Genomic DNA, 57,671 nt, shown 5'->3' with positions numbered 1-57,671 from the left:
AGACCTATAAAGCAGGCGATATTGTCACGTGGATGCTGCCGGGCAATTTGCCGCATATCGGTATCGTGGTAGATACATACACTGCAGATAACAAAACCCCATTGATAGTGCATAACATAGGCGCAGGGCCGCAGCGTGAAGACGTGCTGTTTCGCTATAAAATTACAGGGCATTATCGGTATGAGCCAGCCGTTAATTGATCGCGGGTATCTGGAAACATTCAGAAAAGCCAGCATAGTTAGCTAAAAAGTCGAAGTGGCAGGGCAAAATTTACTCAGCACAGATAAACAAAGTAAAAATACTTGAGTTAACGAAATAGCCTAATTTTACGACTCTTTAAGGAGCGTTAAATGCATCAGAGTGTTAAACAAAAATTTACGACGTACCCTGAAAATATCGCGGTTGTATTACATGAGATCAGAAGTCTGATTTTGCAGGTAGCTGTGCAGGATGGCATCACTGAACTTGAAGAAACACTCAAGTGGGGAGAGCCGAGTTATATTTCAAAAATAGGCTCTACCATTCGTTTTGATCACAAACCAAAATCAGCTGAGCAATTTTGTATTTACTTTAACTGTAAAACTAAACTTATTGAAACCTTCAAAGAGCTTTATGGTGATACGTTTAGCTATGAAGGTAACCGTGCTTTGGTGTTTAAGCTTAATCAAACCGTGCCAGTTAAAGAGCTAGCCCATTGTATATCGTTGGCTTTGCGCTATAAAAAAATAAAGCACCTGCCATTGCTAGGTGCTTAAATTTAAGACGTTATTGTCCGACAGAAAGAGTAACAGCGCGATATAAACTCCCGCCTACGCAAATCTCGCGCTGACAATAGTTATTTGGCTCTTGCAGCGCGAGCCCCATGCAGTTTTTTATAGCTGTCGATCAAACGCTGATGACGATCTAACCCTTCAAGTTGCATATTGGTTGGAGTTAAACCGTAGAACATCACATCACCATTGATAGAGCCGACGACTGCATCCATTACTTCTTGGCCAAACATGCGGGTGAAGCTGTGAATGTAGTCTTCAATTTCTAAGTCATCATTTAGCGCAACTTCTAAAGTCGCGTGCATTGCTTGGTAGAATAACCCGCGTTCAACAGTGTTATCGTTAAACTGTAAGAAGGTTTCAACCAGTTCCATGGTCGCTTCTAAATCGCCTAATGCTAAATAAATTAGCAGCTTAAGCTCAAGAATAGTTAACTGACCCCACACGGTGTTTTCGTCAAACTCAACGCCAATTAAGGTGATGATATCGATGTAATTATCAAGCTGGCTGTCTTCTAAGCGCTCAACTAAGTCGGCAAGTTGGTCTTCATCTAAACTGTGCAGATTTAAAATATCTTCACGGTATTTAAGGGCTTTATTGGTGTTATCCCAAATTAAGTCTTCGACAGGGTAAACTTCTGAATAATCAGGCACTAAAATACGGCATGCGATGCCAAGGTCTGAAAATTCAGCAATATAAGCTTCTTTACCTAAGGCTTTTAAAATACCAAATAAGCTAGCTGTTTCTTCTTCGTTAGTACCTGAAAAATCCCATTCCACAAAGTCATAATCGTGTTTAGCACTGAAAAAGCGCCATGAGATCTTACCGGTTGAATCAATAAAGTGTTCAACAAAGTTTTCAGGTTCAGATACTGCCATGCTGTTGAATGTTGGTTTAGGTACGTCGTTTAAACCTTCAAAGCTGCGACCTTGTAATAGCTCTGTTAAGCTACGTTCAAGGGCGACTTCAAAACTTGGGTGTGCACCAAATGAAGCAAATACGCCACCGGTTTTCGGGTTCATTAACGTTACGCACATGACAGGGAATTGCCCGCCTAGAGATGCGTCTTTTACAACAACCGGAAAGCCTTGCTCTTCTAAGCCTTTAATACCGGCAACAATACTAGGATATTTAGCAAGTATCGCTTCTGGTACGTCTGGCAATACCAGTTCTTGCTCGATGATTTGGCGTTTAACAGCACGTTCAAAAATCTCAGATAAACATTGTACTTTGGCTTCGGCAAAGTTATTACCCGCACTCATGCCGTTACTTAAAAACAAGTTTTCAATCAAGTTTGATGGAAAGTACACAGTTTCGCCGTCAGAGTGACGCACATATGGGATCGAGCAAATACCTCGCTCAACATTACCAGAGTTAGTGTCGATAAGGTGCGAGCCACACAGCTCATCTTCAGGGTTGTAAATGCTCAAGGTATAGTCGTCTAAAATACCTTCTGGTAGTGAGTCATCATCAGTGAGCTGAAACCATTTTTCGTTCGGGTAATGAACAAATTCGCTGTTGGCAATTTCTTCACCAAGGAACTGGTCATTGTAAAAAAAGTTACAGTTTAAACGTTCAATAAACTCGCCAAGGGCTGAACATAATGCGCTTTCTTTGCTGGCGCCTTTACCATTGGTAAAACACATCGGTGATGCAGCATCACGAATATGCAATGACCAGACGTTTGGTACAATATTACGCCATGATGAAATTTCAATCTTCATGCCTAAGTCAGCCAAAATCGCAGTCATATCAGCAATGGTTTGCTCAAGCGGTAAATCTTTACCTAAAATAAAGGTGTTTTCGCTGCCTGCTGATTTTGCCATTAACATGGCTTGCGCGTCGTTATCTAAGCTTTCTATGGCATCAATTTTAAATTCAGGTATGGTTTGAATAACACGCTTTACGGTACAACGATCAATAGAGCGTAAAATGCCGGTGCGGTCTTTTTCTGAAATACTTTCAGGGAGTTCAACCTGGATTTGGAAGATTTGGTTATAACGATCTTCAGGGTCAACAATGTTGTTTTGCGCAACACGAATACCGTCAGTCGAGATATCACGGGCATTACAATACACTTTAATAAAGTACGCAGCACATAAAGCCGAAGATGCTAAAAAGTAGTCAAACGGACTTGGCGCAGAGCCATCGCCTTTATAACGGATTGGTTGATCCGCAATGACTGAGAAATCGTCAAACTTAGCTTCTAATCTAAGATTATCGAGAAAATTAACTTTAATTTCCATTGAGTTGGTCCACCTTCATGCGCACTAATAAGTAAGGCTTGCAGGTGTTTGCGCCAGACTTAGTCAGTGTATTTTCATTTAGCTGCAATTATCCGCTTTTTAGGGGAGCAGATACAAGTAATAGTCGTGGTTAATTGGAAAAAGAGTAATGCTCGCGAGGGTAAAGTTAGCAAGGTTAAAGGCCAAAGTTGTTAGTGTGTTTGAATTTACTCAAGAGAGTACTTTACATTAGACTGATACAGAATTAGACAAATTGCATGGTGCGCATGAGATGCAAGAACCCCAGCGGCCATCTCGTTCAGCTATCAGTGAATAGCGCTATGTCACCTTGCTAGTTTTGACACTTGGTATTATAATTAACGACAATTGTCGCTGGAGGTGTTTATGGAAACTTTAAAGTTTGATTTTATAAAAGTAGTGAGTGGTGGGTTAATCACTAACAACTCTAATGCATTAGAAGAAATTACTGTTGCTACTACAGGCTTGAAAGCTTCGTCTATTTTCCTTCTTAGTAAATCGCTTGGATGGGAACAAAAACTCATAGCTAAGACTATTGGTACTACTACGCGAACATTAGAGCGACATGTAAAAGAGCGCAAACGTTTAGGTATTAACTTAAGTCAAAATGCATTGGAAGTTGCACGTTTGTCATCTATAGGTATTTCATACTTTGGTGATGTAAAACGTTGGAATGAGTGGTTGAACACCGCTCATACGCAGTTCGATGGCAAAGCGCCAAAAGAGTTTTTGCATACCATTCGCGGCCGTGAGTTAATTAAGCGAATTATTTATGGGCTAGAGTATGGATTCACTGCTTGATGATTTGTTATAGAATTGCCCCAACTGAACATAACAATTCAAATAACGCGCTATCAGGCCTAGGTGGGCTTTATGCAGAAGGTAGATGGCACATGGCTGGTAAACCTGTTGTTTACACAGCAAGTAGCCGCTCCCTTGCAATGCTTGAGAGGTTAGTGAACGACTCTACGGATATACTTAACAAGCAGCTATCAGTCACATCTATATTGATACCTGATAAACTGAAAATTAAACGCTTGGTTGTATCTGATCTACCAAGTGACTGGGATGATCACCCTTATATATTAAAAACCCAAATAGTGGGTAGCGACTGGTTAACGAGTATGGGAGAAGCTGTACTGCAAGTTCCTTCATCTGTTTGTTCAGATGAATATAATTTTATAATAAATCCCGCACATACTGATGCGCATGAAATAAAATGCGTTGAATGCCAACCATTTAGTTACCCTAAAAGATTGGCTTTAAAGCTTTAGTAAGCGGCTGATTCGACCGCTTACTATCAGCTTGAAAATATATTTTCAACCACTCAGGCATGTTTTTAGAGCCTATTTTCATTGCTTCCAATAAGTGCTATTTATACAAAACAGTTCAGACTGTAAGCAAGAATCGCTATTCACTAATTATACTGGGTTTAATTTCTTAAACTGTGTGTCTGCCACAATTTAACAGAGCGTAGCGAAAACCTCGGGTGCTTGATTGCAGGCCGGGTGGGGAGTGTTCAAAAATCAGTTAGTCGAATTAGATAATAAAGAAAAGCACAGTGCTCAGTTAGGACTACTTTAAACGGGGGCGCTTGCGGGCGATTCTTTAATCTATTGATTTGATAGATAGAATAACTTAACCTATCTCATCTTAACTTTATTTAATAATCTAGGCAATAATAAGCACTTATGAAACAACTCTTTGTTAAAACACTGTCGGTCATTTGTAGTCTTTTATTTCTAATTATTAGTATTCTATTGATTTTCGGAATACTCACTCGTCGCGACGAGAGCTTAAATCTTTTTTTGTATATCCCATTCATATTTGCTCCGTACCTGTATGTTGTAGTTCGAGCATGGGAAGATAATATTTTAAAAAATCAGCATTTGATCATACGATTCATCATTCTCTGCTCGGTATTACTATTGATATTTCCTAGTGTGTTTGGTTACTTCTTATCAACAAGAGTTTATAAAATAACCTCTATTTTCTATTATACTAGTTCTACCTCTACTGCTGAAGTAGCGGTGTGTGAGCTTATAGGTTTGTTATTACTTCATTCGTTATTAACTTATTATACGAAAAAGCGAATAATACCAAATATATAAATTTAGTGAACAATTTGTTAGCGTGTATAAATTTTCAATAACAAGGTGCGTGATTGACTATGACATAGGGCCCGTAGTGGAATATTACAGGAGTAATTATTGAGTAATAGTTGGCTTATTATTTTGATTGAAAGCAACGTAGCTATTAGATAGTTAGGTCGCCTTAAAATGAACTTTCATTTAATGCAGTTGGCGCAAAGCCTACGTTAACAGACACTTTACTAAACGTTGTGTCATCGACGACATAATAGGTAGAAAGTAGAAGGCAAAGATAAGTAAAGAGATAAGTAACTTTCAGATTTTATCTCTGCTTATTTATCTAGGAGTATGCCAAGCCAATAAAGACATTGTTAAAGCCGCCCCCTAATCCCATATCACTCTAATTAATGGTATTCTTAACTTTATTTTTCTATTTTTTTCTTTTTTCACAATAGAAAGTGCCGAGATTAATCACCAAAGGAATTACCAAACCGACCAAAAAAGCAATTAACAATATGATTGACAAGTTGGTGTAATAGATAATGGAAGGCCACCCTCTTTGGCTTTTTTTATAAGTTAGAGGCCAACCATGGTTGATAACTATTTTGGTAGTGAGAGTTTCAAGGCTGTACCCCGTTTTTATGCTTGATTTTTCTTCATGTGAAAGCATTATGGATGCTACTATTATAAAAATAAATAAGAGCTGGATAAACAAGCTTTTGGATGGATAAATAGTCTTGAGCATAATGATTATGGCTTTTTTAGATGGCTAAGGATATATGCGTTCAGTATAAAGAGGGCGTTCCTATTTTACAACTCATGCATACCAGCGTGAAAAACGCTTAGAAAGTACAATCACAGGCAAACAATCTAAAAGATCTTACGTTTTGCAGGCATTTCACGCCAAAATAGTTGTTAGCTTAAAAATCCGGCCACTTAGTAAAAAGTTAAATAGTATCAGTCAGTTATTTTTTTTCGAATAATTTGACTTTAATAGGGATAATGACCCATTTAATAGCTGAAATTAAAGTACCAAGTACCAAGTACCAAGTAGCAATAGAAATGTTTTGAGCCTAAAAAGTAAATTTAGTTGTACAGTTTTGTTTGCTCAATTAAAGTGGCTGTATAGTTAAATGGGTTTGTTTTTAACCTTCACCTCGCTAACTTTTTCCTGCACCTAATTCTCCTAAGCTATCACAGCTGCATTAAAAGCTAGTAATTAACTACACTAAAAGCTAATTTTCAACTTCAGCAAAAACTAGCTGTGTTAACATGAATCAAGTGTCAGTAAAGCTTACACATTCTCTAGAGCGATTAAAGCTATTGCAAGATAGTGGCATTATTGCTGTGCAATCGAAAATGCTTGAGCGCACCGATAGAGAGCGCTTGACTAAGCATGGCTTCATTAAAGAGGTAATGCGAGGTTGGTATATTCCTTCAAGCCCAGATGAACAGCAAGGCGATGTAACGCTTGCTATACGTCCTTTTGTGTGGCATATATGGAAGCTTTAGAAATGGCAAGTGTAGAGCAAAATATTACTCCTTTTACAAAATTTCTAGCTTCGTTATTATATCCGATTCTTTCCTTGATAAAAAATTAGCGCGGGTATTTATTTCCCGCGCTGAAAAGCTAGACCATTTTTAACCTTTGTCGTTATGCTATCACTAGAAACCCGACAAATGCACAGGCTGCTGCGATGAGTGTATAGGGCAATTGAGTAATTGCGTGACTCATTAAGTTACAGCCTGAACCTTGTGCTGCAAGGACAGTTGAATCTGAGTAAAAACATGCTTGGCTACCAAATGATGAGGCAGATAACAGCGCACCAATCACCAGCGGTATATTTGCATCAACCGCGACTGCCAGAGGCATCACAATAGGAATTGTTACCGCAAAAATACCCCAGCTTGAGCCTGTAGCAAACGCCAAAATTGCCATTGCTAAAAACACCACTGCAGGTAAATAGCCTGCGGTCATGAATGGGCTTAAGGAATCAATTACAAACTGTGGTAATAGTAGTTGGTCGCACACATCTTTAAAAATAAATGCGGCGATCACAGTTCCTATTGCTGGCAACATGCTTTTAAAACCATCGAGCATTTTTTCAATCATTTCGGCAAATGGCATTAGCTTTTGCAGCATATAAAATGGCAGCGTCACGGCGAATGTCGCTAATAACCCTTTGTATACATCAATGTCAAAATACACAGTGAACGCAACGAGCAATAATATAGGCAGTAAAAAGTTGTACAGTTTGCCGTGGCTGTCTGCGCTTTCAAAGCTTTCTTCAACGGCTTTTACTGCGTATTCATCGGCAGTTTGCACTTCGTTGTACTGTGCAGGATCTACTTGCGGTTGTTCTTGCATCGCCTGTAATTGGGCTTTTTTCATCGGCCCAAATAAAGGGATAACACCAAGTACCACTAATGGCACAAGTAACACGGCAAACCATGCATACAGCATATAGGGTATTGCTTGAATATACACAGCAATACCTTGGCCTTCGACGGCTATGTTGTTATCAACCAACAAGCCGCCAAAAAACACCGCCCAGGTAGACAGCGGCACTAATACACAGATTGGCGCTGCGGTAGAGTCGACCACGTAGGCAAGCATTTCACGGCTGATTTTAAATTTATCGGTAATGCGTTTCATGGTTTCACCCACGGTAAGCGCATTGAGGTAATCGTCGATAAAAATCACGATACCGAGCAAAAAGGTCATGATCAACGATGAGCGTGGGCCTTTACAAAAGCGCAGCGCAAAACTACCAAATGCTGCTGCACCACCGGTGCGCACGAGCAATGCGATTAACGCACCAAAGCCACCACACACTAGAATAAGCCAGCCGATTGTTTCATCTACCATTACTTTTAACGATGCCGCAGCAAAGTTGCTAAGCATTTCAACAGGATTTAGCATAGCAAGGCCAACAAGGGCACCGATCAGCAAAGATAAAATAGGACGACGTAGCACGATCGCCAAAACCACCACTACAACTGGCGGCACAAGACTTAACGCAGAAGGTTCGAGCATTTAAGTATTCACAAAATAAAAAGCATTTGAGTAATTGGCTCAAACTGCTTAACAAAAACAAAGAATGTTAGCCCAACGGCTGATATTCCAAGTCACTGCTTTTGCACGCAGAAGTCACTGTTAGGTTTCGCGGTGGGTTTAGCACAATTGCGACACAGTAAAATGCGTTGGCTTGGCGCCAGACGGTGCAGGGGATGCATGCCGCTATTGTTATGCCGATAAAAACATCAGCGGGAAAATAATCTGCAATTGCGTTCGAGTCAATAAAAACTTTTAATTTAGTTAAAAATTCTTAATAGATGAATATTAATGCTTGCATTGTTTAGGTGAAACACCAAATTTTTGCTTAAACAAACGGCTAAAATGACTGGGATTGGTAAAGCCAAGATCGTAGCAAACTTGGCTTATTTGTTGTCCTGATTGTAGAAGTTGGCGAGATTTCTTTAATCTTAGCTGTTGTTGCCACATGGCCGGAGTTTGCCCAAAGGCGAGTTTGAATTGCTGGTAAAATTTACTACGGCTCATGCAGGCTATTTTACATAAAGTATCGATATCTAAAGTTTGATTAAGATGTTCTTTAATAAAATGTAGGGCATCGGTTAATGGGCATGCAATAGTTTGTTGGCAATTGGCGAGCATTAAATCGCGGCTTTGTTGTTGTAATAATCGAGTGATTAACTCATTTACTGATAGATCAATTAAATAATGACGATCTTGCTCGTTTTCGCTAAATAACCCAATCATCCGTTCAAGTAATTGTTGGGTTTGTTGATTGTGTTGGGTATGCACCAGCTTTGGAATGTAATGAAAAAAATCATCGCTGCTTATTTGCTGCTGCATATTTAGCGCGTCAGCTACTTGGCTGATTTTATCGCGGCTAATTTCGATAGCCAAACAGGTGGTAGGTTGCTTCATTGATGCTTCTGGGAAGTCGATTAAAACCCCTTGTTCGGGTGCTAATACAAATGATTGCTGGGGTAAAAATTCTTCATGGTAGTTACTGTCAGCAACGTGCATCACTTTTTTACCGCTGATCATGCCGCAAAACAGCAGTTCGCTGGAATGCAGTGCTACTTTTTGTGCGTCTTGGTAGGTGTCGTAAATGCTCAGCTCGGCGTTGTCTGAGGCAAAAGTAATTTTATTTTCGATCAGTACATCAACCGCTTGGCGCTTTTTAGTCAGTTTTTCAGTCAATAACGTGGTATTCATTTTATTTCCTTTAAACACGACCAACAGAGTTTGGACGCACAGACATGTTTTTTGGACAGCTAATCAAGTTTTTATGCTTCTTATAAGCTAATGTCAACAGGTGACGGATAAATAAACAACAATCTCCCGTCAAACTTAGTCAATTTGATTAAATTTAAAAAGCAACATTTTGAATAAAGGACACACACAATGATCTATGCAAATCCTGGCAGCGACGGCGCACTTATTAACTTTAAATCCCAGTACGGTAATTACATTGGCGGACAGTGGGTCGAGCCTGTAAATGGTCAGTACTTTGATAATATTAGCCCCGTTAATGGTAAAGTATTTTGTAAAGTACCACGCTCTGATAAAGCGGATATTGAACTTGCCCTTGATAAAGCCCACGCTGCAAAAGCTGCTTGGGGTACAACTTCAGTAACGGCTCGTAGTAATATATTATTAAAAATAGCTGATCGGATAGAGCAAAACCTTGAGCTTCTTGCAGTTGCCGAAACGTGGGATAACGGTAAAGCCATTCGCGAAACATTGGCGGCAGATATCCCACTGGCGGCAGATCATTTTCGTTATTTTGCCGGTTGTATTCGCGCCCAAGAGGGCAGTATTGGCGAGATAGACGAAACCACAGTCGCGTATCATTTTCATGAGCCACTGGGCGTTGTTGGACAAATCATTCCGTGGAACTTCCCAATTCTAATGGCCGCATGGAAACTCGCACCAGCGCTTGCCGCAGGTAACTGTGTGATACTCAAACCGGCTGAACAAACACCAGTATCTATTTTAGTGTTGATGGAAATTATTGGTGATTTATTGCCTGCAGGCGTGCTTAATGTAGTAAATGGCTACGGTAAAGAAGCGGGCGAAGCGCTGGCAACCAGCACGCGTATAGCTAAAATTGCTTTTACCGGCTCAACTCCTGTTGGCTCACACATTTTAAAATGTGCCGCTGATAACATTATTCCATCAACGGTTGAGCTCGGTGGTAAATCACCGAATATTTTCTTTAACGATGTAATGGAAAAAGACGATTCCTTCCTAAGTAAAGCCATTGAAGGCGCAGTACTTGCGTACTTTAACCAAGGTGAAGTGTGTACTTGCCCATCGCGACTATTTATTCAAGAAGATATTTACGAGCAGTTTATTGAGCGTATTTTAGAGCGCACATTAAAAATTAAACGCGGTAACCCGCTTGATAGTGAAACCATGGTAGGCGCACAAGCGTCTAAAGCACAGTTTGATAAGATTCTCAGCTATATTGAAATTGGCAAAAAAGAAGGCGCACAAGTACTTACTGGCGGCAATGTAGAGCAACTAACAGATGAGCTAAATGGCGGTTATTACATTCAGCCAACGCTGTTAAAAGGCACTAACGATATGCGGGTATTCCAAGAAGAAATTTTTGGCCCGGTGATTTCAATGTCGACCTTTAAAGACGAAGCCGAAGCACTCGAACTGGCTAATAGCTCTGAATTTGGTCTAGGCGCAGGGGTATGGAGCCGCAACATGAACCGTGCTTATCACTTTGGCCGCAAAATAGAAGCAGGCCGTGTATGGACCAACTGTTACCATATGTATCCTGCACACGCTGCGTTTGGTGGTTTTAAAAAATCAGGCATCGGCCGCGAAACCCACAAGCTTGCGCTTGACCATTACCAACAAACTAAAAATTTATTAGTAAGCTACAGCGAAGATCCGCTCGGCTTCTTTTAAATAAAGCGGTTAAGCTTAAACAAATAATTTTTATGAGTAATGAAAGCGCTGTATTGTTGCAGCGCTTTTTTACTTTTCTAAAGCACTGCGCTTTATATCCTCAAACACCTGTAATACCTTCCAAAATGACAATTAAAACAACACCAAGTCCTCTTTTTATATTTTTCGTGAAATAGAAGTAACCGATTGAATCAAAATAGGAATTCGACTGTGGTTAATACATCAATAAAAAATAAATTAAAAACGAATTACTCTTCAGGCTCGTTAGGTTTTTATGGAGGCTGGAGTGCAATCTAAGCTGCTAAAAATTAAATCCCAATTCCTTGAAGTCATTTAGATATTTTGAGCTCTTATATGCGCAAAAATATTGAGTTTGCAAAAAGCGAGGCGGAGCAAAAGGATCCCTTTGTGATGTCGTATTTTATGAAAAAGATGATGAATTTGAATATATTTATGCAAATATCTTTTAATGTCCTAAATTTTGTGAGGCTAGATATGCACTATCTTAGGCAAAGATATTTATGCCTGTTGCTTTTTCGTTTTACCCAACACCCTTAAATTTAATGAGTTTAATATAGCAATAAATTAAGTTGTTTGTTAAAACACTTTGAGTGTAAGTATGTTATCGGCAGTACTATGAGTGAATATAGTATGCTGATTGCTCCAGCAAAGAAATTCAACAAAGAGCCTGCACAAAGAAATGCACCTTGATACTATATGTCTAATGATAATGGGTATAGCAAGTAATATGTGAGGTTATAGCAATGAATCAATTAACTGAAAAAACGATAGCATGTCCTTATTGTGGTGAGAATATTGACGTGCTGCTCGATCCGGCAGATGTTGATCAACAATATATTGAGGACTGCCAAGTCTGTTGTAAGCCTATTAATTTTTTGGTTTTTGAAAATATAGATGAAGAGCTTTCAGTGACGGTTTTTAGTGATGACGAAGCTTATTGACTATCTTTATAGGCACTTACACTCAGCAAGGTTTGGGCAGTATGTTTAGCTGCAAAGCAATGCAGTAATATATAAAAGAGTATGATTAACCAACATAAAAAGCGCTGCAATTAATTGCAGCGCTATGGTTGCATTACTTAATGGTTATTAACGGTCTAAGTTCATTACTTTAGTCCATGCCGCAACAAAGTCTTCTACAAACTTTTGCTTTGATGTATCAAAGGCATATACTTCTGCAACTGCACGCAGCTCTGAATTTGAACCAAAGATAAGGTCAACTGAAGTGGCTGTGTACTTTTGCTCACCTGATTGACGATCAAAGCCTTGATAAATCCCCGCATCTGATGACTTTTTCCAAACCGTAGACATATCCAATAAATTAACAAAGAAATCGTTATTTAGAGTGCCTGGCTTGTCAGTAAATACGCCGTAGTCAGTGCCTTTATAGTTCGCATCAAGCGAACGTAATCCGCCTACTAATACCGTCATTTCAGGCACTGTTAGATCAAGTTGATCTGCTTTATCTATTAGCATTTCAGTTGGCGATTTGTAGCTTTGTTCAGCATCAAAGTAGTTTCTAAAGCCATCGGCAGGCAGCTCTAATAAACTAAATGCATTAACGTCAGTTTGAGCTTGCGTAGCATCGCCACGGCCAGCATTAAACGGTACGTCTACTGTGTAGCCTGCATCTTTCGCTGCTTTTTCAATCGCTGCATTACCAGCTAACACAATCAGGTCGGCCAGTGACACTTGGCTTTTGCTAAAGAAACTATCATTAAAGTCGGTTTGAATCGCTTTTAAGGTTTTGATTACTTTTGCTGTTTCAGCTGGATTATTCACAGCCCAGTCTTTTTGTGGTGCAAGTGCAAGGCGTGCACCATTAGCACCACCGCGCATATCGGAATGACGGTAGCTTGCTGCAGATGCCCATGCAACACGTACTAGCTCTGATACGCTAAGACCTGAATCTAAAATACTGGCTTTAAGCTCTTTTACTGCGCCAGCATCAATGTTTGATTGAGTCTCTGCTGAAATAGGATCTTGCCAAATTAAGTCTCCTTTAGGAACTTCTTTACCTAAGAAGTTACGTGGTGGCCCCATATCTCGGTGAGTCAATTTGTACCATGCTTTAGCAAATGCCAGTTGATACTCTTTAGGGTCGTTTAAAAAGCGTTCAGCAATTTTGCGGTATTCAGGATCGAATTTAAGTGCTAAATCTGCAGTCGTCATGACTGGTGAATTAAACTTACCTTTCACATGAGCATCAGGTACGGTTTTGTGCATAGATTCGTCGGTTGGGATCCATTGGATCGCACCCGCTGGGCTGCGAGTTTGTTTCCACTCAAAGTTAAGTAGATTGCTAAGGTACAGTGATGACCAGCGAGTAGGAGCTTGTGTCCATGCGCCTTCTAAACCACTTGATACGGTATCTTCAGAGTGGCCTTTACCACATTTGTTTTTCCAGCCTAACCCTTGTTCTTCAATGCCTGCTGCTGCGGGCTCTGCACCCACACAATCTTTCGGTTTGTGCGCACCATGCATTTTACCAAAGGTGTGGCCACCTGCGATAAGTGCAAGAGTTTCCTCGTCGTTCATGGCCATGCGAGAAAACGCCACACGAATATTTTTAGCTGAACCGATTGGATCAGGAACCCCTTTAGGGCCTTCAGGATTTACGTAAATTAAACCCATGTGAGTTGCACCCAATGGGCGTTCTAATTTGCCGCTGGCATCTTCACGGTCGCTGGCAAGCATTTCTACTTCAGGGCCCCAGTAAACCATGTCTGGTTCCCAGTCATCAGTCCGGCCGCCGGCAAAACCATAGGTTTCAAACCCCATGTTTTCTAGAGCAACGTTACCGGCTAATACGATTAAATCTGACCATGAAAGTGCTTCTCCGTATTTTTGTTTAATAGGCCAAAGTAGACGACGGGCTTTATCTAGGCTTACGTTGTCTGGCCAGCTGTTGAGAGGTTCAAAACGTTGTTGACCGCCACCAGCACCACCGCGGCCATCAAGCGTACGGTAAGTACCTGCGCTGTGCCATGTCATACGGATAAAAAATGGCCCATAGTTACCAAAATCCGCCGGCCACCAATCTTGAGATTGTGTTAGTAGGGCATCAATATCACTTTTTACTGTGTCTAAATCTAGGCTATTAAATGCCTTGGCATAATTAAAGTCGGCACCGTAAGGGTTTGAGCGTTCATCATGATCACGCAGAGGTGAAAGGTTAAGTTGATCTGGCCACCAAAACTGGTTTGTTCTGGTTGCGCCCATTTTAGCTTCACCCATGCCAACAGCACCTTGTGGCTTTGACATTTGTGGTTTTTCTTGGCTAACAGCGGTGCCAGATATAAGTGCCATACTTATAAATCCAACAAGCGCTTTTTTATTGAATGAACGGTTTTTCATTGTCAGCTTCCTTAAAGTTAACGAATTTCGTTATACAAAGCGTATTACTACTTTAAACAGAGATCTCAATCGTTTTAAAAATTATTGAGTTGTAAATTTGTTTGCTCAAGTGAGGCTTAATCAAGCCTGAATAACAAAGCAATGAAAAGAATATAGCAACGGGCTGAAATGTGTGTGCGAAATAAAGCGATTACTACAATCTATAAATATGATTGATTTTGTTTTAGTGATTAGATAAATGGATTGTTTTTACTTAAGGCGGAGGGAGTAATACAGATAAAAAAGCCCAGCCAAAGCTGGGCGACTACAAAAAATCTAGTGCACTTTAATTAATTTACTCGTTATAACACCTGAGGTCATTGACCCTGATACGTTTAATGCGGTGCGTGCCATGTCTATTAATGGCTCAATTGAGATCAGTAACGCGACTATCTCAACCGGTAATCCCATGGTCGGTAATACAACCAATGCAGCAAACGTTGCGCCACCACCTACTCCGGCAATACCAAAAGAGCTTATAACAACAATGCCAATTAACGGTAAAATAAATTCGAATGTCAGCGGATCAATTCCTACGCTGGGTGCTACCATCATTGCCAGCATGGCTGGGTAAATACCGGCACAGCCATTTTGGCCAATAGTGGCGCCAAAAGAAGCCGATAAGTTAGCGATAGCAGGCGGCACTTTTAGCTGGTTAATTTGTACATCCACATTCATAGGAATAGAGGCTGCTGAACTACGCGAGCTAAATGCAAAGGTCAGTACTGGCCAAATTTTTTCAAAGTAACTCTTAGGGTTCACACCAACTAGGCTAAGTAATAAACCATGAGCAATAAACATTAATAATATAGCGACATAGGAAGCCACAATAAACGCCAGTAAATTAACAATATCATTGCTACTTGAGTTTGCCACAACGCTTGCCATTAACCCTGCGACGCCATAAGGCGTTAGCGCTATCACCATTCTTACTAAGTTCATTACTATGGCTTGTAAGGCGTTAACACCGTTGCGAATTGGATCTGCTAGTTCGCTACGTTCAAGCATCACCTTGCGTGCGGCAATCCCTACAAGGACACCAAAAATAACGACGGCAATTATAGAGGTTGAGCGTTGGTTACTTAAATCAGCAAATGGATTTTCTGGAATAAAGCTCAATAGCATTTGTGGCACACTTAAATCAGCTACATTGGCTGCTTTACCCTCTAGCGTGCTCATTTTTGCTGCCTCACGGGTTCCCGAAACTAAGCCTTCAATACTTAAATTAAAGCCATAGGTTACGGCAATACCAATTAAGGCTGCAATTGCCGTAGTAAAGAGTAAAACAGCAATACTAATGAACGATATTTTGCCCAAAGAGCCTTGGTTTTCTAGTTTCACCACGGCGGCAATCATAAACACCAATACCAATGGCATGATGATCATTTTTAATAGCCCAACATAGCCTTTACCAACAACACTTACCCAACTTAAAACGTCATTAATAGACTCTGGGGAGTGGGAAAATAAAAATTGTAAGGCTAAACCAAAAGCACTACCAACAACTAAGCCAAATAAAACAGTGCGAGATAAGGTTTTACTTTTTTGCGAAAAAAGATAAATCGCAAACAGCAAACCGACAAATAATGCCAGCATTAATAAAACAGCAAGCGACATAGCATCCTCTTTAAAGCTGTGAATAAGCGCGGCACTTTAGCGTTTTGTATCGGGTAACGAAAATACACTTTTGATATGCTATAGAACAAATTGATATGTGCTAATAATGTTTGAGTATAAAAAATACTATTGTACACAAATATAACCGTTGAGCTTCTATTTAAAGGTGCTAATAATCAATGGTAAATTAAGCAATGATAAAAAACAGTATGAATGGACTTCTTTGGTTGTTATTTAGATCTTAATAGCGTGTTTATTCGTATCAAAAATTTGTATTCAAAAGAATTTTTCCTAATCGTTTATTAATTAATAGTGAGAACAGAGATGTTGCGATCAGTTGTTGGTTTAATGTTTTTTATTTTTTTAAGTGGGTGTTCGAGTCAATACCCAAATCAGAACTTAGTCGGTAAACAGTTTCCAACTATCAGTGGTGAAAGCTTGGAGCAACAGCAATTTACTATCCCTACAGACTTTAACAACGCACAGACATTACTGTTAATTGGGTATAAACAAGATAGTCAATTTGATATTGATCGCTGGCTTATTGGCTTGGATATGAGTGGCATAAACGTCACCGCTTATGAGTTACCCACAATTCAAGGCATGGTGCCGCGTATGTTTAGTACTTTTATTGATAGCGGTATGAGAAAAGGCATTCCTAAAGAACTGTGGGGCGGGGTGATCACTATTTATAAAGACGGTGATGCAGTACAAGCGTTCACTGGTAATGAAAATCCGAATAATAGCCGCATCGTATTAATTGATGGTAGCGGTAAGATTATTTACTTTTATGATCGGGGTTTTTCGGTTGCTGCATTAAATGAACTAAAAATGGTGATAGATAAAAAGCAGTAATACCCTGTAATGACCCAAACATAGGCTGCATGTTTGGGTCATTTATTTTTAACTTAAGCTGCCTCTTACTCCGTTATTTTTATCAATCATTTTTATAGCAAGGATAGTCACTGTAACCTTGCTCAGTCCCGCCATACATAGTGGCTGCATCGGCTTCATTTAATGGCCATTGATTTTTTATGCGCGCTGGTAAATCAGGGTTTGCAATAAAAGGGCGACCAAAAGCAAATAAATCACCGTAGCCTTTAGCTAACATCGCCACCGCTTTTTCAACAGTGTACTTACCAGCGTAAATAATACGCCCAGAAAATTCAGCTCTAGCTGCTTGATAAAATAGCTCTGGTAAATCAGGAGCATTGTCCCAATCAGCTTCTGCAATTGAAAGGTAAGCAATACCGGCTTGTTCAAGTACTTTAATCGCTTCAATGTAGGTATGATGTGGGTCTGATTCTACTAACCCTAAATAAACACGGGTTTCATCAGTACTGCTAAATAAGGGCGCAAATCTAACCCCTAAGCGCTCAGGGCCTACTACGTCACTTACTGCCGCGACAATTTCTTTTAAAAAGCGCAGGCGATTAGTAAGAGATCCGCCGTATTCATCATCTCGTTTATTGGTGTGCTCAGAAATAAACTGATTTACTAAATACCCATTAGCACAATGCAGTTCTACACCATCAAACCCCGCTTCTAGCGCATTACGGGCAGCTTGTGCATACATGCCAACAAGCTCTTTTACTTCATTGGTTGTTAAAGCTTGTGGTTCACTTGGATCGGCTAAAGCGCCTTGAGCCGGTCCTGTTTCAATAAAGACTTTAACGCTATCAGCTATTAGAGCTGAGGGGGCAATAGGTTTGGCTTCATTAGGCTGTAAGCTGGTGTGTGAAACGCGGCCAACATGCCAAAGTTGAGCAAAAATAATTCCACCTTCTGCATGTACTGCATCAGTTACTTTTTTCCAACCAGCTATTTGTTGATTAGAATGAATGCCCGGTGTCCAGGCATACCCTTGTCCTCTTGGTTCAATTTGAGTGCCTTCGGTAACCATAAAACCAGCACTAGCACGCTGTGCATAATATGTGGCCATCACCTCGTTGGGGATATTGCCAGGAACCGTGCTACGTGAACGTGTAAGTGGCGGCATTACAATACGGTTTTTAAGTGTGTATGGGCCTAAATTGATTGATGAAAATAGACTGTCGATATTTTTACTTGGTTGACTCATTTTAATACCTTTTAAATTAATAATGCTGTTTAGTGCCAATTACAATGCTGGTGAGCATAGGGATTAAAAGGTACAATTTGAAACAATGCTTTTTTGTTTAAGATACAATTATGAATGGTATATCTCGGCTTGATATAAAACAATTACGAATATTGAGTGCATTACTTAAACTAAAAAATGTGTCGGATGTGGCCCGCAAAATGGGCTTAACCCAGCAGGCTATTAGTGAGCAGCTGCGAAAATTGCGTGACTTATTTGACGATCGGCTTTTTATTCGCCAAGGCAATACAATGGTTGCAACACCTAAGGCAATTGCACTAGAGAAGCCCGTTAATCAAATATTAACTCAGGTAGAAGCGTTATTAATACCTAAACAATTTATCCCAAGTAGCTACAAGGGCGTATTTACAATAAGTGCGACTGATTACGCTATAGCAGCTCTTTTGCCACAATTATTAGAAATAACAAGACGCGAAGCGCCAGGATTAAAGCTGATTATTCGTGACTTTGCCTCTGATAATGTTAATCAATTAATAAGTGCAGGAGAGCTGGATTTATTAATTAGTTTTCCTGAATTTATCCCTGCAAACTTAATCTATGACACATTATTTGAAGAACAACATATTTGTATTGCGGGGAAAAACACGGTATTTTCTTCATCGACGTTGAGCCTTGCTGAAGTGGCCGCACACCCTCAATTAGTGGTTTCAGCGTCACGTGCTAACTTACGAGGCTCTCACGACCAATGGTTTGCTGATAAGGGCTATGCGCGCAATATTGTTATGTCAGTGCCTGGCTTTTCATTTGTCCCCGATTTGCTTTGCAGTACTGACTTAATTGCTTTTTACCCATCGCGTTTACTGCCAAACGCCAAAGTGAAACAGCTTGAAGTTGAATTATTACCACCGCCATTTAAGGTGATTGCAGCGTGGCATCCACGTTCAAATAACAGCGATATTCACCAGTGGTTAATAGCGCAATTAAAACGGATTTAGTGATTATTTAATTAGTTGACGAATATCGTTCCCTGTTGGTGCCTCATGGGCACGTAACGAAAAGGCGGGTAATATCGCTAATATATGGTCAAATATATCTGACTGAATATTTTCATACTCACCCCAATTAGTTGTATTGGTAAATGCATAAATCTCAATGGGTAAGCCATTTTTAGTTGGCTCTAGCTGCCTTACCATCAGTGTCATTCCCTGATGAATATGTGGGTGATGTTTTAATAGCGCGACTAAATAATGACGAAATGTGCCAACATTAGTGAGCCGACGACCATTTAACGTACAGCTCATATCTATTTTTTTCGTGGTATTTTGCTCGTTAATAGCCGGTAGGGTAATTTCGAGGTAGTGACTTAATAAATGTGCTTTTTTCAGCGCGGTGATCTCTTGCTCATCTAAAAAGCGCACACTGCTCATTTCTATATGGATACTCCGTTTTATGCGCCGCCCACCGGATTCTGACATACCGCGCCAGTTTTTAAATGAGTCAGAAATTAGCGCATAGGTTGGGATAGTGGTAATGGTTTTATCCCAATTTCTTACTTTAACTGTGGTCAAGGCTATATCAATCACATCGCCATCTGCGCCGTATTTGGGCATTTCTAACCAATCACCAACCGCAAGCATATTGTTTGCTGAAAGCTGAATACCGGCCACCAGCCCTAAAATAGCGTCTTTAAACACCAGTAGCAGTACAGCCGATAGCGCACCTAAACCACTGAGTAATATTAACGGGGATTTATTCATTAATAATGAAATCGCTAAAATACCGGTTAATACGCTGGCGATCAGTTTAATTGTTTGTAAAAAACCACGTAATGGAAAGTGAGCTGCAATGGGTTGCCTGTCAGATATTGCTTGAAAAATATTGAGCAAAGAGAACAGCGAGAGCAGTGCAAATAAAATGATCCACTGATCAGTAAACATCTCAATGATATGTAAAAAAGCCGTTCCTTCGGGAACCCAGAGCCTTGCTTGTATAACAACCACAGCACCTTGTAAAACAAAGGAAATATTACGTGTTAATTTAAGCGCTAAGTCGGCAGGCGTGTGGGTATCGGTTTGAACAACTTTATCACTAAAGCGGCCTTTAAGTAGTCGTTTTGAAACTGACCTTAAGATGAGGTGCAATATGAGCGCAAATAAGCCAACCCAGCACAGTACTAATATGTTGTACCATAAATGCGCACTCCCAGGAAAATAAAGACTAAACCATTGCAATAAAAATTCTCGCAGCTGCGATCGTATTTCAGTCATTTATATTCCCAAGAGATTTATTTGCGTGAGTTTCATCTATTTAATGAAATCTAGTTAAGCAGATGGGGCGAGAAAAGTCTATTTAAGCCGCGCTTAAATAGACTTTTTAAAAATAATATTTATATTTTATTTTCAGCAAGTTGCAGAGTTAACTCCTCAAAAATACTCGGATCGTCAATGGTTGATGGAATTTGCAGTTCTTCACCATCAATAAGTTGACGTAAGTTTTTGCGTAAAATTTTACCTGAGCGTGTTTTTGGTAAGCGCTCTACACACATAATATTTTTAAGACACGCAATAGCGCCGATTTGATTACGCACGGTTTGCACCAATTGCTGCTCTACTTCTTTATGCGAGCCATGAAAATCATTTTTTAATACTACCATGGCCATGGGGTTTTGACCCTTGAGCGCATCATTAACACCAAATACGGCACACTCAGCAACGGCTGGGTGAGCGGCTACAATTTCTTCCATTTCACCGGTTGATAAACGATGTCCCGCGACATTAATCACATCATCGGTGCGGCCCATAATAAATAGGTAGCCATCATCATCAATATAACCGCCGTCGCCAGAAAGATAATAGCCATCATATTCACTTAAATAACCGGCTTTAAAGCGCTCGGTATTTTGCCAAATAGTAGGTAAACATCCTGGCGGTAAAGGCAGTTTAATAACGACTGCACCTTGTTCATTGGGGGCGCATTGGTCGCCATTCATATCTAAAATACGTACGTCAAACCCAGGAGTCGCAACCGTTGAACTGCCTGCTTTTGTAGGTAGGTGCTCAATGCCGACAGGATTACAGGCTATCGCCCAACCAGTTTCGGTTTGCCACCAATGATCAAGTACAGGTAGGCCTGTTTTTTCTTTGAGCCAATCGTAGGTGGGGGGATCTAAGCGCTCGCCTGCTAAAAACAAGCGTTTCAGACTTGAAGTATCGTATTGTTTAAACCCATCGGCATTGGGGTCTTCTTTTTTTATCGCTCTAAAGGCTGTCGGTGCGCTAAATAAAGCCGTTACTTTATACTGTTCAACCACTCGCCAAAATGCACTGGCATCTGGGGTTCTAACCGGTTTACCTTCAAATAAAATAGTGGCGCAGCGGTACATAAGCGGGGCATACACTATGTACGAATGGCCTACAACCCAACCAATATCTGAAGCGGCCCAAAACACGTCACCAGGTTTCATTCCGTATACGGTTTCCATGCTGTAATGCATGGCCACGGCATGGCCGCCATTTTCACGAACAACCCCCTTGGGAGTACCCGTTGTGCCTGACGTGTATAAAATATAAAGCGGGTGATCGCCATTTACCGCAACGGGATCAACACCAGTAGCTGTTTGCATTGCAACAGCCCAGTCAATATCACGCTCAGGCATAAGTGGTGCAGTTACTTGCTCACGCTGATAAATAATACAATGTTCTACTTTATAAGAGGCTGATTCGAGGGCATTATCAAGTAACTCTTTGTATTCAATTACGGTATTCACTTCCACACCGCAAGAAGCACTGAGTACTAACTTAGGCTTGGCGTCATCAATACGTACCGCTAATTCATGCGCTGCAAACCCGCCAAAAACGACCGAATGAATAGCGCCGATGCGAGCGCAGGCTAACATACCAATTACGGCCTCGGGGATCATGGGCATATAAATAACCACGCGGTCGCCTTTTGTTACGCCTAAGGACTGCATTAACCCTGCGAATTTAGCGACTTCTTGTTGCAGTTCAAAGTAGCTGTAGCTGCGCGCGGTATTGGTTACGGGTGAGTCATAAATTAACGCTGTTTCATCGCCATGGCCGGCAATAACATGCTGATCTACCGCTAAAAAGCAGCTATTAAGTTGGCCGTCGGCATACCAGTGATATAAACCGTTTTCATCTTGTGTGTAAGCTGTTTCGGGAGCCTGGTACCAAGGGAGGCGTTTACTTTGCGATAACCAAAACGCTGCCGGGTTTTGTTTAAACTCGTTGTAATGTTGTTTGTATTCACCTGACATAAAGGCTCCTGAGCAAAATTTAATATAACTTTATTTAGGGTCTGTTGACCTTTGCAAATTAAAGCTTGAAAGATCAACAGATCTTAAAACTAAGCGCTTTTTATCAGGAGTGATATTCGACTATGGTCGGTTAAATAATGAACGGGTTGTGTGGTTTTTAGCTAACGCTATGGTTTATAACGAACTAACGACTAGTTTGATGGTTTAAATGAGGTAACATATAAAAATGATGAACTATTTAATGTGGTAATAATGAGTCAAGTTGTCAGAGTAGGCGTTGCAGTGATAGTAATGCATGATAATAAAATTTTACTCGGTGAGCGAATAGGCGCACATGGTGCAAATACCTGGGCAACCCCTGGGGGGCATTTAGAATTTGGTGAAACGGTTGAGCAATGTGCAGTGCGCGAAGTAGCAGAAGAGACAGGGCTTACTGTTACTAATATTCGTAAACTCGATTTTACCAACGATATTTTTAGCGCCGAGAACAAGCATTATATTACTTTATATGTGCAGGCAAAGTATGAAGGTGGCGAGCCTGTAAATAAAGAGCCTAACAAATGTTTACAGTGGCGTTGGTGCGATGTGAATGATTTGCCAACACCTTTGTTTTTATCGTTACGCCATTTTTTAAATGATGCTGATTTACTAAGTCAGTGAGTGCTTTTTTATATAGTCGCGTGGGTTGATGTTATACCAGCGTTTAAAAGCACGATTGAATGAGCTCTGATCGTTAAAACCCAACATAAATGCAATTGTGCTTAAAGGGTATTGATTAATATAAAGTGGTAAACGTCGTTTTCGTTCTGCTTCGAGTACGGCTGCAAAGGTTTTATGCTCTTTTTTTAAACGACGTTGTAATGTTCTTTGGGTCATATTTAACACGCTTGCGGTGCGAATTAACGTACACTCTTGTAAATCATGTTTAGCCATTAAAATATGATTAATTTTTTCTGTTAATAATTGCTGACTTTTAAACTGGGATAGCCGTTGCTCTGACATTTGCTTAAGCACAGCGTTAATCTGGGAGTTATCGGTTTTAAAAGGCAGGGTTAAGTAACTACTTGGAAACTCTACTTGATTAAAGTTAGCGCCAGCTTTTACTGGGCAATTAAACCATCGCGCTAATTGTTGTAGCTCACTGTCTGAAAAACGTGCTGTAAAATAAACGCAACTAGGCGAAAGCTGAGGATTAAGTAGTTGGCGTATAACACTTACCCACGCGGTCATATTTCGTAATACGGCCTGTGGGCTGCACTGTGGGTCGGCTAACCAAGTTACCTTGCAAAGTGTTTGTTGCTGTTCAAACTCAGCACGCCCTATGTTGGCCACTAAACTGTCGTAGCTCAGTAATGCAGTAATGGCACTGGCTAGATTAGTACTCGATTCAATTAAATACCCAAGTACACCAAAATCAGCGGTACGTATTTGTTTTCCTAACTCAAACCCAAATAAGGAGTCGTTTAGCATTTGCTGTGCATAACTAAGCAGCGCATTATAGCTTTTTAAGCTAATACGTGGTGCTAATTGTTGTGTTTGCTTATTTGTATATTCATCAAACTCAATGGCAGTTAGTATCTCTTGGCTATCTAATCCTTTGCTTTGAAGATAATCCAAACAGCTAGAAAAGTAATGATCGGCTAAGGTTTTCATTTGTCGCCTAAAGCTAAAAAATAGTCATCTAATCGCAAGTTTGCCATGCAATATTTTTATATGCTAGAGATCTATAAAAATAATATGGGGCACACAATGATTGAGGTAAACGTTAAACATAGTGTGGCAGCAACGCCTGAACAATTACGCACCTTATTATTAGCGCATGCTGATTTGGGGCGCTTTTTTAATGCGCAGTTTAAAGTGTTAACACCGCAAGACTCGGGTGAAATAAGTGGCGGAAAAGGCACTATTAGACAAATAAAAATGCAAGGTACAACATTTAAAGAGCAAATAATAACGGCCGATAATAGCCACATTAGTTACCGTATTTTAGGGGATAAACCCGTTGCACAGCACCGTGGTGATATTTACTTAAAAGCCAATAATGCTCAGCCATCACTCACCGAGATCAGCTACCATATTCGTTGCATTGCGCCTTTGTGGTTACCCAATTTTATACTGGCTTTTTTTATAAAAAAAGATGTTAGCCAAGCACTTAAAAAAATAGCCCGCTATTTTAAGGAGCAAACGCCATGAGCATTGAAATTATTTTATTGGCACTGAGCCCTATTTTTTTGCTGTTTGTAGGGGTTGAGTTTATAAAATTTAGACGTTACTACGATATAAAAGACAGCTTAGCCAACGCGTTACTTGCTTTATTACATCAAGGAGCTGATGCCATTGCGTTATTATTATTAATGCCGTTTTTTTATTGGTTGTATCAGTTTCGGCTATTTGATATTGAATTGACGCTATTTACTGTATTAGGCGCTTTTTTACTGCAAGACTTTTTATACTATTGGTTTCATCGTGCATCACACCATATTCATTGGTTATGGGCCGCTCATGTAGTGCATCATAGTTCTACTAAAATGAACTTTACCACGGCATTTAGGCAAAGTTTAATGTATCCGCTGGCGGGAATGTGGCTATTTTGGTTGCCGATGATATTAATAGGCTTTGAGCCTGTAATTGTTTTTGCGGTGGTGGCACTTAATTTGGCTTATCAATTTTTTGTACACACGCAAGTGGTAAAAAAGCTCGGTTGGTTTGAAGCATTATTTAATACCCCATCGCATCATCGGGTGCACCACGCTATAAATAATGGCTACTTAGATAAAAACTTCGCTGGCGTTTTAATTATTTGGGATAAATTATTTGGCACTTATGTAGAAGAGGATGAAAACAAGCCCTGTAAATACGGCATTATTGGCCAACTAAACAGTAATAACCCAATCAAAATCACCTTTCATCAGTGGCAGTATTTATTTAAAAGTACCTACCAAGCTAAAGGGTTAAAAGCCAAGTTAAACGTGCTGTTTGGTTACCCAACAAGCTCCGTAAAACCCAGTGATTAAAAGTAATATTGAATGGCTAGTTTAGCCGACGTACTGCTTGTATACCATCGCTGGTTTTTTAGCTCTGTGCGTATAGATAAATTTCGTGACAAAGCGTAATTCCATTTTAATGTTAGATCAGCGTGATTATCTACGTCTGCATCGACAAGCCACATTATATTTGTTGTAAGGGCAAGCTTATGACTATTATTGATTTGCCAAATAACACCAGCTTCTGTGCCAAACCCCGTTTTTAACTTATCCGTTATATCGCCATTGTTAAACTCAACTTGTGCTAATAAATAGCCATGAAGGGTGTTTGGGTTGCCGATTGATTTTCCATAGCCACCTTTAGTAAACCAGCGGCCTTGTTGAAAGTCATTATTTGGCTGTCGATCAAAGCCCATTTTAAGGTTCCATGACCAGCTATCAAAAATCCGGTTATCGGGTGCAAGTGACATTGCATCTAATAGATAAAAATGTTCTAGCTGAGTGTTACCGTTATCTTTTATAGCGCCTTCAATATCAAAAAAGCTAATTTGAGCACCAGGAATAAACCCAGCAGAGGTGTCTAGTAAGTCATGGTATGCGAGGCGATATGCAAAACTTGTTAAATCACTTTGTTGATTATAATGGGTTCTTGCTAGCGTTATTTTAGAAGAACCATGACCTTGCTCTGGAGAGGCTGCAGGTCGATTTGGTTTGGTAAATGGCGAAGCTATTTTATATTTGCTACGCATGAGGAGTAACTTAGCAAGTCGTGGGGCAATTTCTTCACGGTTTAAATTTTTATCGTAAAACTCAAAATTTAACCACTCATAGGCCATTTCTAATATAGCGACCAATTGTGATTCGGAGTAGTTTCGGGTATTGAGTGATCCACCTTGCATAAGCGCTCTTGCGTCATTAAGTTGCTCGTCAGTCATTTGAGTAGAATAATGATACAGTTTAGTACCAAACGCAGGACGATAATTAGGTGTTTGTAACAAGTTATTATTTCTAAGTACCGCAACGGTATCAGATGGAATGGCTTGTAAGTCAAATGAGGATGTTAAATTGAGATCGTTTTTTGCCAGTTGTAATAATGCGAGCAGCTGATAAGAGCAGTTTTCATCTATAAAAAAGTAATCAAAAGTGGCTAATTGTAGCTCCCATAGATGTAATAAAATAAGCTTAACTTGCTCCTCGGATAAATTAAGTTTGTATTCCCAAATATCACGAGATTCTAAATCATTATACTCGCGTACTTTTTTATAATACGGCATCAGTGAAAATTTGCCCGGATAGCTACCAATTAAGCCTTTTAATGCATACATTGCAGCATTATCAGAACCATCTGGCTCTGCTGCAAAATTAACGGCAAATGCGAGTAATTCTTTATGCCGAGTTTGATCCTTTGCATCAATACGTAACAAGGTATGGCCAAACATTGATGATGGACTATTCATAAATGCAGTTGGAAAGACTAAAGTAACGCCCTTAGGGTTTATAATTTTTTGCCAAGTTTGTAGATCTGGGCAATTAAGTTCTGGCCAGTTATTTTTTATTTTTGTTTTAAGCCACGTGTAACGTGCAGGAAATTGGCACCGAGTTTGTTGTGTTTGTTGAGGGAGGCTATTATCGCCATTAAATGCGTTAATTGTGGTGTTGAGCTCATCCCTTGGGCTTACCTTTCCTTTAGGGGATAAAAAAAACTTAACACTGTCTACTTCACTTTTCCAACCACCTAGCGTCGTCGGACGATAGTGACCCAGTTTAAGCCAGTATGGATCTGTTGCTAATGTATTAATTTCAATACTTTTAGCGTTTGAGTAAGCACTGAACAGTGCAATTAGTAAAACAAATAATATTTTTTTCATAATCACTAATAAAAGCCGCTAGAGATAAACCCCAGCGGCTTTATTTATACGTATAAAAACCGGCTAATTTAGCTGATTAAGAAAGAGTATAAGAAGCAAGTTTTGCATCACTTGCAATTACAGTGTTTAGGTTTTCTAAAACTGTTTGTGAAGTCACATTTTCAGAAGTGAATACTGAAGAATACTGTGCTTGAGCTAGCGCATTAAACGCTGCTTTATCTTGATCTGCAACGCCCCAAGCTTCAGCTAGAGTAGCTAAAGTTTCGCCTTCACCTTTTGACATATCACGAGCAAGTTGCTCCATGTTACCGTCGATGAATAAAGCAATTTTTTCTGAAGAGGTTACTGTACCAGTACCATCACAACCTAGAGTACCAAAAGTGATACCAAAAGTTTGGTTACCTGATGTACCGTTAGTTGTAGCGCCTAAAATTTTCACGCCTTTACCTTGCTGACCAGCAAATAACATTGAACCAAGACCACAACCAATATCTTGGTCAGCCATTGCATTTGAGAAAGGAAGTAAAGATAGAGCTGCTACTGCGATTAGTTTTTTCATGTTCATAAATCCGTATATGATTATTCTTTATTTAGGGCAAATAAAGTTCGCGGAGGATATTAACAGATATACGTAAAAAATAACAAGGCTAGATATGAAATTATTATAGCGTAGGCGGTTTAGGGTCATTAATAGTTTTATATTTATATTTATATTTATATTAGTTATTAAACGACAAAGAGCGAACGGATTACTCTTTATTAGAATACTTTTATTTAGCAGTTGTGAGCGCAGCGCCAGTTGCAGAAATAATAGCAATTTTCCAGTAGTTGCTAATTAAAACGGTGAAACACATACTGGCAAAACTACGTGTATAAATAGATGCATAAGAATGTTTTCTATAATCTGCAGGATATGGAATGAACCAATGAGGCCAGTTAAAGCCGCAGACACAACAATAGATAATGCCAATGTTGTACGCGTTTACAAAAGCGATGAACTTCAAGGAGATGGATTTAGGCATAGCACACACATCATAAAGTATTAGTTTTAGATTTGGTGGTATGCAATTAATTACTAAAAGTAATGCTGTTAATGTTATATAAATTGCAGTTTATGTATAATGCAGCATATTTCATATGTTAAAAGTTATTAATAAAGGTAATTTATGTCCAACTGTTTGCACCTAGCAATTCCTGCCGGTGATCTCGAAAAAGCGAAAACATTTTATTGTGACGTACTTGGCTGTAAAACGGGCAATAGTGAAGCAGGGCGATGGGTAGACATTGATTTTTGGGGTAACGAGTTAACGCTTCATCAAAGTGTTGAGCGCTTACCAACTGTTCGTCATGATGTTGATATGGGCGCGGTGGCAGTTCCTCACTTTGGCATTCACTTATCAGAAGATCAATTTCAAGCATTAAAAAAGCGTATTGCAGATGCAGGTCTTGAATATTTAGATAAGCCATACCGTCGTTTTGTTGGCAATGAATTTGAACAAGAAACGTTTTTTATTGAAGATCCAAACGGTAATGTATTAGAAATGAAAACAATGGTTTATCCACAGGTGTTATTTAAAAAAGATTAATATAGCTGAGTTAGCCATGTTTGCTAGCTCATACTTATCAAACTCACCTAGCATTAGCTAATAATTTTGCACTGCATGATTTGTTTTTAAGGGAGCTTTTAATGCGCCATCTTGTTGCCACGAAAAGCTCTTAAGTGCAGGGCGAGTAAAAGTGAATACACCACTTTGACTTAGTGTACATACTAATTCAAATTGGTTAACCCCTTTTACTAGTCTTATGTCGATGCAACACCTTGTAATAAAGGGGTTGATACATTGTTTACAATAGCTGTTAAATAACAGTTATCTTCAGCGAAAGCTGCGCCGCTCAATAGCAGAGTAATAAAAGCCAATGGGCAAGCTTACAGTAAAACCCTTGATTGGTCTGTTCGGCCAAAGAGTGTAAGTAAGCATTTAACACATGCCTATAATGGGGATGAGCTTACAACCGATTTAACTGGCCTACGCAAAACATAGCGTGGATTGCTATGCCCAGTTTTGCAAATAACGATAAGCAAACTCATGATTACAATAACCTGTATAAAAAAGTGACTGATCAACGTTCTAAGTTACTCAGTGCAAAAACGGTGGTTTTAGATCTTCGTCACAACCAAGGTGGCTCGTCGTATTGGAGCTTAAAGCTTGCAAAAGCGTTGTGGGGTGAGCAAGTTGTTGAACAAAAAATGGATAACTACTCAAAAAATAGCCGAGTTTGGTGGAGAGCGTCAAAAGATAATACTAACCATGTTAAATCATTAATTGAAGTGGTGAAAGATCAACCTGAAGTCCATAAAGAGATTAAAGAAATAGCTGCAGGTATGGCAAAGTCACTTGAAAACAATAAGCCATTTTATATAGAAGCAAAGCAAAGCAAATCAAATCAAAGCGAAAATACATCGCTAGTGAGTGACTTTAAAACACAGGTTTTTGTTATTGTGCCGCCACAGTGTGCAAGTGCGTGTCTTGATGCCATTGATGTATTTAAGCAGTTTTCAAACACTCAGTTATTTGGCGCGCCAAGCAGTGCTGACTCATTGTATATGGATGTTCGACTCGCCGAGTTACCCTCAGGGTTAGGTAAAGTTATTATCCCTAATAAAGTGTATGTTGATAGAGCAAGAGCAAAGGGCGATTACTATAAGCCCGATATTGCCTATAACGCTATTGATTGGACAACCGATAAGCTATTAGAAAAAATTAAACAGTTATAAAAAAAGCCGCTCAATGAGCGGCTGGACTGTTTAATTACTTAGGTTTATTAAAAGGTATAGCGTGCACCAATTGCGTAGCGTGGACCATACTGGCGAGCAAATAAGAACTGCTCTTCGTAACGGCCATAGCCTTGCTCGGTTTCATTATTGAGATTTATACCTTCAAAGAATACCGTCACATTCTCGTTAACGTCATAATTTACGCTCATATCCCACTGGCCATATGTTTTCGCATATTGTGGTGGTGCATCAGCAGAACCTTGTGCTTGGCCTACACCAATAAGGTATGAATCGCGCCATGCGTAAGTCAGTTTTACTGATAAGCCATCTTTTTCGTAAAACGCTTGGAAGTTAGCTGAATCACTTAAGCCCGTTAACGGAGCTTGTTGGTCTAAGCTGTCTGTATCAAATTCAACATCGCCGTCGACAAATGTAGCATTAACACCGACACCAAAGCCTGTTTCGCCAATTAAGTGTTGTACTGCCACTTCAAAACCATCGACTGATTTGCTATCGGTATTTTGTGGTTGGCTAATGTTCCAAGTAATAAGTGGATCGTTACTATTTGGTTCAATTTGACCATTGGCATTACCATCACCATTAGCAAGCATTTGTGCAAAAATGGCATCGGTTGTTGCTTGCTCACCACGTGCCTCAATATCACTCACAGCTTGTAGATAGCGCGGGCCATTTAAAATATCATATAAGCCTTCAATGGTGGTTGGGGTAATGGTGGTTTGAATAAAGTTATCAACGTCCTTTTTAAAGTAACCTACAGATGCATAACTGCCTTCTGCGTAGTAATACTCCAAAGATAAATCAAGATTTGTTGATTCAAACGGTAATAGCCCCGTGTTACCTTGACTACCTACGCGTGATCCCGGTTTTGGACTGCCTGTTAGTGAACGACCGCCAGCTAAATCGCCTAAAGGTGCACGCGACATTGTTTTGCCCCATGATACGCGAGCAACCACGTCATCAGTTAGGTCAACACTTAAGTCAATTGATGGCAGTAAAATATCATAACTGCCTTCTTGCACTAAGAAGTTATCATCGCCACCTGCTGAATATTGAGTGATCCACTCTGAAGCGCTGATCCAATTAACTTGTTGTTCAACACGCTGACGAACAGAGCTGGTTACATCGGTTTCTTCGTAGCGAAGACCTGCGTTTACTTTAACGTAGTAATTACTAACGTCAAACTCCCAACGTGATTGAACATAAATACTGTTAGTAATTTCCTCAACCGAGCTTTGACTGTCAATGCCATCAAGATAGGCATTAGGTGCATAAGCATCGCCGCCTGTTACATCAGCGGTTAAGTATGCCATTTGTCTTGCTACGGCTTCGTCAAAATCATAGCTGTAGTAATAGTTTGGTTGTAAATTGCTACCGCCACCGGCAAATTGATCTAATAATCCTGAGGTATCATGAAGTGTAAACATACCATCTGGGAAAATTTCAGTGTAAGAAGGATTAAAACCAGGGCCACCAACTAAGCCACTCCATGCCTCATAACCACCGGTGTTTTGCTCTGTGCGCGAACCACCAAACTTAACTTCAATTAAACCAATGTCAAAACTTTCATTTATCCAACTTGCATGTAGTTGAAGTTGTTCAATATTTGATTCCCCCGGTGAATGAATAAACTGACTAAAGTTTGAATCAATCTCACCTGGGCTTAATACATTCGTGCCGTTTTTCCAATTAACTTGCGTATGCGGAACTTCGCCAGTGCGGTAATCATAAATTTTATTAACAAGCTGATCAGAACCTAAAATAACTTGCCCATCACTACCTAGACCTTTGTCTGCGCCATTGTCGGTTTCGTTTTTAGAATCATGGTAGTCAAGCTCAATTTGCCATGTATCATTAATTTGCCAATCTAAATTTAAACCGATAGAGCGAGCTTTTACTTCAGTGGTGTTTTTACTCGAGGTAAATGACGCATCGTTACCGCTAATATCGGCATAAATAGCGGTGCCATTTTCATCTAGCTCGTAACCGTTAATATTACTGCCAAAGTCGTTCCAAATACCCCAGCCGAGAGTTTTTGACCCTGTTGTAGCCTCACTTGCTGTGTAATCAAGGGTGGCCACAAAATTATCAGTGGGTGCAAATTGCAGTGTTACTTGCCCATTGGTACGCTCACGTTGTAAATCTTCAATAGCGTAGTTCATGTCTTTTGCAAAAAAGTGATTACCTACGCGATTACCGTCTGCATCAACTGGGCGAGCATCAATAAATTTATCTTCTGAAAGAGTCGGTAAATCTACATTAGCTTGCCAACCTTGAATATTAGCGCTTTGTTTTTGAAAGTCGCGCTGTTGATGCGAGAATGAAAAGCCAATACCAAACATTTCATCATTAAAGGTATTGCTGTAAATAGCTGATATTTCAGGTGTTACATCGCTACCAACTTCATTTGATGAGTCATGAATTGCTTTTGCTGTTGCTGAAAAGTGCTGCCCAGGTCTTTGCAGAGGGCGCGATGTTGAAATATTAACTGTCGCACCTAAACCACCGCTAGGCACATCAGCACGGGCAGTTTTAAATACTTCTAAGGCACTTACACCTTCTGAGGCGATGTTTTCAAGATTATACGAACGAGAGTTACCCGTTCCAGGCATTTGGCGACCGTTAAGTGTTACCAAATTAAATGAAGGGCCAAAACCACGGACTGTAATTTGGCTACCTTCGCCGTTTGCACGGCTCACCGATACACCCGTAATGCGTTGTAGTGATTCAGCTAAGTTGGTATCTGGGAATTTACCCATTTCTTCGGCAGAAATTGCATCGACTACTCCAGATGCATCGCGTTTCATGTCCATAGAGCGGATCAGTGAACCACGTATACCTTTAATTTGTATTACTTCGATTTCAGGTTCGGCAGTACTTTCTTGCGCAGCGTTAGCGAAGTTAAATGTGCTTGCAGCGATGATAAGTGACACAGAAGCCGCTATTTGGCTTTTTTTAAACTTATTTGTGTTCATAATTGCTCTGCTTTTTACTAAATTTTTTACGGTAAGTAGGTGCTTATACGCACCTACCATAAAGTGATTCTTAGTTATGGAATGCCAATGAATGCGTTATCTACACGATAAACAGCGCCTTCACCTGTGTCCCAAGTTGGATAAATCATCACCACATCTAATGCACTAACATCTAAACCTGCACCCGCTAAATCAGCAAGGGTAAAGGTATATGTTTGCCATTCACCAATAGTAGGTTCTACACCTTCGACGCTGTCAGTTAATGGAATTTCGACAGCAGAGCTACCGTTATCAGACTCAACTTTGAAACTCCAAACTGAATCAAGATTATTTGGTTTTGAGATCACCTTTAACTCAAACGCTATTACACCGTTTTCTAATATCGAAGTAGCATCGAATGCTTCATCGCTTCCGCCTGCAGCTGTGCGGCTATTAAAGCCCATTACTGTTGCTGTTGCGCCAATAGTAAACTCAGCCGTTAAACCGTGTTCTTCATCATCCATTACTTCAACCGGTTTTGAACCACCACAACAATCCCACATTGGCCAATCTAGGTTTTGTTCATCACTGAAAAGATCGACTTTTGGTAAGTCACCTTCAATAGCTACATTGGTAATTAAGTACTCGGCACCGCCACCTGTTTGCCATGTAGGAAATACCATTAATACATCAATGGCACTTATATCGAGGCCTCTTTCTTGTAGTAAAGAAAGTGGGAATGTATAGGTTTGCCATTGGCCTGTAACCGGTGTTACGCCTTCATTACTATCGCTAAGTGGGACATCGCCGGTATTAGGACCGCCATCACCGGCTTCAGCCTTTAATAACCAAGTAGTTGAAGATGTTGGAGGAGTCACTACTTTCATATCAAATGATACACGACCATTTAAATCAAGCAGTAAAGAAGCATCAAATGGAGACGATGACCCTGCAAAGCCATCAGGGAAGTGACCGCCACGGGTTGAAAAACCTAATACTGTACCGTTATTATCGTTGATATTAAATTTAACCACGTCGCCTTTGTCAGCGTCGGTAATGGTTTCTGGTGTGGTTCCGCCACAACAATCCCAAGCGATCCAGTTTGCGTCTAAGCTACCATTAAAAATATCAAGGTTTTTTGCAACACCATCACTTGGTGGAGTAGGTACAGGCGCTTTACCTTCAACAAGTGCATCTTCTAAGTTGTCGTAACCTGGGCGCACTGTCTCACAGCCTTTACCTGTGTCAGTATTAGCTGCACATTGATAAACGCGTACGTAATCAATCTCAAAGCTTTGACCCTCTGCAAATGCTGCAGCATCAACGCCTAAGTTATTTACGTTTTCCGGCCAATCACCGCCAACGGCATTATTTAAAATAAGGTAAAAGTCTTTATCAAAGGGGGCATTATCCCAATGTGTTGTAAGCTCGCCATTACCTTGTTCAAAGTATTCAGCAAACCAACCTCTATGTTTTAGGCCAACAGCTTCGTCTTTTGAGTTATAACGAACTTCAGAACGACGTTGTGTGGCATATAAGTAGTCATCTACGTACCAACGAATTTCGCCCTCTTGCCATTCAATAGCGTAAGTATGAAAATCGTCAGCAGGGTTCATCCCCTCTGCAAATGTGTACGCTTTACCAGAGTTCGAGTTGTTAGGCCATTCACGACCATAGTGAAGTGTGCCATGAATATTAGCTTCAACGGTGCCATCTTCAGCAACTGTTTTTAAATTTACAGCTTCTAAAATATCAATTTCGCCAGAGCGCGGCCATGTACCATATACTTCATTAGTTGGCATCATCCAAAAAGCAGGCCAGCTACCTTGCCCTGAAGGCAACTTTGCACGCATTTCAAAACGGCCATAAGTAAAATCTGCGTTGTAGCGGGTGTTCAAACGTGCCGATGTATAAGGCTTTTCGGCACCTTCGTCGGCCGGTAAAGCAACTAAATTTAATATGCCATCTTTGATAAACGCATTTTGCTCGTTATCGGTGTAACATTGTTTTTCGTTGTTACCACCACCGGCACAACTTAATTCAAAATTCCATTTGTTAGAATCAATACTTGCGCCATCAAATTCGTCACTCCAAACCATTTGCCAATCAGAAACCGGCTTTTGTGGATCGACTTTTGTGAAGTCAGATTTTGTCTCAGCACTTCCACCACAGCCAAATAGCATGGTCATGGATATTGCCGCAACAAGGCGGCTTACTTTGGTTGTTGTCATGTTCATTAGTTGAACCCCAGTATCGACAAAAATTTAAAAGTACTTCGTTGTGGTTGTTATTGTGTCTACGAACGAAGTTGTAAGCGCTTACATTTATCAATGTGTGTGTTGTAAGCGCTTACATAGAGTAAGCTAAGGTTGTAATTTGGTCAACAACAGACTGCTTGTTTTTTTAACTTTAAGTTTACATTACCTGCTTTTTTAGTTTTAAACTGAAAAGTTATTTAATTTTTAAATAACTTCAGAATAGTAATATATTAATGGAGATAGGGTTTTAGTCTAATTATATCAGTGAGTTGTTATTTTTTAGTGCCATCAAAATATTAAAAGTGAATCCACATGCTAATTAACAATATTTTTCTGTTATCGCTAAAAGGTATCTAATAGTAGGCATTTATGTTTATTAATTGGTTTTCAAAGGTCAGCGTTGAGTAATCAAATCAGCTGTTAATAACTTTAACCGCTGAACTGCCTAAATATTACTCTAGTGGCTTTGAGCCTGCTTCTAAGGCTTTTAACAATACAGCTTTAAAGCGCTTAAAATCTTCAATATGGGGTAAATGACCTAAATCAGTCAGTTCAAGTAGTTGGCTGTGAGGAATTAATGCCGCGGCTGATTTACCTAATTGATCGTAGCGGCCAAGTTCATAATCTACCCCTTGTTTCTTCCAGTTACGGCCAGGTCCTGTTCTGTCTCTTGTACCTATAATTAGTGAAACAGGCATGGTGAAGTTTTTAAACTCGGTGATAACGGGTTGAGTAAAAATCATGTCGTATGTTTTTGCGTTAACCCACGCTACTAGCTCTTTATCTGGGCCTTGAATTTGCCCGGTGATAAAATTCGTCAGAGCGGCAAATTGGTTATTCCATTTTCCGTCGTAGTAATTTTTTTGCTGGTATGCTTTTACCCCGGCAGGTGTTTTAGCTAACTCATTTTTATAAAAAAAGTTAGTGTCTTTATAATCAACATATTGCAGGTAATTTTCAAGGCCAATAGGGTTGAGTAAAATTAATTGTTGGGTTGTTTGTGGATACATAAGCGCAAAGCGACTTGCCAGCATACCGCCCATAGAATGACCCAATACAATTGATTTATTTATATTAAGTTGGCTCATTAAAGCATGGGTGTGACTAGCTAAGGCTGCAAAAGAGAATTGATAATCTCGTGGTTTAGATGATTTTCCAAAACCAATTTGGTCAGGTATCAGCACGCCATAACCGAGTTTTTGTAGCAATAGTGCAGTTTCAGTCCAGTAATGAGCGTTAAAGTTTTTACCGTGCATTAAAGTCACAACGGGTTTACCAGCCTTTGCTGGTAAGTAAATATACGCCATTTTTAACGACAGCCCTTGTGAGTCAAGGTTAAAATAGTTAACGTCAAAATCGTAATTATAGTTGCTTAATAATGCGTCATAACTCAGTGGTTGCGGCGTTTGTGCATTTGCAACACCGAAGACAAAGCATAAACTTAATAGCCATATTCTATACATAAGATCCCTCAATGATTTAAATTAAATCTTTCAGAACATATCTTTACATACTAAGCGAATAAACTCTAAAATTTAATTCTATAAGTTAAGGCTTCCTTTGCTTATTCATCGGGAACCCTTATTGAGTATACGCTTTAATCTGCTTCGGCCACGGATCTGTGTTGGGTGATGAAGTATAAAAGGCACGGTTAAATCGTAATAATAAAAAGCCCAGCATTATTGCTGGGCTTTATTTTTATAGCTTTTTATTCTAGAAACTGTAACTCATTGATACCCACAAGCTGCGTGCTTTTTGGGTGGTATTGTAATCAGATGTACATTCGTACTCTTCCTCTGAGGTTGCTAATAAGCAAGTACGGCTTGATAAGTCGTCATCTAACAGATTATTAATACGGGCATTTAATGCTAGGCTATCATTAATTTTATAACTTGCTGCTAAATGATATAAATCATAGGCTTTGTAGTAGAGCTTTTGTGTTTCAGGGCCCTGTGGACCAGACACATTTGCCGTACCACGGTAACGATCGCTGCGGATTTCAGAAATAAGTGAAATACTCAAATCATCCAATGGTTGCCATGCAAGCGTTAAGTTATACATATTTTTAGGTGTATTAACTAAAGGTAGTCCTTCATCACGGCCACTTTTCACTTCACTATCGGTGTAAGTAAAGTTCCCACGTAGTGACAACTGTTCAATAATCTGCCAATTAGCAGCAATTTCAACACCACGAGTAGCTGATTTATCTACGTTAGCAGCTTGCGTAAAGGTGGTGCTACCGATGCCTGCCCAACCTGCGCCAATTTCAACACAAGGTTCATCAGCTATGGCCACTTCACAGTTTGGTAAGTTATCTTGGTTAATGATTTTGTCTTTAAAATTATTGTAAAACACCGTTACGTTACCACTAAAACTATCACTGCCATTAAAGTAAGCAGCCATTTCGTAGTTTACACTGGTTTCAGGTTGTAAGTCTGGCGTGCCAACAAAAGGTTTAGTACCTTGGCCACCAAAACCTGTAATACCAGAGAATAGTTGGTTTGGCTCTGGGGTTTTATATCCTGTGCTGATACCACCTTTGAAAGTCCATTCATCAGCAGGAGAGTAGGCTAAATAAGCGCGAGGACTAACTTGTGAGCCAAAGATATTATGATGATCATAACGAGCGCCGAAAGTTGCAGTTAGATTTGTGGTAATTTCCCAGTTATCTTCAGCAAATACAGCTGTTTGACGATGATCTTGAGTCGTACCTTCACGGAAGCCATCCCCGTACATACCAAATACACCATCTTCCATTTCGGCATCAAAATATTGTGCGCCTACTACAAAATAGTGGTTATCTATATTTGATTCAAACTTAGTATCAATAATTAAGTTATCAAGTTTTAGTGTACGCATTGGGCGTGGTAAAAAAGTCTCATCAAGTTGAGCGTAAATTGCATCCGTTAGTTCTGGCTTGTCGATGCCTTGATCCTGTACTGCTTGGTCCCAAATGGCCTGCACACCTAAACGCTCTTGTACATTAAGAGGTAATGAGCGACCAAAGTTTTCACTGCTGCTTTGGGTAATGCTGCTGGTAAGCGTACCAACATCGTATCGACCAACATGTGCAAATACAAATTGCTCACGTTCAACACGTTGATATGGAGTATAACCAACGCGTGGCTGTACAATGCCTTTGCTAACACGCCATAAACTGACTGGGCTATCTAACGTACCCGTTTGACCTTCGGTGTTATCGTAACGCTGTTTGGCTATGTCGTACTCAAAGGTAATTTCATTCTGATTATTGATCAGGTAGTTTATTGTTGCGCCGGCATTCCAGTTACGTGCTGCAACGATTTTTTTATCGCCAAAGCTACCATCATCAACCCACATGCTGCCATCTGGAAGTGGTAAACTTTCGCTGTAAGTTGGCTCACTTTCTTGACGGTCATAAAAACTACCACGGATCCCGTAAGTTAATCCCTCAACGCCGCTTGGGCCGGTCAAATATATATCGACTTTATTATCGTTACCGTATTGATCGTCTTGTTGGATATTACTGCTTACCGTGACGCTACCATGGGTGCTATCAAGATTTTTACGAGTGATAATATTGATTACACCACCGATTGCATCAGCGCCATATAAAGTGGACATTGGGCCACGAACGACTTCAATTCGCTCGATAGCCTCAAGTGGCGGCATATACATAAATTGGCTGTTACCAAAGTTGTTTGGGCCTATATTACCTACATCACTTTGACGGCGGCCATCAATAAGCACTAGAGTATAGCTTGCGGGTAAACCACGCATGGTAATACTAATATTACCGTTTTTATCTTGTCCGGCACCAACATCGATACCTTCGATATCACGAAGCGCATCAGCAAGGCTAGTAAATGGCTTATTTTGTAGATCTTCGCGAGAGACAACCGAGACACTTGCAGGTGCATCTATTAATTTTTGCTCATAACCAGAAGCGGTGACAACCATCACTTCCATATTTTCAGCTGTGTCATCATCAGCAATAAGTGTTGTTGATGTTAATAATGCACTGATCAGTGAGGCCAGATAAAGCGGGCGGGATTTCATTGTACTTCCTTCATGACAAGAATAAAGATTATTAATCTAATAAGCAACCAAGGTAGGTATGATAACAATTATCAGTTGTATGTTCAATTGCGAAATATTTACATTCAATGAATGATTTTCATATTAAATAAAGGTGGGGATGGAGCATGAGCATTAAAAAACCCAGCGTTTGATGCCGGGCTTAGTTAATTTAAGAGTGTTTGCTTAGCCAAGTATTGACCGTGTTAGAGGTGCCTAATAAATGCAAATGGTATAGAGTTGTTGCTATTTAGAGAGCTTTATAAATTAAAGCGGGCACATATAGCAGTTAACTCATCGCATCATTATACTTTTCGGCTAGACTTTCTTTTTGACTTTCGGTTAGCGCTTTACCGGCTAGTTGAAATACTTCATGCTCTTCTTCAGCCAGATGATGATGTACAAGATGATGTAATTTTTTAGCGGTCACAAGCCACACTGGTGAGCTCATATCAGTTTCTTCAAGTTGCTCAATCAATTCATCAAGTTCATGATGCTCTGCAATACTATGACGGGCTTTTTCATGGGTTAAATCATCAAACATCAAAGGATTATAGAAATAACGCTCTTCAAATTTAGCATGTTCTATTAACTCATGTTTTAAATTATCCATAAGAGACTGTCTATTCGGTGACTCCCCCTGGGTTTTTATCAGCGCATCGACAAGCGAACGTTGTTTGTCGTGATCATTACGAAGTGCTTCAAAAATATTCATGGGTTTTCCTTGCTTTACTCATTAATTACAATGAATATTGCAAGACAGAAGCCAACTTTTAAGTTGTTGTAATATATTGATTTAATTTTTTATATTTGAGCTTGTTAAGGTGTTTTCTTGTAAAAATTACCGAGTTAGGTCTTTATATTACATCCATATTCATTGTTATTTAAAAGCAAAAAGGCCAACACGAATGTTGGCCTAAAAGCGTATTTAACACAAAATAATAGGATTATTTATTGGCGTCTTTTACCGCTTTTAACTTGCCTGCATGGTCAATCTCGAATGCTGGCATGTCTTTTTTGCCGTCAATTAAATAGTTATCCATCCAACGCATTAAACGTAAACTGTAATCATATTGCGCGGCTACTTTACGGTTACCATGACCTTCGCCAGGATAGTATACAAGGCGTACATCTTTGCCTTGTACTTTCATATAACGGTACAGTTCCATTGATTGTGCAGGGTGTACGCGAGGATCATCTTTACCATGCATGATCAGTAATGGTGTTTTAGACTGGCCTGCCCAGTAAATAGGGCTGCGCTCTAAATACCACTGCCATTTATCCCATGGGTATGAACGTGCATGCACAAGATTCATTTCGTTAGAAATATCAGTAGTTCCAAATTTAGATAGTTGGTTGGTAACACCTACAAACATCACGCTCGCAGCAAAGTGTTCAGTCAATTTTGTTGCGGCCCATGCTGATGCATAACCACCATAAGAGCCACCCGTAATACCAACACGTTTAGTATCAACTAAGCCCATTTCAACAAGATGCTGTTTAAAGTCAATTAAATCGTCAAACTCTTTACCTGCATAGTCGTTTTGACCAAGCTTTGAATAATCAACGCCTTTACCTGTAGAGCCACGGTAATTTGGGTAAAATACTGCATAACCACGTGCTGCTCCCATTTGACCTGGACGCGAGTAGTTTGTTACCCAACCGTCTTTGTCATGGCTTTCAGGGCCACCGTGCACTGACATGACCAATGGATAGCGCGTGCCTTTTTCATAATCTAATGGGTAGACTAATACGCCATCAATCTCAACACCGTCGCGAGCCTTAAGTGAAATAGTTTCTTGCTTAGCAAAACGTTTGTCATTCAACCAGTTGTTTGAATCCGTTAAACGTTGTGCTTTAGAACCACGAATAATGAATACTTCATTTGGGTGCTTTGCAGTGTTTGCACGTAGCGCTAAGGTTTTATCTGAATCAGAAATACTCAGATTTGATGCAATAAATTGGCCTTCATTAATAATTTTTTTGTATTTATTAGAGCCGGTTTTAATGCTTGCGACAAAACTTTGCGTACCTACATTGGCAATAAAATTAAGCGTGTTGCGTTTATGTGACCATTCAAAATCAACGATATGACCCATGAAATTAGGTAACCAATCACTTACTTCACCTGTTTTTGTGTCAGCTAAAAATAAACGACCAGCGGCTGGATCATGCTTATCTTCGGCACCTAGAATTGCGATGTAACGACCATCATGAGACAGTTCAGCACCGTCTAATTTACCTTCAGTAGCAAACGACATCGTCACTTGATTAGTCGCAATATCAAATAAGTGCCATTGTGATTTAGTGTATTTGTCGTCAATTAGCGCTGTAGGCTGGGTTTTTACTAATAACTTATCGCCTTTTGCGGCCCAGTTTACATCACTTACATAGTTTGCAACGTTAAGCGCTGTTGGTGTAAGAGGTTTATCTGTTTTGGCTAAATCGACAATAAATAGTTGTTTATCTCTTAAGCCTAGCTCGTACACCTCAGCCATAAAGCCTAATTTTTTCAGCTCTTTTTCAGATTTATCAGCCGCTGGCATAGCTAAAATAGCGAGTGGTTTGTTATTCGGGCTTAACTGATAGCTAGAAATTGATGTGTCTTTAAGCGATAGTACTTTTTGCGCTTGACCACCATCCACTGGAATTTGATATAACGCGGTAAACTTGTCGTCTTTAAGTTTTGCTAAAAAGTAGATCGTTTTGCTATCGTTTGACCATTGAATACTCTTGATACTTACAGAGCCGGTAATGAAAGGACGCTCGACACCTTCATCATCGACGACATAGAGTTCGCTATAATTGGCACCATTCTCGTCGACGTATAATTCACGTGGCACTGAGCGGGTAAATGCAACATTGTCACCATTTGGACTAATGCTGGTTTGAATAACTGACTGAATTTTAGGGATATCTTCTACAGTAAGCGATGTGGCTGCAAATGCCAGTGAGCTTGAGAGTCCAAGAGCCAGTGCTAGGCTAGTTTTTATCATGAATTTTCCTTCGCATGTTTTAATTATCGAAGGATTATAACAAGGTGTACCTTAAATGCTAAAATATGCGATTAATACGCACAAGTAGGCGTTTAATGAAGAGATTAAAGTGATAAGGTTTAAGCGCGATAGTGACTACCGCACTTAATTGCTTTATAAACTCTTTTTCGGTGGGAGTGCAACGTTGGCAAAGATTAATCCAGCCACCAATGACATAAATATTAGGAAGGTTTGTTGGCCGATGTGCTCGGCATACACAAAGTCTTGCCCTTCAATTAATGAGTTTAGACCTATGTAGGTTTTGCTACCCGGAACTAATACAATCAAGCCTTGCATGGCAACAATTGAGGCAGGAGCGTTTGCTACGCGGTTAAATAGGTTACTAAATACACCCACCGCAAATGCACCTACAAATGTTCCTAAGGTGTAATCTAAATACATCGCAGAGCCAATACTGCTGCCATAAGCGATAAAGCCAGAGGCGATAGACCATGTAGCATGTTTTAGTTTGGTTCTAAAAATAACGATTAAGCTGCTACAGAGTAAAAAGATTGCCAACCAAGCCGTCCATTTAGGTAAAGGGTCAGGTTGTACGAAATCGGCTTGGCCGAATAGTGCAAAACCAATCGCAATGCCGATGAAGGCACCAAAATACAGTTTAAACAACAGCATAAAAGCATCCATCACACGCGCTGTACCAGAAACTAAATGCCGCGCTGCAAGTTCTGCTAGGCCCAGTGCTAATGCAAGCCCGGGTATAAACACAATAATCGCAGACAATACCACTAAACGAATATTAATCCCGACGTCTAAATGCACGCTTACAGCGCAGGCCAAAATAGCCGAGACTATCGCCACTAATGGCTCTAACATATGGCCCACGCGTTTTGAACGCGCTGACCACAGTACAAATAAGTAAACGACAGAGGTAAGTAGCGCTGACCAAAATACGTCATTCCAGCTGGTGCCCATCAGCATTGCAAATGCGCCGCCTGAGGTGGCAAAGGCAACCCCTGTGGTAAAGCGATTATACGGATTTGGCATAATAAAAATGGCGTCGAGTTGAACGTCAACTTCTTGTAGCGTGAGTTCGCCATTGAGCATTTTATTAACCAGATCATCGGTATCGGCTAACGAACCTAAATCGTGATCGCCAGGATCAACACGGGCAACGTGAGTATATTCATCTTCATGGCCATCGGTCCAAATTACAAAAGTAACGGAAGTGGGTGACATGACAAATGAAGATTTAAGATCAAGGTAAGTAGCCACTTCCATTAAGTGAGCTTCGAGTCGATAAGCTGGGGTGCCATACTTATGAAGCATCTTACCCAGTTTAACGATAAATTTGCGCTTTTCTGTGAACGTTGCGGTTTTCAAATTTGTATTGAGCCAAAATTTAAATTATTCAGTTAAAAAATATAGACAATACATCTAAATTTGCCTAGCTAGTTTGGCGGGAATTTTAAACACTAATCACCGCCTGTCTAGTTTTTTTTATTTGTTTTTAGCCTCAATCCACTGCGCCATATATTGAGTGCTGCGCATTGTGTGGTGTTTGAGCATTTGGCCTGTAAAATTTGCTTCGCGGTGAGCTTGTAATTGCTCTTTAATTGATTGAATTTTAATGATTAAATTATTAGATAAAAGCTGTTTGTCGTAGTGCGTTTTTAATATCGTATTACCGGCTGTTTGTGCCTGCGTAAATAAACTTTTATTTTGATACAGAGCCACAGCTGCATCGGCAAATTGCTGTGGCTCATTTTCAACCACACCACTCCAAGGTAAATCATGGTGCATGCCCTCACTACCAATTGTCGTTGTAACACTGGGTGTTTGCATGATCATCGCCTCTAACAGTTTTCCTTTAATGCCAGCACCAAAACGCAGCGGTGAGATGCACACACGCGCACTTTCCATTACTTGATAAGCATCAGCGGCCCAGCCTTTAATTAAAAAGCCAGTTTTAGGGTTATTAAGCGCGGTGGCCTTTGGCGGTGGGTAAGAGCCATAAATATGTAACTCAGCCTGGGGTAGTTGTTTACGAATGAGCGGCCAGATTTGTTGTAAATAGAGTACGGCATCCCAGTTTGGGGCGTGGCGAAAATTACCTATGGTCATAAAGTGTTGGCGTTGCTCAAACGATTTAGTTTGCTCAGGGAGTGAGCTTAAATCGACCATAAAAGGCAGATGATGCAATAAGTTACTGTCGACTTTAAATACATCAGCAAGTAATTGCATTTCAAAACTTGAGATAATTAAACTTAAATCACAGCGTAAAATAGCGGCTATTTCTCGTTTGGCGAGGTCAGAGTGTAAATCACTATGGTTAAATGCTCGGTTGCCTTTATGCGCTTCATGGCGGGCATTGCGTAAGCATTGTAAATCTTCAGTATCAAGGATTTTTACTGCGTTAGGGCAATGTTTATCTACTCGCCAGCCAAATTGTTCTTCCATCATAAAACGGTCAAACATGACGATATCAGGGGCGTAGTTGATAACATATTCATCAAAACTTGCACAATTAAGGGCAATAGTTGCGCTGCTGATCCCGTAGTCATCCAGATTAACCATATGCTCGGTTTTCTGAGCGGGACTGGCAAATTCAACCGCCCAATTTTCATTTTTAAACGCTTTTAATAGCGACATCATATGAGTGCCGGCCGCTGATGAATTTGGTTCTGGCCATACATAGCCAATTACTAAGACTTTTTTCATTGACTTGAATCTCTTACTTGCAGATGAACATCGACTAAGGTACGCACCGCAGGAGTGCCTTGATTAAGTAATTCTTGCAGTACTTGGCAAGTATGCTTACCAATATCGTCCGCATTGATGGTGACACTGCTTAACGAGGGAGACATTAAACATGAATCAGCTAAATCATCAAAACCGACTACTTTTATATCCTTACCGGGTATCAAACCATGTTGGCGAATGGCTTCTATGACACCGTATGCAATAACATCATTAAAACAAATAATCGCTTTAGTCGCAGGGTATTGCGCATACAACGTAGCAAAGGCATCGCGCCCGCCTTGACGGTTCGTGGCGGCGGTGATCGTTGGTTTGTGTTGATGGATATTAAATTGCTTTAAGGCACTGTGAAAACCACTTAAACGTTCATGATGATCAGAAATATCATCAGTTCCACCTATAAAAGCGATATCCTCAATACCTTGTTGTAAAATATGGCTAGTGGCTAGATGAGTGCCTTTTTTATTGTCCGGCAATATTGTCGGGGCGGCACAAAAAGCCACTTCGCGCATAATGTGAATGACCGGGAAACCACTATTGATAAGTTCATCAACCCACTGCTGGGTAGTTCCCGGGGCAGGGCACATGATAAATGCGGCAACATTATATTCTTTGAGTGTTTTAACAACTTGTGTTTGGCGCTCCACACTTTCGGCGGTGTTCACTAACATCGGCAGCATACCAAGGGCATGAATATGGTTTTCAAGTCCTACCGCTATTTGCGCAGAGTAAGGGTTAGTTAAGTCATTAATAACTAACGCCACTAAGTTAGAGCGGCGACTTCTCAGTGCTGCCGCATCTCTATTATATACATAGCCAAGCTTATCAATGGCATGCAATACTTTTTCTTTGCTTTTATCACTGACTTTGTCACTGTTTGTAAGCACTAACGACACCGTTGACTTAGAAACTTGAGCTTCTCTGGCAACGTCAAAAATAGTTATTTTATCGGTTTTTTTTTTCATTTTAATGTATGCGTCAGCAATTGCTTGAACGAAGGCGCCAGTTTAACGTAGTTTCAGCTAATAAGTCATCTATCGGCGTTATTGAAGCTAGAATCGCAAAAACTTTATGAATGTTGCAAAACATGTTTAGATACAGCTATTAATAATAAAAAATCAAGGATACACCATGAAAGGCATCAGGCTGTTATTAGCGTTAGTGCTGAGCGTAAGTGTTTCAGGCTCGGTACTTGCTGCACAAGGCTATCAAACCCCTTCAAGTGATTTAGCCGCGCTGGTTGATGCTAAATTAGCACCGAGTAGCTACCTATCGGCTGATGGTCAATGGTTAGCGCTGTTTGAGCGTAAACGTGTTGAAACATTAGATGATTTAGCAAAAGAAGAATTGAAATTGGCGGGTATAAAGTTAAACCCGGCAAACTTTTCACGCTCACGTCCTCGCACTAAATTTAGTGCGTTACAAGTTAAACATATTGCGACTGGGGCTGTGATTACCGTTAATAATTTACCTCAAGGGGTGATCCGCTCACCTAAATGGTCAAGTAATAGCGAATATTTAGCGTTTATTGTTGAGCAACCAACTCAGGCGCAATTGTGGGTGTATAACGCCGAAACTAAACAAGCACGTCAGTTGTCAACAGTGGCTCTTAATTCAGTGCTAACAGCTACCCCTTATCAATGGTTACCAGATAGCACGGCAATTGTTGCTAACCAAGCGGTTAACCTTGGCAAGCCAAAATTAGTTAGTGATGCAAATAGCGTTGTGCCGGTTATTCAGCAAAGTAGCGGTCAAAAAGCGCCAGCACGGACTTACCAAAATTTATTAACCAGCCCGTTTGATGAGTTGCAGTTTAAGTTTTACGGCCAAGGTCAATTAACTTATATTCCCCTGAGCGGTGTTGCGTTATCGATTGGCAAACCAGCATTATTTAAATCATTTTCGATCTCGCCTGATTCAACCAATATTTTAGTCGCCACTATCGACGAACCATTTTCGTATCAAGTACCCTATAGCCGCTTTGCGACAACGTGGCAGGTGCTTGGCATGCGTGGTTATACGTTAGCGCAATTGTCTAAACAGCCACTGGCCGACAACATTCCACAAGGTTATGACAGTGTGCGAACGGGTCGTCGTGATTTTCAGTGGCGTGATGACCAAGGTGCTGAGATCATTTGGGCGCAGGCGCAAGATGGCGGCGATATGAAAACCGATGTGCCGTATCATGATCATCTATATAGTTTACGCTCACCTTTTAAACGTGAACCAAAACTATTTGCTAAACTAGAACGACGTTTTTCAGGTATTGAGTGGGCGAATGAAAACGTTGCGTTTTTAACCGAGTGGCGTTTTAGTGATCGCCAGTTACGTACCTATGTGATCCAACCACGCGATGCGGATAATAACCGCGTATTGTTTTCACAGCGCAGCTATAACGATGCTTATAAAGATCCGGGCGACGCTATTTATGAGCGAAATGATCTTGGTGTAAACGTTATTAAAGTGGTTGGTGGACGTTATATATTTTTGCGTGGTGATGGTGCGTCAGAGCAAGGGAATGTGCCATTTTTAGATCAGTACGACATTAAGACCAATACAACCAAGCGTTTATGGCAATCAAAAGCGCCATATTACGAGCGAGTTCGTGCCATGCTTGATGATGAAGGTGAGCGATTAATTACTATTCGTGAATCTAAGGCCGAACAACCTAACTTCTTTATTCGCGATTTAGATGCCGACACTCTGACTCAGCTCACTACCTTTGAGCATCCATACCCGGCGTTTAAAGGGGTGACTAAAGAACTTGTGCGTTACCAACGTGATGACGGTGTTGAACTCTCTGGTACGCTATATTTACCTCCAGGTTACGATAAAACGCAAGGTCCATTACCTGTATTAATGTGGGCATACCCACTGGAATATAAAGATAAAGCAGTTGCATCGCAAGTACGTGAATCGCCGTACGAATTTACCTACATAGGTTATTGGGGGCCAATGCCTTACCTCGCAAAAGGTATTGCTGTTTTTGATGATCCGAAGATGCCAATCGTCGGTGTTGATGGTAAAGAGCCAAATGATTTATTTAGAAAGCAGTTAGTTGCAAGTGCCAAAGCTGCGGTAGATGTGCTGGTCGAAAAAGGCATTGCAGATAAAGATAAAATCGCCATTGCAGGCCACTCATATGGCGCCTTTATGGTAGCAAACTTATTAGCCCACAGTGATTTATTCAAAACTGGTATTGCCCGCAGTGGTGCCTATAATAGGACCTTGACACCGTTTGGGTTTCAAGGAGAAGAACGTGATTTTTGGCAAGCACAGGATGTATACGCCAATATGTCACCGTTTTTTCATGCTGAAAAAATTAACGAGCCGATGTTAATGATCCACGGCCAAGAAGACCCGAATTCTGGCACCTTCCCAATGCAAAGCGAGCGTATGTACGCTGCGCTCAAAGGTTTAGGCAAAGAAGCGCGTTTAGTGATGCTACCTTACGAAGCCCATGGTTATCGTGCCCGTAAAAGCTTATTACATGTTTTATGGGAACAAGAGCAGTGGCTGGATAAATACTTGTTAACTGACGAAGCTCCTGTAAGCGATGCTCAAGCAAATACTGAACCTTCTGTATCAGAGTAAATTCAAAGCGCGGTTTATGCCGCGCTTGTTAATTTAATTATATGGGGAAGAAGACCTAAAGTATTCCCAGAATTAGCCTTTATATATCAATAAACTAACAGTATTAAAAAATGTGGGAAGCGAGGGAACATTCATGGTGTTTTGTGATCTTATGAATCGTCAAAAACAACAGAGCTAAACACCATGAATGCTTTTACTATTTTGCACAATATGCTCCGCGCTGTCACCCCTAAATCAATTCATAAAGCCAGATTTAATACCTTAGTCGCTGCCGTTAAATCTCTATTGCGCTGTCAGCAATGCACCTTGACGTCTATCGGTCGCAATTTGAATTCAAAAACAACTGAAAAACATGATATTAAACGTATTGATCGACTGCTCAGTAACCACGAGCTTTTGCTTGAATCAACAACGGTTTATGTTCACTTAAGCCGTTTTGTGGTCACTGAAAAGCATCCCGTCATTTTGGTTGATTGGAGTCATGCAGATACACAAACCAAATATTGTATTCTGCGTGCCAGCATTGTCAGTGAAGGTCGCTCTTTAACCCTGTATCAGGAAAGTGCATTCAGCTTTCAATATCATTGCCCAAAAGTACAAAAACGGTTCTTGAAGATGCTCAAACTGATCTTGCCGAGTGATTGTCGGCCCGTTATTGTGACGGATGCGGGCTTTAAAGTTCCTTGGCTCAAAGCCGTGCGAAACAATGACTGGCATTATATTAGCCGAGTTCGAGGTACGGCACACTTGAAAACGTAGGGCAGCGATGAGTTTGTTCCATGCCAGTCACTATTCAAGAGCAATCAACGTAAGAGCCAGTATCTTGGCGCGACCGAGTTGACCAAAAGTGCAAAATATCAAACGCATGCAGTGCTGGTTGGTAAGGGGCATAAGTTATTAAAAAGAGATAAAAAACGTGGTTATAATGAGCCTTGGCTACTCGTTTCTTCACTTCCAAAAAGGCACCACTTTCTCGAAAAAGTGCTCAAATTATATGGCATGAGAATGCAGATAGAAGCCGGATTTCGAGATCAAAAAAGTGTTAGGTTCGGCTTAGGCTCAGATCTGCACAGAACGAACAAACTCTACCGATTAGACATACTTTTACTGCTCGCAACACTGGTGCATTGGTTCTCAATGATGCTGGGTGCAGTGATAGACAAAGCAGGAAAGACAGGATCTTTTCAAGCTAACTCAAGCAAAAGCAGGCGAGTAGTGTCATGGGCATTTGTTGGGCTGCGATACTTCAAAAAACAGTCCATTAAACTGCACCGGCGAGATTATTTGGAAGGGCTAGCCTATTTCGTGCAAGTGGTAGTGAAACTCGATTGGAAAAATATGGATGTGAGTGATGCGATTGAAAATTAAAGATTATTTTTGGGGATCTCTTAGGAGTTTAATGGTGCTAGTGGGGGTTTGGTTAATACTAGGGTAATTTATTGTAGTTATTTAATTAATATAACAACCCTAACTTATATTAGGGCTGTTATAAAACGCTTATTTATCTAGCGCTTTAAGCTCATCAGTTGTTGTTTTTAATTTGAATTCACGGTAAAGCATATCTTCATCATTAGGGCTTAAATTCTTTCCTGACGTTTCGATTAATTTATCAAATAAAGGCTTAGTATTTTCCATAGTTACAAGCGCACATAACTGTTTCTTTCCATCTAAGCGAGCAAAACCAATTTCTTTAGCAATAGCCCCTACTAAGCTTTGCTCAGCTACCTGTTTACTTATTTGCGTAAATGATGAATTAGTCGTCGTTGAGTCTTGCTGTTGGGTTTGTTTGTTTATTAGTGTATCCATTACTTGCGCTTTAGCACTAATTTGAGTTACTAGATCGGCACGTGCATTGGCAATAGCTTGTGCTCTACTTGCAGCCATATTGCCCGTCCATACTACACAGCTAGATGAAGCCAAACCGCCCTCGGGTGCTGTAGGTTGTAAAACCCAGCTTGGAACAGAATCGTTTTCAGCAAGAGGTTGAGACTTTTGTGGTGTTGTACCACATGCTGTAATAACTCCAGCAACTGCCAATATTAAAAGTTTATTTCGCATGATTTACTTCCTTATTGTTAAGGTTCCATTGTTCTAAGTTTTTTTGATATTGAATATCTAATTTACTTACCTTTTGTAAGTACTTTTTTGTTTCGTCGTACGGTAAATTATCTATAAGTTGTGCGTATACACCTTCGCTATCTAATTGGTTTATTAAGGCTACCGCTTTATTTATATTCGTACTTCTATTTAAGTTAAATGCTTTAGCTACGTTACCAGCGCCAGTATTATAAGCTGCAATGGCACAATATCTTCGGCTTATGGGATTATTAATTTTGCGCAAATATCGAGTCGTTAAAATGTCTAAGTACCCAGCACCGTAAGTTATATTAGTTTTTGGGTCGAATAATTCTTTAGCTGTAGGAGCTATATCCTTTTTAAATTGTCTGCGAGCAACATCTAAGCCTGCTGAGTTTGGCACTATTTGCATTAATCCAAATGCTGGAATATGCGATTTTGCATTAGGATCAAATGACGACTCAGCATGTGAAATAGCTAATAGTAAAGATAATTGATCTTTAGAAAACTGGCTATAATAAGTAACAAAAGGCGCTACTTTTTTTTGTAAATAAGTATCGGGTAGAGCGAAAGTATGCGACTTAATGCGTTTGTAGGTAAGGTTTTGCTCTTTTGTTTTTTTTAGCGCATTATTTAAATTACTAATACGTTGTTCTTTTTCTTTGGTAAGCTGCTCTTTTTGGATGTCAATTTGTGCTTTAGGTAATTGCTCGTTTTTATCTAAACTACTCAATGATTGCTCGTGTTGAGAAGTAATTTCATTAATTAATGCGACTTCGCTTTCATGTTTGTCTGGCTGTGCTTTTATATCAACTTTTGCTGTTTTTACTGCTTTATCGAGTAAGCTAGGGTCTTTAAAAATATCAGTTAAAACCGGCGATAATTTAACATTATTTAACAATTGATTTGTTGTTAATGCTTCTTCTTGAGAAGTCGCTTTTAGTCCTGTTTCATTTGAGCCTTCAAGTGTTTGTACAGTCACGGTCGAATTTTGTTCATCAATAATAATACGTGTTTTTTTATCCGCACTATATTCAACACGTTCTAATAATGAGCTTTGTACAGGTCTTGACCAGTTTTGCAATAATCTATCTCTAAATTTATCGTATTCCTCGAGATATGCTTGTCTGAATGCTTGATATTCCAACTGATGATCGTTTTTAAAAGTGGTTTGTTTTGCAAGTTGCTGTTTTTTAAATTCTTCGAACGTCGGCGTGGTAGCCCCGCTGTAAGCACTAAATAAAGCAAAAAATAATAAAGTGTGACGCATTTTTTATCCTTAAAAATAAGCGTTAAATTCATACGTTGTCAGTAATGAATCAGAGATGTATTCACTAGATAGCTCAGATACTGCATAAAATGTAGCCGCAGTGTTAGCAAGTATCTCGGTTGTTTTAGTTAAGGCTTTTTCGTCATCTTGAGTAAGCATTAACTCATCAAGTTTAAATAAAGCTTTTTGCGTTTCATCAAGTAATGGTGTGTAGTTACTAAAGCCAACGCTAAGGTTCAAAAACATACCTTGAGCATTTAACTGTTTTGACTGCATATAATATTTAATATTATGAGAATCAAAATAAAATTCGTTACTTGATTTTATAACATCGCTTAGACTATTAACTCTGAGCATTTTTTTATTAAAAGGTATTAAGGGTGTAAATTCCGGTACCATAGCTTTATCGTATTTTAAACTATGTACGGCGATGCCGACTATACGAGTATTTTTATTAATAAGTGTGAGTAAATATTTCGTATTTTTGTAATACCTATATTCGTAATCAGTATTCAAAGATGATGTTTTAATTACTTGCGGAATACCAATTTTTTTTTCAGCGTAAGGTAAGTAGTTGCCAATATCTAGCGCAGTAATCTTTTTTTCTTCGATTTGGTTCGTAAAGTGAGTAATGAATCCGTTGTACCCTTCAATTATGAGTGCTTTACTATCGGCCCAATTTCCAAGACCCATTAAAGTAACCATAAGTAAAATAAAGTAACCTTTCAATTTAGCTAACAAAGATTTATTTTCTTCAGTGTTAGCCTCAGGCTCTAAGTTATTTCCTACAGACATTTTCATCCTTAAAATATAGTTTATTAGTGTTAAAGATAACTGTTTAATATAATCGCTAATAAGAATTGATAGCAGTATTTTTTAACTTTACAATGCTATTTATTAAATTAGTTGTGCTGTCTTGATTGGCTAAATGAATTAACTCGGTTTTTGAGCGTTTAGAGTAGCTCAAACCTTTTCCTTCAAAACGTTGTTGCCAAATAGACTTTTTGCTTTGTGTATCTATTTGAAGTTTTAACTGTGTAATTACAAGTTTACTTTGTGCTTTTATTATCGAGTTTTTAACTAAATAGGTCACTTCGCAAGCCGAGTTTGTTAATTTATATCCATGCTGTAAAAGTTGCTCAGTGAGTAACTCTGTAAGTTGAGAGCTATTTTCGCCCGTTACTTTTAAGCAACTATTTTTTGCGCCTAGCATTGCTTGTTGTTGTTTTATTTTTTCTTGTTGGCCTTCTTCAAGATCGGCTTTACTAATTGAAATAGCTGCATATACATTACAGTTAATAGGGTCTACATAACGATCATATACTTTTGCGCTTTTTAATAGCTGATTGGTTTGAGACTCAATCACCGATTTGTAATCAGAATGGCTTACTGTGCTTGACGAGGTGTTTTTAATTATTTCTTTCACTGAAATATCAGTATTTAGTAATTTTGCGAGCTCTTCACGCGCATTTTTAGCTGACCGACGTTCATCAATTGTTTTTAAACCAGAGCATTGTGAAGAGCCTGAACTAGCTAATTTTTCATCATCAACAATATCTATTCCTACCCACTTAGGCTGGGCATTCTTTGCATAGTATGAGCTGCAACTACAATGTGATGCTGCATTAGTAAGGAAAGGACTTAGCGCTATTGCCGCTAATAGTAGTGAGGATGTTCTAGTAGTCATAGTTTTACCAACAGCAATAAGGCCTAACACAAAAGTGGTAGGCCTTAACTTAAATTACAAACGGTTTGAAGTTGTTGCTAGAGTTAGCTTTGCGTTATCCGATTCACGCTCGACAAGCCGTGTTTGGCCTTCAATAACAAACTTAAGTTCGTCAACGTCTAATGTTAAGTTGCTCGCTTTTTCATAATATGCTTTTGCTAATTCTAAATCATTCGCTCTTTCTGCACACACACCATTGTTGTAGTTTATAGCCAGTGACTCTGAATACTGACTTTGAGCTTTTGCAAAGGTTTTGCAGGCGTGGTCAGGCATGTCTTTTTCTGCAAATTCAACAGCGAGGTCTAATAACTCTTCTGCTTTATCAGTTAAATCTGAATCATCAGATTCCATCAACTTTACATTTTTAGTCACTTGGTGTGGTGCAACATCTTGTTTTAATTCTTCTATTACAGCGGCAAGTGCTCTGCCTCGTAATACAGAGTCAGATGGATGAGGGTCGTCACCTTTACATACTTTACTACTTGATAGGCGTGAATATTGTTTAGTAAAAACAATTTGCCCTGTTTCTACAGATACAGCCTTAGGTTTAAAATTTACTTTCGCAATTTTTTCTGAACACTTAATGGTTATTTCTCTAGACTTCTCACACTTGTACCATTTATCACCTTTTTGTATACATTCACTGTCTTTTTCGTAGTAAGTAGAGGTATCTACATCAGCAGTGTAGTCAGCAGTGATAAGTGTATCTGCGCCTGTAAGTTTACCTAGGCGGGTTCTGTTTTTTGAGTTACTGATATCACTTTCATTAAACCGTTGTTGTTCTATAATTTTACTAAGAGAAGCTTTATCAACAAAGGTAAAGTAAGGTTGGCCATTCACACGAATATTTGAAAGGTTTGTTTCAATTATACCTGTAGCTGCGTTTCTGTTATTTGAAATAACTGCAAGACGCTTCATTTTCTCAGTGCCACTTTCTTTAGCCGCTTTTGTGTATGTAATAGGTAATTCAGCAGTTGTGAAAGAGTTATTTAAACTAGCAATACCTCCATTAATAGTTTCAGTAACTACACAGCCAGAGAGCATTACACTTGATACTAAAGCGATTTTTATTCCCTTTATCATACAATTATTCCTTTATTAAGTTAGTGTTCATTTTCACTTTTTAACACTTGTAACTAGATGGGTCAACCTTATAGCTAAAAACTCTCATTAAAACGGTTCTTTTTTCTTATTTTAAAAAAGGTACAAGGGGGGAATACCTTTACAATTTAAAAAGATGCATGAATTTTATAACTATAATCGAATCCATCTTTACCTAATTTCATGTAAGAAAAACGACTAAAGTGGCTGTTATCATTCTTTAACTTATTGGATAAATTTTTAAGTGGGGTGTACTTTATTTAATAGCATTTTCTACTGGGCAACCACGCTTTCTACATACACCTTCGTTACATAGTTTGCATATTTTACGGGCTTTTATCTGCTCGCTTGTTAGGCTGCTAAGCGCTAGTTCTATCAAGCTTAAAAAGCTTTGTTTTTGTTCATCATTAAAGCTATTTAGTATTTTAGAGGTGGCTGTTTCTCGGCTGTTTAGTACTCGTTTAACCCTTTGACTTCCTTTATCAGTTACGTATAAAACAACAGAGCGAGCATCCTTTACCGATTTACGCCTCTTTACAAGCTCTTCTTTTTCAAGCGTATTTATTAATCTAACCGCACCAGAGTGCGTTAAGCCTAAAACCTTGCTCATTTAGGTAAAGAAGCGCGTTTAGTGATGTTACCTTACGAAGCTCATGGTTATCGTGCTCGTAAGGGTTTACTGCATGTGCTTTGGGAGCAAGAGCAATGGCTGGATAAATACTTGTTAACTGACGAAGCTCCTGCAAACGATGCTCAAGCAAATACTGAACCTTCTGTATCAGAGTAAATTGAAAGCGCGGATTGTGCTGCGCTTTTTATGCCAAAAAGTGCCCCTCACAATTTTAAGCATTTTATAAATTTTTTCTATTGCGCAGAGTTACAACCTGATATTCAGTACATCACTACAGCTATTAGTTAGAGAGCAACGGCAAGTAAATTCAACGTAGTTAGAGTTGGAAATTACTACCTGTACGTCTGAATTTTGGTTATTTAGAGTGAGGTGAATTATAAATTAAATCATGATCTTATAGTTTATTCTCGTTCGCAATGTCATCCCATTGACATGATAGTTACATCTAGCTGTCAATATTACGCTTTAGGGTATCGTGATTAATTAAAACTAAAACGATACCAAGGAAATGTGATGAAATTGAAACCGATAGTAGGCAGCTTATTAATGCTAGGTCTATTAAGTGGCTGTGATCTAGCAGATGATGATAATGATTTAGAGCCTTAGCGTTACCAACTGATATTAAATATCACAGAGCAAAGTGCTGGAAACGTAGTAATAAGTCCGGAGCGTGCTGATTATGAGCAAGGTGCTATTGTTATGCTAAACGCTCAGGCTGCACAAGGATATAAATTTGTTTCATGGTCTGGCGATATTGGTAATGCAGACTATAGCGCGACTTCTTTAACTCTTACAATGAATAACCATAAAGAGGTTACTGCAACATTTAGCCAAATTACTGAGACACCATCAGCAGGGCAAGTGGTGATCAACGAGGTGCGTTCAAATGAAGGCGGTTATGATTTTATTGAGTTGTTTAATAACTCTGAACAAGCATTTACCTTTAGTGACGCTAATTGGGCAGTAAATGATTTAAAAGGCTTTGAGATTGATAAAGAGCCGGGCATTAAAATTCCACAAGGTACAACCATCGCCGCAGGTGGGTTTTTAGTGATTGCCACAGATCAAACTAGCATTCCATTTGATGCACCAACAGATACTTTAGTTGCCATTGCTGGCGATACTGATTTTGGTTTAGGTAAAGGCGACACCGCATTACTGGTGCACAACAATCAAATTGTAGATAGCGCACATTGGAGTGATGGTAGCCATGTGTCTACATGGGGGCGTTTACCAGATGGTGGTAATTGGCACACTCAAGATGAAGCGCTCGCGCCAACGCCTGGTGCTGCCAATAAATTACCAGCGCCGGTTGATGGTGCAACTGCCGCTAATATTGTGATCAATGAAGTGGTTTCAAAAGGCCGTGATGACGCCGATTTTGATTTTGTTGAGCTGTACAACACATCTTCTGAACCATTTGTTTTTGCAGCTAATGAGTGGGAGTTAGTTGATTTAGACCGTGAAGCGAATAACCAAGCGGGTTTAACTATCCCTGCAGGTACAGAAATTCCTGGCCACGGCTTTATTGTATTATTGCCGAATTTAGTTACGGGTGCTCAGTTACCTAACGGTGCACCCGCAACGGCTATTTTAAATAATAATGAAGACTTTGGCTTAGGCAAAGGCGAAACCATTAAACTAAAATACCAAGGCCAAGTGCATCAACAAGTCAGTTATGGCGACTTCCATGTTAATAGTTATGGCCGTTTTCCTGATGGTATGGAATTTATAGAGCTTGTTGATGAGAATGCGCCACAACTTTATGCCAGCCCTGGACGTAAAAACTTCAAAACTCCTATGCATGTGGGTGCTGCAACTACATTAAATTTCACATCATTTAATGATCAAGAAGCGGCTCTTGAAAGCAAAGGCTTCCGAGTATTTGGTAAAGGTGCAGATTTAGCTGCAGACGTTGAGCCTGAGTATGTCGCCGTATCAGCTGATTCAAGCACTGCATGGGTGTCATTGCAAGAGAATAACGGCCTTGCAAAAATAGACTTAACCACGAAAACCTAAAGTATCCCCAGAATTAGCCTTTATATATCAATGAACTAATAGTATTAAAAAATGTGGGAAGCGAGGGAACATTCATGGTGTTTTGTGATCTTATGAATCGCTTAAAAACAACAGAGCT

General features: G+C 39.8%; 41 protein-coding genes and 4 pseudogenes (1 of these 45 running past the window's edge). 18 read left to right on the top strand and 27 right to left on the bottom strand.

All coding sequences use genetic code 11. The features are described from left to right. Together H5200_RS01110 and H5200_RS01105 are read left to right on the top strand one after the other, a co-directional pair. Positions 1 to 200, top strand: partial view of a DUF1287 domain-containing protein gene (locus H5200_RS01110; protein WP_182760764.1) — the 3' end only. Its footprint begins 391 nt before the window's first position; 200 of the gene's 591 nt are visible here — the last part of the coding sequence; its start codon lies off the left edge, out of view; its stop codon occupies positions 198 to 200. A 150-nt stretch (positions 201 to 350) separates the two neighbouring features. Continuing rightward, positions 351 to 755, top strand: a complete 405-nt coding sequence (locus H5200_RS01105; RefSeq protein WP_182760763.1) for a DUF1801 domain-containing protein — start codon at positions 351 to 353, stop codon at positions 753 to 755. Positions 756 to 835: 80 nt separating this feature from the next. Here the strand turns inward: H5200_RS01105 and H5200_RS01100 are convergent, their stop codons facing one another. Then, complete coding sequence (locus tag H5200_RS01100; RefSeq protein WP_182760762.1) at positions 836 to 3,016, bottom strand: OsmC domain/YcaO domain-containing protein; 2,181 nt, start codon at positions 3,014 to 3,016, stop codon at positions 836 to 838. Between the two features lie 384 nt (positions 3,017 to 3,400). Here H5200_RS01100 and H5200_RS01095 point away from each other — a divergent pair, with 384 nt between their 5' ends. From H5200_RS01095 to H5200_RS01085, 3 genes are all read left to right on the top strand, one after another. Further along, complete coding sequence (locus H5200_RS01095) at positions 3,401 to 3,835, top strand: antitoxin Xre/MbcA/ParS toxin-binding domain-containing protein (protein ID WP_182760761.1); 435 nt, start codon at positions 3,401 to 3,403, stop codon at positions 3,833 to 3,835. Then, positions 3,835 to 4,308: an RES family NAD+ phosphorylase gene (locus H5200_RS01090; RefSeq protein ID WP_182739518.1), complete on the top strand. Its 474-nt coding sequence runs from the start codon at positions 3,835 to 3,837 to the stop codon at positions 4,306 to 4,308. The genes H5200_RS01095 and H5200_RS01090 overlap by 1 nt, the downstream gene beginning before the upstream one ends. Positions 4,309 to 6,396: 2,088 nt before the next feature. Further along, positions 6,397 to 6,636: a hypothetical protein gene (locus tag H5200_RS01085; RefSeq protein ID WP_182717570.1), complete on the top strand. Its 240-nt coding sequence runs from the start codon at positions 6,397 to 6,399 to the stop codon at positions 6,634 to 6,636. 142 nt (positions 6,637 to 6,778) lie between these two features. Here the strand turns inward: H5200_RS01085 and H5200_RS01080 are convergent, their stop codons facing one another. Both H5200_RS01080 and H5200_RS01075 read right to left on the bottom strand, forming a co-directional pair. Continuing rightward, on the bottom strand, positions 6,779 to 8,161 hold the full coding sequence (locus tag H5200_RS01080) for a Na+/H+ antiporter NhaC family protein (protein WP_182717569.1): 1,383 nt from the start codon (positions 8,159 to 8,161) through the stop codon (positions 6,779 to 6,781). A 306-nt stretch (positions 8,162 to 8,467) separates the two neighbouring features. After that, the gene (locus H5200_RS01075) at positions 8,468 to 9,370 is read right to left on the bottom strand and encodes an AraC family transcriptional regulator (RefSeq protein WP_182717568.1); all 903 of its coding nucleotides are present in this window, start codon (positions 9,368 to 9,370) and stop codon (positions 8,468 to 8,470) included. Positions 9,371 to 9,559: 189 nt separating this feature from the next. Here H5200_RS01075 and H5200_RS01070 point away from each other — a divergent pair, with 189 nt between their 5' ends. Further along, the gene (locus tag H5200_RS01070; RefSeq protein ID WP_182717567.1) at positions 9,560 to 11,080 is read left to right on the top strand and encodes an aldehyde dehydrogenase family protein; all 1,521 of its coding nucleotides are present in this window, start codon (positions 9,560 to 9,562) and stop codon (positions 11,078 to 11,080) included. 764 nt (positions 11,081 to 11,844) lie between these two features. Then, positions 11,845 to 12,042, top strand: a complete 198-nt coding sequence (locus tag H5200_RS01065; protein WP_145234329.1) for a CPXCG motif-containing cysteine-rich protein — start codon at positions 11,845 to 11,847, stop codon at positions 12,040 to 12,042. A gap of 147 nt (positions 12,043 to 12,189) precedes the next feature. Here the strand turns inward: H5200_RS01065 and katG are convergent, their stop codons facing one another. Next, positions 12,190 to 14,457, bottom strand: a complete 2,268-nt coding sequence (katG, locus tag H5200_RS01060) for a catalase/peroxidase HPI (RefSeq protein WP_182760760.1) — start codon at positions 14,455 to 14,457, stop codon at positions 12,190 to 12,192. 315 nt (positions 14,458 to 14,772) lie between these two features. Next, a complete protein-coding gene (locus tag H5200_RS01055) occupies positions 14,773 to 16,113 on the bottom strand; it encodes an L-cystine transporter (RefSeq protein ID WP_149979997.1) in 1,341 nt (446 codons plus the stop codon). 324 nt (positions 16,114 to 16,437) lie between these two features. Here H5200_RS01055 and H5200_RS01050 point away from each other — a divergent pair, with 324 nt between their 5' ends. Continuing rightward, a complete protein-coding gene (locus H5200_RS01050) occupies positions 16,438 to 16,968 on the top strand; it encodes a hypothetical protein (RefSeq protein ID WP_145234322.1) in 531 nt (176 codons plus the stop codon). Between the two features lie 82 nt (positions 16,969 to 17,050). On the opposite strand, the gene H5200_RS01045 is transcribed toward H5200_RS01050, so the two are convergent. After that, positions 17,051 to 18,193 carry an alkene reductase gene (locus H5200_RS01045; protein ID WP_182760759.1) on the bottom strand — a complete coding sequence of 381 codons (1,143 nt, stop codon included), beginning with the start codon at positions 18,191 to 18,193 and terminating at the stop codon, positions 17,051 to 17,053. A 110-nt stretch (positions 18,194 to 18,303) separates the two neighbouring features. Between H5200_RS01045 and H5200_RS01040 the strand changes: the two genes are divergently transcribed. Then, positions 18,304 to 19,188, top strand: coding sequence for a LysR family transcriptional regulator (locus tag H5200_RS01040; RefSeq protein ID WP_182717564.1), 885 nt, complete (start codon positions 18,304 to 18,306; stop codon positions 19,186 to 19,188). A gap of 3 nt (positions 19,189 to 19,191) precedes the next feature. On the opposite strand, the gene H5200_RS01035 is transcribed toward H5200_RS01040, so the two are convergent. Further along, positions 19,192 to 20,460, bottom strand: coding sequence for a mechanosensitive ion channel family protein (locus H5200_RS01035; RefSeq protein ID WP_182760758.1), 1,269 nt, complete (start codon positions 20,458 to 20,460; stop codon positions 19,192 to 19,194). A gap of 119 nt (positions 20,461 to 20,579) precedes the next feature. Further along, positions 20,580 to 22,469, bottom strand: a complete 1,890-nt coding sequence (locus tag H5200_RS01030) for an AMP-binding protein (protein ID WP_182760757.1) — start codon at positions 22,467 to 22,469, stop codon at positions 20,580 to 20,582. A 252-nt stretch (positions 22,470 to 22,721) separates the two neighbouring features. Between H5200_RS01030 and H5200_RS01025 the strand changes: the two genes are divergently transcribed. Next, the gene (locus tag H5200_RS01025) at positions 22,722 to 23,129 is read left to right on the top strand and encodes an NUDIX hydrolase (protein WP_182717561.1); all 408 of its coding nucleotides are present in this window, start codon (positions 22,722 to 22,724) and stop codon (positions 23,127 to 23,129) included. Here the strand turns inward: H5200_RS01025 and H5200_RS01020 are convergent. Beyond that, positions 23,118 to 24,122 (bottom strand): AraC family transcriptional regulator, encoded by a 1,005-nt coding sequence (locus H5200_RS01020; RefSeq protein WP_182760756.1) that lies wholly within the window; start codon positions 24,120 to 24,122, stop codon positions 23,118 to 23,120. The two genes, H5200_RS01025 and H5200_RS01020, sit on opposite strands and share 12 nt — an antisense overlap. Before the next feature lie 96 nt (positions 24,123 to 24,218). On the opposite strand from H5200_RS01020, the gene H5200_RS01015 reads away from it, so the two are divergent. Together H5200_RS01015 and H5200_RS01010 are read left to right on the top strand one after the other, a co-directional pair. Continuing rightward, on the top strand, positions 24,219 to 24,662 hold the full coding sequence (locus tag H5200_RS01015; protein WP_182739526.1) for an SRPBCC family protein: 444 nt from the start codon (positions 24,219 to 24,221) through the stop codon (positions 24,660 to 24,662). Continuing rightward, positions 24,659 to 25,483: a sterol desaturase family protein gene (locus tag H5200_RS01010; protein WP_182717559.1), complete on the top strand. Its 825-nt coding sequence runs from the start codon at positions 24,659 to 24,661 to the stop codon at positions 25,481 to 25,483. The genes H5200_RS01015 and H5200_RS01010 overlap by 4 nt, the downstream gene beginning before the upstream one ends. Here the strand turns inward: H5200_RS01010 and H5200_RS01005 are convergent. The 3 genes and pseudogenes from H5200_RS01005 to H5200_RS24430 all read right to left on the bottom strand — a co-directional run. Beyond that, on the bottom strand, positions 25,480 to 27,321 hold the full coding sequence (locus H5200_RS01005) for a DUF4105 domain-containing protein (RefSeq protein WP_182760755.1): 1,842 nt from the start codon (positions 27,319 to 27,321) through the stop codon (positions 25,480 to 25,482). The genes H5200_RS01010 and H5200_RS01005 overlap by 4 nt on opposite strands. 76 nt (positions 27,322 to 27,397) lie before the next feature. Continuing rightward, on the bottom strand, positions 27,398 to 27,880 hold the full coding sequence (locus H5200_RS01000) for a DUF3015 domain-containing protein (RefSeq protein WP_149980008.1): 483 nt from the start codon (positions 27,878 to 27,880) through the stop codon (positions 27,398 to 27,400). 220 nt (positions 27,881 to 28,100) lie between these two features. Beyond that, positions 28,101 to 28,291: pseudogene (locus H5200_RS24430) on the bottom strand (hypothetical protein); the annotation flags it as partial. A 196-nt stretch (positions 28,292 to 28,487) separates the two neighbouring features. Here H5200_RS24430 and H5200_RS00995 point away from each other — a divergent pair. Further along, entirely contained in the window at positions 28,488 to 28,907 is a 420-nt protein-coding gene (locus H5200_RS00995; RefSeq protein ID WP_182739529.1) for a VOC family protein, read from the top strand. Between the two features lie 321 nt (positions 28,908 to 29,228). Continuing rightward, positions 29,229 to 30,097 (top strand): annotated as a pseudogene (locus H5200_RS00990) (S41 family peptidase); the annotation flags it as partial. 47 nt (positions 30,098 to 30,144) lie between these two features. Here the strand turns inward: H5200_RS00990 and H5200_RS00985 are convergent. The 9 genes from H5200_RS00985 to H5200_RS00945 all read right to left on the bottom strand — a co-directional run bounded on the left by H5200_RS00985 (position 30,145) and on the right by H5200_RS00945 (position 46,101). Then, positions 30,145 to 33,090 (bottom strand): TonB-dependent receptor, encoded by a 2,946-nt coding sequence (locus tag H5200_RS00985; protein ID WP_182760754.1) that lies wholly within the window; start codon positions 33,088 to 33,090, stop codon positions 30,145 to 30,147. Positions 33,091 to 33,164: 74 nt separating this feature from the next. Beyond that, positions 33,165 to 35,306 carry a glycoside hydrolase family 16 protein gene (locus H5200_RS00980; protein ID WP_182760753.1) on the bottom strand — a complete coding sequence of 714 codons (2,142 nt, stop codon included), beginning with the start codon at positions 35,304 to 35,306 and terminating at the stop codon, positions 33,165 to 33,167. Positions 35,307 to 35,779: 473 nt separating this feature from the next. Then, positions 35,780 to 36,790: an alpha/beta fold hydrolase gene (locus tag H5200_RS00975; protein ID WP_182760752.1), complete on the bottom strand. Its 1,011-nt coding sequence runs from the start codon at positions 36,788 to 36,790 to the stop codon at positions 35,780 to 35,782. A gap of 250 nt (positions 36,791 to 37,040) precedes the next feature. After that, entirely contained in the window at positions 37,041 to 39,365 is a 2,325-nt protein-coding gene (locus tag H5200_RS00970) for a TonB-dependent receptor domain-containing protein (protein WP_182717554.1), read from the bottom strand. Positions 39,366 to 39,672: 307 nt separating this feature from the next. Further along, the gene (locus H5200_RS00965; RefSeq protein WP_182760751.1) at positions 39,673 to 40,098 is read right to left on the bottom strand and encodes a hemerythrin domain-containing protein; all 426 of its coding nucleotides are present in this window, start codon (positions 40,096 to 40,098) and stop codon (positions 39,673 to 39,675) included. A gap of 232 nt (positions 40,099 to 40,330) precedes the next feature. Next, positions 40,331 to 42,379: a S9 family peptidase gene (locus tag H5200_RS00960; RefSeq protein WP_182760750.1), complete on the bottom strand. Its 2,049-nt coding sequence runs from the start codon at positions 42,377 to 42,379 to the stop codon at positions 40,331 to 40,333. Positions 42,380 to 42,532: 153 nt separating this feature from the next. After that, entirely contained in the window at positions 42,533 to 43,759 is a 1,227-nt protein-coding gene (locus H5200_RS00955) for a threonine/serine exporter ThrE family protein (RefSeq protein WP_149980016.1), read from the bottom strand. Between the two features lie 117 nt (positions 43,760 to 43,876). After that, a complete protein-coding gene (locus H5200_RS00950; RefSeq protein WP_182760749.1) occupies positions 43,877 to 45,097 on the bottom strand; it encodes a glycosyltransferase in 1,221 nt (406 codons plus the stop codon). Then, positions 45,094 to 46,101, bottom strand: coding sequence for a LacI family DNA-binding transcriptional regulator (locus H5200_RS00945; RefSeq protein WP_182760748.1), 1,008 nt, complete (start codon positions 46,099 to 46,101; stop codon positions 45,094 to 45,096). The genes H5200_RS00950 and H5200_RS00945 overlap by 4 nt, the downstream gene beginning before the upstream one ends. A gap of 166 nt (positions 46,102 to 46,267) precedes the next feature. Here H5200_RS00945 and H5200_RS00940 point away from each other — a divergent pair, with 166 nt between their 5' ends. Both H5200_RS00940 and H5200_RS24425 read left to right on the top strand, forming a co-directional pair. After that, entirely contained in the window at positions 46,268 to 48,730 is a 2,463-nt protein-coding gene (locus tag H5200_RS00940) for a prolyl oligopeptidase family serine peptidase (RefSeq protein WP_182760747.1), read from the top strand. A 183-nt stretch (positions 48,731 to 48,913) separates the two neighbouring features. Continuing rightward, a pseudogene (locus H5200_RS24425) lies at positions 48,914 to 50,098 on the top strand (IS4 family transposase). A 129-nt stretch (positions 50,099 to 50,227) separates the two neighbouring features. Here the strand turns inward: H5200_RS24425 and H5200_RS00925 are convergent. From H5200_RS00925 to H5200_RS00900, 6 genes are all read right to left on the bottom strand, one after another. Next, entirely contained in the window at positions 50,228 to 50,788 is a 561-nt protein-coding gene (locus H5200_RS00925) for an LPP20 family lipoprotein (protein ID WP_145234255.1), read from the bottom strand. Then, a complete protein-coding gene (locus H5200_RS00920) occupies positions 50,778 to 52,076 on the bottom strand; it encodes a transglycosylase SLT domain-containing protein (protein ID WP_182739537.1) in 1,299 nt (432 codons plus the stop codon). The genes H5200_RS00925 and H5200_RS00920 overlap by 11 nt, the downstream gene beginning before the upstream one ends. A 9-nt stretch (positions 52,077 to 52,085) precedes the next feature. Continuing rightward, entirely contained in the window at positions 52,086 to 52,871 is a 786-nt protein-coding gene (locus H5200_RS00915; RefSeq protein WP_182760745.1) for an ETEC_3214 domain-containing protein, read from the bottom strand. Between the two features lie 55 nt (positions 52,872 to 52,926). Then, the gene (locus tag H5200_RS00910) at positions 52,927 to 53,763 is read right to left on the bottom strand and encodes a TonB-dependent receptor (protein ID WP_220496986.1); all 837 of its coding nucleotides are present in this window, start codon (positions 53,761 to 53,763) and stop codon (positions 52,927 to 52,929) included. Between the two features lie 54 nt (positions 53,764 to 53,817). After that, a complete protein-coding gene (locus tag H5200_RS00905; RefSeq protein WP_013463050.1) occupies positions 53,818 to 54,885 on the bottom strand; it encodes a hypothetical protein in 1,068 nt (355 codons plus the stop codon). Between the two features lie 274 nt (positions 54,886 to 55,159). Continuing rightward, a complete protein-coding gene (locus tag H5200_RS00900; RefSeq protein WP_259398737.1) occupies positions 55,160 to 55,513 on the bottom strand; it encodes a MarR family winged helix-turn-helix transcriptional regulator in 354 nt (117 codons plus the stop codon). On the opposite strand from H5200_RS00900, the pseudogene H5200_RS00895 reads away from it, so the two are divergent. Together H5200_RS00895 and H5200_RS00890 are read left to right on the top strand one after the other, a co-directional pair. Continuing rightward, positions 55,505 to 55,690, top strand: a pseudogene (locus H5200_RS00895) (hypothetical protein); the annotation flags it as partial. The gene H5200_RS00900 and the pseudogene H5200_RS00895 sit on opposite strands and share 9 nt — an antisense overlap. Positions 55,691 to 56,149: 459 nt before the next feature. Then, positions 56,150 to 57,553 (top strand): lamin tail domain-containing protein, encoded by a 1,404-nt coding sequence (locus H5200_RS00890; protein ID WP_259399158.1) that lies wholly within the window; start codon positions 56,150 to 56,152, stop codon positions 57,551 to 57,553. Positions 57,554 to 57,671 lie beyond the last annotated feature (118 nt).

The sequence above is a fragment of the Pseudoalteromonas sp. SG43-7 genome (assembly GCF_014164295.1).
Taxonomy (GTDB): domain Bacteria; phylum Pseudomonadota; class Gammaproteobacteria; order Enterobacterales; family Alteromonadaceae; genus Pseudoalteromonas; species Pseudoalteromonas rhizosphaerae.
The sequence above is the reverse complement of the archived record's forward strand: the minus strand, read 5'-3'. Positions and strand labels throughout refer to the sequence as shown.

Bases quoted from the DNA above. Each gene is read 5' to 3' on its own strand.
- H5200_RS01105 (WP_182760763.1), top strand. From the start codon at position 351: ATGCATCAGAGTGTTAAACAAAAATTTACGACGTACCCTGAAAATATC.
- H5200_RS01100 (WP_182760762.1), bottom strand. From the start codon at position 3,016: ATGGAAATTAAAGTTAATTTTCTCGATAATCTTAGATTAGAAGCTAAG.
- H5200_RS01095 (WP_182760761.1), top strand. From the start codon at position 3,401: ATGGAAACTTTAAAGTTTGATTTTATAAAAGTAGTGAGTGGTGGGTTA.
- H5200_RS01090 (WP_182739518.1), top strand. From the start codon at position 3,835: ATGATTTGTTATAGAATTGCCCCAACTGAACATAACAATTCAAATAAC.
- H5200_RS01085 (WP_182717570.1), top strand. From the start codon at position 6,397: ATGAATCAAGTGTCAGTAAAGCTTACACATTCTCTAGAGCGATTAAAG.
- H5200_RS01080 (WP_182717569.1), bottom strand. From the start codon at position 8,161: ATGCTCGAACCTTCTGCGTTAAGTCTTGTGCCGCCAGTTGTAGTGGTG.
- H5200_RS01075 (WP_182717568.1), bottom strand. From the start codon at position 9,370: ATGAATACCACGTTATTGACTGAAAAACTGACTAAAAAGCGCCAAGCG.
- H5200_RS01070 (WP_182717567.1), top strand. From the start codon at position 9,560: ATGATCTATGCAAATCCTGGCAGCGACGGCGCACTTATTAACTTTAAA.
- H5200_RS01065 (WP_145234329.1), top strand. From the start codon at position 11,845: ATGAATCAATTAACTGAAAAAACGATAGCATGTCCTTATTGTGGTGAG.
- katG (WP_182760760.1), bottom strand. From the start codon at position 14,457: ATGAAAAACCGTTCATTCAATAAAAAAGCGCTTGTTGGATTTATAAGT.
- H5200_RS01055 (WP_149979997.1), bottom strand. From the start codon at position 16,113: ATGTCGCTTGCTGTTTTATTAATGCTGGCATTATTTGTCGGTTTGCTG.
- H5200_RS01050 (WP_145234322.1), top strand. From the start codon at position 16,438: ATGTTGCGATCAGTTGTTGGTTTAATGTTTTTTATTTTTTTAAGTGGG.
- H5200_RS01045 (WP_182760759.1), bottom strand. From the start codon at position 18,193: ATGAGTCAACCAAGTAAAAATATCGACAGTCTATTTTCATCAATCAAT.
- H5200_RS01040 (WP_182717564.1), top strand. From the start codon at position 18,304: ATGAATGGTATATCTCGGCTTGATATAAAACAATTACGAATATTGAGT.
- H5200_RS01035 (WP_182760758.1), bottom strand. From the start codon at position 20,460: ATGACTGAAATACGATCGCAGCTGCGAGAATTTTTATTGCAATGGTTT.
- H5200_RS01030 (WP_182760757.1), bottom strand. From the start codon at position 22,469: ATGTCAGGTGAATACAAACAACATTACAACGAGTTTAAACAAAACCCG.
- H5200_RS01025 (WP_182717561.1), top strand. From the start codon at position 22,722: ATGAGTCAAGTTGTCAGAGTAGGCGTTGCAGTGATAGTAATGCATGAT.
- H5200_RS01020 (WP_182760756.1), bottom strand. From the start codon at position 24,122: ATGAAAACCTTAGCCGATCATTACTTTTCTAGCTGTTTGGATTATCTT.
- H5200_RS01015 (WP_182739526.1), top strand. From the start codon at position 24,219: ATGATTGAGGTAAACGTTAAACATAGTGTGGCAGCAACGCCTGAACAA.
- H5200_RS01010 (WP_182717559.1), top strand. From the start codon at position 24,659: ATGAGCATTGAAATTATTTTATTGGCACTGAGCCCTATTTTTTTGCTG.
- H5200_RS01005 (WP_182760755.1), bottom strand. From the start codon at position 27,321: ATGAAAAAAATATTATTTGTTTTACTAATTGCACTGTTCAGTGCTTAC.
- H5200_RS01000 (WP_149980008.1), bottom strand. From the start codon at position 27,880: ATGAAAAAACTAATCGCAGTAGCAGCTCTATCTTTACTTCCTTTCTCA.
- H5200_RS00995 (WP_182739529.1), top strand. From the start codon at position 28,488: ATGTCCAACTGTTTGCACCTAGCAATTCCTGCCGGTGATCTCGAAAAA.
- H5200_RS00985 (WP_182760754.1), bottom strand. From the start codon at position 33,090: ATGAACACAAATAAGTTTAAAAAAAGCCAAATAGCGGCTTCTGTGTCA.
- H5200_RS00980 (WP_182760753.1), bottom strand. From the start codon at position 35,306: ATGAACATGACAACAACCAAAGTAAGCCGCCTTGTTGCGGCAATATCC.
- H5200_RS00975 (WP_182760752.1), bottom strand. From the start codon at position 36,790: ATGTATAGAATATGGCTATTAAGTTTATGCTTTGTCTTCGGTGTTGCA.
- H5200_RS00970 (WP_182717554.1), bottom strand. From the start codon at position 39,365: ATGAAATCCCGCCCGCTTTATCTGGCCTCACTGATCAGTGCATTATTA.
- H5200_RS00965 (WP_182760751.1), bottom strand. From the start codon at position 40,098: ATGAATATTTTTGAAGCACTTCGTAATGATCACGACAAACAACGTTCG.
- H5200_RS00960 (WP_182760750.1), bottom strand. From the start codon at position 42,379: ATGATAAAAACTAGCCTAGCACTGGCTCTTGGACTCTCAAGCTCACTG.
- H5200_RS00950 (WP_182760749.1), bottom strand. From the start codon at position 45,097: ATGAAAAAAGTCTTAGTAATTGGCTATGTATGGCCAGAACCAAATTCA.
- H5200_RS00945 (WP_182760748.1), bottom strand. From the start codon at position 46,101: ATGAAAAAAAAAACCGATAAAATAACTATTTTTGACGTTGCCAGAGAA.
- H5200_RS00940 (WP_182760747.1), top strand. From the start codon at position 46,268: ATGAAAGGCATCAGGCTGTTATTAGCGTTAGTGCTGAGCGTAAGTGTT.
- H5200_RS00925 (WP_145234255.1), bottom strand. From the start codon at position 50,788: ATGCGAAATAAACTTTTAATATTGGCAGTTGCTGGAGTTATTACAGCA.
- H5200_RS00920 (WP_182739537.1), bottom strand. From the start codon at position 52,076: ATGCGTCACACTTTATTATTTTTTGCTTTATTTAGTGCTTACAGCGGG.
- H5200_RS00915 (WP_182760745.1), bottom strand. From the start codon at position 52,871: ATGTCTGTAGGAAATAACTTAGAGCCTGAGGCTAACACTGAAGAAAAT.
- H5200_RS00910 (WP_220496986.1), bottom strand. From the start codon at position 53,763: ATGACTACTAGAACATCCTCACTACTATTAGCGGCAATAGCGCTAAGT.
- H5200_RS00905 (WP_013463050.1), bottom strand. From the start codon at position 54,885: ATGATAAAGGGAATAAAAATCGCTTTAGTATCAAGTGTAATGCTCTCT.
- H5200_RS00900 (WP_259398737.1), bottom strand. From the start codon at position 55,513: ATGAGCAAGGTTTTAGGCTTAACGCACTCTGGTGCGGTTAGATTAATA.